Below are 45215 nucleotides of genomic sequence, written 5' to 3'. Positions count from 1 at the left end.
CCCTTCCGCCCCAGGCGCACCTGGAGCGCCAGTCGCACCTTGAGCTCCAGTAGCACCTTGAGCGCCAGCTGGTCCTTGAGCACCAGTAGCACCTTGAGCGCCAGTAGCACCTTGAGCACCAGTAGCACCTTGAGCGCCAGTAGCACCTTGAGCACCAGCCGGTCCTTGAGGTCCAGTAGCACCTTGAGGTCCAGTAGCCCCAGTAGCACCTGTTGCTCCTCCTCCAAGGCAACCTGACCCGTATTGAACTAGGATAGTTTGGATCTCTGTTATGAGTTTAACTAGTTTGTCGATAGTGCAGCAATCTACTTTGAATAACTTAGCGATATACAATAAATAATTAAGCAAGCTTTGTAGCTCAACGTACAATGCTCCGCATGAGAAAGGTTTTGTTTTTAAAATAGTTAATAGATTAGCGATAATAGAATTTCCAATTTGTTTTTGTGCTGGAGATAAATCTAAGCAATTGAGGAATTTTTGTAGGTTATTTAGGGCAGCAATCAAGTTATCGATATTATTTTGAGAAGGGTTTTGAAAGACAGCTTGAATAGCTTGGCCAAGAGCTTGAAGAAGTCTAACGAATTCTGTAAGTTCGGACTTAGAGATGTTAATATAACTACAAGCTCTGACTTCGCAACAATCATTACCATAAAATACTTTTCCTTTATTTTTATTGTTCATCTTTTCATTCCTTTCTTTCATAGAATCAATAGTCGTTACTATATATTAAAATGAAATTTATACTAAATTCGTGATGGACAAACTACCATTTCTAAAAAAAAATAAGAAATTGGCCCTCTTAGCAAAAATAAGTAAGATAAAGAGAAGGTTTATATAATGTAAAGACGAAAAATTCAGCATAAAAAACTGCATGCTAATTGTTGTAGGTATTTAACAATTGGCATGCAGTTTGTGGAGGAGTACCTCATTTGTAGTCATTTAATCTTTCAAGGGTTGTTTTAGGTAAAATTGGAATTGAAATAGTGAAAGTTGTACCATCTTGATTACTGGTCATTTTTAATGTACCGTTATGATTTTGAATAATTTTCTTCGTTACTGACAAGCCCAGTCCTGTGCCCGAATCTTTTGTTGAGAAGAATGGATCAAAGATATACTCTTGAATGGCTGTTGGAATACCAATTCCATTATCAGTGAAAGTAATACGAACAAAATTATCTAGGCGATAACTAGTAATTTGGATAGAAAGTTTTTTTTCACCTTGAGCATCGACAGCATTCTGAAATAGGTTTAAAAAAACTTGTACAAGTTCATGACGATCAATATGGACTAATACATCATCTAATTCGGTAGAAAAATTATAATCAATTGAAATATTATGTAAAAAGACTTCACTAGCTAGTAACTGTTGAATATACTCACGTAAAAATGTATTAATAGGAAACGGTTCTCTTGTAAATTCGCGTGTTTTTGAAATAGCTAAAAATTTTGTAATAATACTATTTGCGCGGTCTAATTCAGGAATAAGTAAGTTTTCAAATAATTCTTTATTAGATGGAGAAACAGTTTCTTGTAAAAATTGTAAATAACCTCGTACGGTTGTAAGAGGATTACGTACTTCATGTGCAATCCCAGCTGCAATTCGCCCTGCTAAAGAAAATTTCTCTGCATCACGTTCTGTGTTTAAATAATGAAAGACACTAATAACTCTAAAAATCTCTCCGTTATAATCACGAATAATTCGGTTATTTAAAATGCCATAGTTTTTGTCTAAAACTTCTTCATTATATATTTCTGTTCCCGTTCTTAATGTTTCAAGAGCTTTAATTTTTTCTTCTGGCAATTGTAGTAATTGTTGAATTGGCTTTCCGATTATATCATTTCGTACTACACCAAAATCATCTGCTGCAGCTTGGTTACATAAAGTGATATTTCCTTTAGCATCAACAAAGGTTACATGATGTGAAAAAGCATCAAAAATATGAATGAAGTATGTTTCAAGTTGCTCAAATAAAAATAATGAATCGCAAGTAAGTTGAAAATCAGCCTCTTTATTCTCTTTTTTTATGTTTTGAATGGAATGAGTCGTTCTCGTTTTCTTTATTTGTAAACCAATATGTGGATTTTTGTATGTGAAATGATGTGGTAATTGATTCACAAGTTCTTCATAAAAACGTACTTTATTTTCTAATTCTTCTATTCGTTTTTCATGAGATACAATATCATCGTTTGGAAGCATAAATAAATAACCCCTCAATTTAAAAATTCTTCCATCTAGTATATCATATTTTTATACGGATACTCTTAAAGAAGGGGCTACTTAATAAAATTGATTAGCTGAAGTGTTCGGGAAGTGAGTAGAATGAATAGAAGGTGAAGTTAAAAAGGGAGGGATATATTTGCTTTTCATTGGAGTGACAGGGTGGGGAGATCATGATTCTTTATATATAGATCCCTATGAAAATAGAAATAAATTACGAACATATAGTGAGTATTTTCCTATAGTGGAAGTGGATAGTTCATTTTATGCGATGCAACCTGCACGAAACTATACAAAATGGGCAATGGAAACACCGAAAGATTTTGCTTTTATAGTAAAAGCATATCAAGGAATGACAGGACATATGAAAGGTGAAATCCCTTTTTCTACGTTTGATGAGATGTTTGATGTGTACAAACAATCTATTCTGCCTTTAATAGAAGCTGATAAATTAAAAATGATTTTATTTCAATATCCACCATGGTTTGATTGTAAAAAGAAAAATGTGGATTTTCTTCGATATACGAAAGAAAAAATGGAAGGTTTACCGTGTGCCATAGAATTTCGAAATCAAACATGGTTTTATCCCGAAATGAAAGATAAGACGATACAGTTTCTAGAACATGAGAAATGGATTCATACCATTTGTGATGAGCCGCAGGCCGGGATAGGTTCGGTACCGCTCGTATTAGAAGTAACGAATGCAGAGATGGTGTTAATACGTTTTCATGGTAGGAATGTTCATGGGTGGCTTGATAAAGGGGAAAATTGGAGAGCGGTTCGTTGCTTATATCGCTACAACAATAAAGAATTAGAAGAATGGGTAGAAAGACTAGAGCAATTAAAAAAGAAGACAAAGGACATATATGTACTATTTAACAATAATTCGGGCGGAGATGCAGCGGATAATGCGAAACAGCTTATGAAAATGATGAACATTACATATGGTGAGCCGAAGCCTGAGCAATTAAATTTGTTTGAATGATAATAAACAAGAAAGGCACTGTACAAACAGGGGGAATGTACAGTGCCTTTCTATATGAAAAAGAGGGGTAACAATGTTACTGAGCGTTTGGTTGATTCATCAATTGTTGGCTTCGTAATAAATGATAATGGTTATCATTATCATTGTCAATAGTTTTCCGAAAAATAAATAAAAAACTTTTTATGAGACATTACCGGGTAGGAAGATTCCTGATAAAAGGTTTGGCTGAAGCAAAGAAGTTTTTCGGGGGAGAATGCTAGTAAACTCCTAATAAAGTATCAAAAAAAAAGAACAGCAATTAATGCTGTTCTTTTCCAGTGACGAATTGTTGTAAATCAAAAGGAGTTATCGCTTGGATAAACTCTTTTGAGATAAGTGTTTGAACAAGAGTACTTTCAGAAATGGAAGCACCTGTTTTCTTTTCATAAGCTTGTTTTAATAAATCAAGTTTTTCAGCCGTTTCTTTCGGTAATTCAATTGTTAATGTGTTCATAATTTCTCCCCCTTACTATTAGAGTACCACTACAATATAGGAGAGACAAGAAAAGAGAATGTGAAACATAAAAAAGGTTACCATTTATAAATGGTAACTTTTTTTATGTATAAGAGTTATTAAGCAATACCGATATACTTTAAAGTTTTTGATGGAGTACTATGATCAAAGAAGTGTTGTAAAAATGCGATATCAACACCTGATTTGTATGCACAATATCCCCAAGTTTTTCGAAGTGTATGTGAGCTAATCCCTTCTAATCCAACTTCTTTTGCAGCTTTGTTTAAAATGTACCATGCATGTTGTCTCGTAATAGATTTCGTTCCTTTTTGAGACTTTAATAATGGTTCATTACGTTTCCAAGTTTTACGTTCTTTCATGTAGTCTTCGATCGCGTGCTGCAAGTCTTCATTTACAGCAAACCATTTATGTTTCTTTACTTTTTCATTGTAAAATAAAATGGAATGGCGAACATTTTCATGTTCATCGATTACATCACTAACTTTTAATTGTAAGATTTCACTTACTTTTAAGCCAGAATTTACAGCTAATACGAATAATAAGCCATCACGTTTCGAAGATTGTAAAAGTATATTTTTGATAGTTTCTAATTGTTTTTCATTTTGAATAGGTTGTCCTGCTTGTTTCATTTCACGCACTCTCCTCTTTTATGTGTGTAAAGGAAAGGATTAACTTGTTTCCTACTATAAAGGGAGAGTGTGAATTTCATGTGAACTCCTAGTGAAATTAAGACAAATTATTTGACTTCTTTTACTTTTTGTAAATTAAAGTAGAATACAACACTATTAGTCGTGTTATATACACCGTACTCGGCATGGTGGAGGTCTAAAATGTTTTTTACAATAGATAACCCAAGACCGGTACCTCCAGTATGACGGCTACGAGATGCATCTAAACGGTAGAAACGATCCCAAATTTTTTCAAGACTTTCTTCAGGGATAGGGTTTCCTGTGTTTTCGATTTCGACTTTTACTATATCTTCCAGTTCTATAACGGAGACGTGTATTTTTTCTCCACCTGGCGTATAGCGAATTGCATTGCTAAGTAAGTTCACAACGACTTGCTCAATACGACTACGATTCGCTTTAACGAATATAGAAGAGTCTACATCTACGTTCACTTGTAAATGCTTTTCCTCCATGCTAAATAATAACTTTGTATAGACTTGTTGAATTAATTCACCGATTGAGAATGTCGTCATATCTAGTTTGTACGTACCAGATTCTAGTTTTGCTAATTCTAACATTTCAACAATAAGTCTGTTCATGTTTTCTGTTTCTTCTAAAATAACATCTGTGTAATACGTCGTATCTTTACTAACGCCATCTTTAATTCCTTCTGCGAAACTTCTAATTACACTAAGTGGTGTTTTTAATTCGTGTGATACACCAGAAATGAATTCTTTTCGCGTTTTCTCTAATTGACGTTCACGTTCAATATCTTGTTGTAATTTTGTATTGGCAACATTTAATCGATCGATTCGGTCTTTTAAGTTTACAGATAACGTATTAATACTACCGGAAAGCCCGCCAATTTCATCGTCTGCTGTCACAGGTAATTTTTCACTAAAATCAAAATTGGCCATTTTTTTTGTAACGCGATTCATTTTAATTAATGGTTTCACAATGATTTTTGAGTAGTAGAAGGATAATAAAATAATTACGAGAAATACGATGATTAAGGCATAGACATAATAATCCTTTAAAACGAGCATCGCTTCATTAACAGGTTGTAAAGATGCTATCGCAAAAGCGTACTCTGTAATTTTTCCATTTTCCACAATAGGTTTTACAAAGATACTATTTTTTATATTCTCTCCACCATCTATTATATAAGTGTTTAATTGGTGTGAGTTCGCAGTGCCATTTCTAATAATCTCTGCAAAATATTGAACGGCTTGTAATGTTTCAAAATCATTTGCAAGACGAACATCCGCTTTGGATGGAAGCTGTAACTTAGATACGATACCAGTAAACTCAATTTGAGTCACAGTTTTGGATCGGCTTGTAAGTCTATTTTTAGCAGGGTTTCCATTAATGGATTGAAAATCTGAGTTGACATTTTCGTTTTGCCATCGATTATAGTTTGTTGTCAATTCTAGTGGTGTTATGGTGGAATCTTGTACAAAACCGACGACGTTTATCATCCCATCTTTTTTCAATCCTAAGTTTTCGAATTTATTATATTCTTCTGGCGTTAAAACATTATTGAGTGGAATGGAATATGCTTTATTATTTTTAGGATTAATTACATCAATGTAGAAATTATTGTCACTTTTAATAATGCCGTTCGTATTTAAAAACTGCATTTCAGCATTTGTTTTGTCATGAAATTCTTGTTTTAGTTTTCGAATTTCCTCATAAGTTTTACCACTTTCTTCGTAAGTATTTACGAACTTCTCAAAAGCAGTTTGAACTGTTTTTACTTTTTTATTAATGTAAAATTTCTCTAAAAATAGAGATTGTCCTAAGAAAAAAAGGAGGAATATGATTGTAAATAATGTTGATGTTAATAAAAATAGTTTAAAGACGATACTTCTGTTTTTCACTGCGTCACCTCTTGTGAGAAATACTGTAAATGATTTCTTTATTATAACAAACGTTACAAAAAAGTAGAGGAGAAAATCTGTCTCTTCCGAAAGTAGTTTTTAGTAAAAAGTCACATAAAAAGAACTCGACAGACGTATGACGAGTTCTTTAATGTATTATTGTTGAATTGCTGCATCTAAAGCGATTTCAATCATTTCGTTAAATGTAGTTTGACGCTCTTCAGATGTTGTTTCTTCACCAGTGAAAATGTGATCGCTTACTGTTAATACAGATAACGCGTTTACACCGTATTTCGCTGCTAATGTGTAAAGAGCAGTTGTTTCCATTTCTACTGCTAGTACACCATAATCTCCAAGTTTTTTAACCATGTCCATGCTTTCGCGGTAAAATACATCTGCTGTTAAAACATTACCAACACGAACGTGTAAGCCTTTTTCAGTTCCAGCATCGTAAGCTTTCTTTAAAAGGTCAAAGTTTGCAGCTGGTGCAAAATCAAAACCTGGGAATGTTAAACGGTTCATATTAGAATCCGTACAAGCTGTCATTGCAATAATAACGTCACGTACTTTTACGTCTTTTTGAATCGCACCGCAAGTTCCAACGCGAATTAAATTTTTAACTCCGTAGCTTTGGATTAATTCGTTTACATAAATAGAAATAGAAGGAACACCCATACCTGTACCTTGAACAGATACGCGTTTTCCTTTATAAGTTCCAGTGAAACCTAACATACCACGCACGTTATTATAGCAAGTAACGTCCTCTAGAAATGTTTCAGCGATATATTTTGCACGTAATGGATCACCAGGTAATAGAATAGATTCAGCAATTTCGCCTTGTTTTGCTTCAATATGTACACTCATGAAAAGTCCTCCTTATAATGTATTGATAGAAATCAATATCATTTGCATTATACACTATCAATCCTTTCAATTAAAATCTTTTAATTATTTGTAATATGTGCAAAGCAGGAGGATTTCATAAATCATAATCTAGAATATATATGTAAGAAGTTTTGTATGAACAGAGACAATAAAAATGGTAGGTGATATTTTGAAAAATCTTGTCATTGGACTTGTTGCTTTACTATTTATTGTAGTAGGCGGATTTTACATAAAAAAGTATCAGGAAACTACAGAGACTGTAGGTGATGTTCAGGAAGTAAAATGGGATGTGTCAAATGGAAAAGGAAATGAGAAAGTAAATATTTTGTTTCAATTACTAAATAATAAAAATAACGAAGTTCGTGGTGTGAATGATCAAATTCGGGCAGTTATTGTAGACGGACAATTAAAACATGTACAACAAATGAAACCTACATTTGCAGGGAATGGATCATATAAGGTATCTTCCAACATAGCGAAAGATGAAAGATATACAATATTTTTATATGAAGACAAAAACAAGTCTGTGAAATCATTTGCGAAGAAAGATTTTGGGAGAGAAATAGAGGAGAAAAATAAGAAAAAAGTAAAATTTCCAATTGATAGTGTGCTTACAAAAAAAATAGGGGAGTATGAAGTTTCTCTATTATTTGGTGCATTGCATCCGAATGAACCAGCGACGTTAACATTTCAATTCCAAGCGAAAAAGGGTGAGAAATTGAAATTACATTCAGAGAGAGGAGAAGTGGAAGCGCTCTATATCGTGGACGAAACGAGAGAAAACTTTTTATACGCAATACCTGTTGATACAGATGAGCAATTACAATACCGTATTACATTTCCTATAGAAGGAACGTATAAAATATGGGGAGATTTCTATATAAATGGTAAGAAATATGAAAAAGAATTTATTGTACAAGTTCAAAAAAGAAAAAACAGCTAAATGTTTAGCTGTTTTTTCTTTTTCCTATTAATTTTGTTACAGAGAGCATTGTAATTGGTAAAGAATGATTCTTTCTAAATGCTAAATATTTACCGCTCCATGCTGGTTTATATTTTTCTTTAAAATGACGTAGCCCGCTGAAGCTATAAGTATAACGAACATTATTAAAGATGGCAGCAGCAACTCGTTCGGACCAAAAAGATTGTGTCGATAAACCTACATTTGAAAGTGGTGCCATACCAATATTAAAGGAGTGGTATTCATTTTCTTTTGCCCACTGGAATAGGTGGATGAAAATTGCATCCATAATGCCGCTAGGTGCATCTGGATAATAGCGCATTAAATCAACAGACAATGATCCGTCTTGATATACGGGCATAAAGGTTGTAAATGCAATGATTTTTCCATCAGCATCACATAATGTAGCGATAGGTGCTCGGCTAATATATTCACGATCAAAGTATCCGAGTGAAAAACCTTTCTCTTTTTTTCCGCCGAGCCACGCATCTGAAACTTTTCTTAACTCTTCAAATAATTCGTTTGAGAATGGTGGCTGATGAATAGAGAATGTATAGCCTTCTCGTTCGAAACGGTTGAAAGTCGCTCGCATACCGGCTCGTTTTTTTCCTGTTATTGTAAATGTGTTCAAATCAACGACAGCTTCTTCACCAAGTTTAAAGAAGTTGTAACCAAAATCATGATATAAACTCATCCATTTACTTTCTATTTGGTAGAATACACAAATGTATCCAAATCGATCAGCCTCAGCTAAAAACTCTTGTAACACAGTACGGTAGGAGGAAGGATCCCCAATTGGATCACCTAGCACAACGAGACGTTTTCCGGTTATAGAGAAGAGAAGGAGCGCTTTCCCATCACTACTGAAGAAAAATTGTTTATCTCCTAAAAATCCTAAATGACTAAGTACATTACCATCATGTTCATCTAAAAAGTTTTGCAACCTTTTATCATTAGCTGGTTGCCCGGGAAATTCATTTCGATAACGATTGGCAATGAGTGAGCCAATCAGTAAAAATGTAGGAACGAAAAAGGCAGCTGCTAATGCACTTCGTTTCACTTGTGTAATATTACGAACGACAAAATCAGGTTTAAAAGCTTCTTTTGCACCTGCAAATAAAATACCTAAGTTTTTATATAAATATAAAGTTATGAGTAAGAATATAAAAACTTTTACCATATCAGAAAGTGAGACTTCCATTTTCTCGCGTACAAATCTTTTACGAAGCATATATAATACAGCGAGTACGATTAATAAAATAAACGTCTCTTCAATATCAATCCCTTTTAGCGTATTAAAGATGGCTGCTCCGATTAAAGAAATAATCGTCATATAGTAAGAACGCTTTGTTCCATAATATATCCCTCGCGAAAGGATCAGGAGGAGAATACCAAATGTTAGTGATAAGCTAAAAGAAAATTGAATAAGATGTTTTGGAGCTAGAATATGTAAGGCGTGTGCCCTGTTTATACTTGTCGGTAGAATGGTCGATAAAATAACCATTAATCCAGCAAATACTGTTAAAGCAGCAGAGGCCCATGAACCTAGTTTTCCTAGAAAATCACGCTGCAAAGTCCATATAACACCAGTTGTTTCTAATGCAGGCGCAATAAAAGGTTTATCTTCAAACTTTTTAATGGCCACGCCTGTCATTTCAAAAGCTGCAAAAATAAGACCAAGGCAGAAAGGTAAAATGTAATAGACGAGGCGATATAATAACATAGCAGGTAGTAATACGCCTGTATCAATGCCGTATTGTCCGAGCCCAGTTAAAAAGACAAGATCAAATGAACCAAGTCCACCAGGAACAAGACTAACAACACCAGCTAAAGCAGCAATTACATACACACCTAAAAACTTTTGAAATTCGATATCGATACCAAATAATATTAGTATGACGTACATAACAATACCGGCAGATACCCACTCAACTAATGAAACTAATGAGTATAAAACAGTTGGATTTTTTTCTTCTTCCCCGTCTTCTTGCCCTTCGGTTTGCTTTGGTTTTCTATTTTTTAGTTTAGAAAAGCCAATGTATATAGGGACGAAAAGGGCGAAGAAAATAAGAACAGGCCATAGCCACGGTTTTTCATGCAAAATAAAACTTGTGTCTAATATTCCAATAAGACCGAGGAAAGAAAGAATTGCGAGTCCGTTAATAAAAGCAGTTGTCATCCAGGCGATACTTTTAATAAGTTTGCCATTTTCTTTTATGTATGGACGATAAAGCATTGTGCGTACACCAGCTCCAACGAGACCACCAAACCCAATAAATCCATTTAAAGTATTAGCAATCCATGAGATACGAAAAATCTTTTGGACTGGTATATCAGCTTTTAAATAACGAAGCATAACATAGTCATAAAAGAACATTGTTGATACGGCAAATGCACCAAGTGTAATTGCTAAAAAGACTCCTCCGGTTGGAATGTTTTTAATTGTATTGATTGCTTCTAAAAAAGAAATGCCTGCTAATTCTTTTTTTGCTTGAAAGAATACAATTGTTAATACAACAAATGGGAAGATAATTTTCCCGATTTGTAAGAAACGTTTCCATGAAAACGACATAAATACAACTCTCCTTGTATAAGAAAACTGAGACAATAATATTATTATGACAAACTTCAAGAAAAATAAAAAGGTAAATTCCTGTATAGGGAAGCTATTTTTTATATGGGTTATATTTAAAAGAGTATTTCGTTTGTCAGAAAATTAAGTTAAAATGAATTGAAAGAAGGAAGAGAGGGGAAGTAGATGATTATAATAGGTTATGCGGGATATGAGTTAGAGAAAGCGAAACCTAATACATCAGAAGATTTCTTTAATAGATCTGAAGTGACATATATATTAAATAATAAAGAGAGAACTTTTTCCGTTTTATACGTTCGATATTTTGAAGAAGTTTTACAAGAAATTACTCCTTTTGAAGGAAATCCAGTATGTAAAGTAGAAGAACAAGACATATATTTACGGGATATTGTAGCGATATGTTGTTTACTGAAAGAGAATGAGCATCGCATGCAAAAACGTTTATATTTAAATAATATAGAAGCATTCCAACAATATTTTGATGAGGAAACAGTGGTGAAAGTACAAGAAATATTAGCTGAATTACATAAAAATAAAAGAGTAGAAATAGCGTGAAATGGCAAAGGAGAGGGAAAAAATGTCTAATCTAATGGTTGAAAATCAAACAGAACAAGTTTCTATGTTTTTAGAAGATGTTATTACTTTGATAACCAATTATGTAAATTATCATACGTTGCCTTCTTTATTAGAAGAAAAACCAGCAGGGAACGAGCAATATTATAAAGGGTTATTAGCATCAATAAGACGTCTTCTCGTTTTTTGTGAAGAAGGACATGATGCATGTTTTGTTTTGTTAAATAGCCAGCCATTTCGAAAAACAGCAGCTGAGAAAATTTTATATAAAATTTATCATCAAGTAATTGCAGAGTTTTTCTCACCAAAGAGTGATCATTGGTATGAAAATAGTCGGTCTGCCTATACAGGGAAAAACTCCATCGTTTTTCAACAAACGCCACCAGCATCTATAGAGCAAGTAATGAAGAGTTTAGAAGGAAAATTTCAATTGATGCGTGAAGAACTAGAATATTATGAGACGGATTACCAAACAAAGATGTTACACAAATATTAATTGCGAAAAAGAAGCTAAGGGGACTTAGCTTCTTTTCCTTTTGTAAAGTTATATAAGGGATTTCCTTTGAATATATTTATGGGGATAGCATTAAGGAGGTGTAACATGAGTCAGCAAGGTGTATTTACAGATTACTTTCATGAAGTAGAAAGCTGGTGTGAAAGTGTTCTTCACGTATTAGATAGCCGTGCAATGGAAGTGTATGATGTCCATATGCTTGCTTATAAAATTCAAACGTTATTAGATCGTATGAAAGAGCATGAGTATGATACAGATGCAGAGTTTATGTATGAAATAAGTGATGATGTAGAACATATTCAGCATCATTTGCAGGAAGTATTCGTGCAAGGAGAAGAGGAATATGAACTATATGAAAGAGGGGATAGTGAACGAGCTGTTCCGATTGGAGGGCATACACTTCCACCATTACCTTATCCGTATAATGCGTTAGAACCGTATATTTCTAGAGAAATTATGATGTTACACCATGATAAACATCATCGCAGTTACGTGGAAGGGTTAAATAAGGCAGAGAAAATGATGGAAGAAGCGAGAAAAACAAATCAATTTGATTTAATTAAGCATTGGGAAAGAGAAGCGGCTTTTCATGGATCAGGTCATTACTTACACACGATATTTTGGAATAACATGAAAAAAGATGGTGGCGGAAGTCCAAGAGGGGCTCTTTCACAACAGATTGAACAAGATTTTGGGAGTTTTTTACGTTTTCAAAAACATTTCACAGAAGCAGCTTCTAAAGTGGAAGGATCAGGCTGGGCGCTTCTCGTTTGGGTACCACGATCTGGAAGATTAGAAATTTTGCAGAGTACACTTCATCAATTATTTACACAATGGGATACGATACCGCTCCTCGTGCTAGACGTGTGGGAACATGCGTATTATTTACAATACCAAAATCGAAAAGATGAATATATTAAAAACTGGTGGAATGTTGTAAATTGGCCTGATGTAGAAAAAAGATTTGAAAGTGCGAAACAAATTGAATGGACACCGTATTAGACGCAGGTTCTCTGCGTCTTTTTTATTAGAAGGAGAAAGAGATTTCGTTCATATTTTAAAAGGCCAAGCATACACTTGTACAAAAAGTGCCAAAAGGACGTGGGGGGAAATATGAGACGAATTTGTGTAATAATCACGCTTCTTATTATGTGCGCAAGCGTTATACCAATTCCTACATATGCAAAGATGAACAGTAATGTCAGTGCTCGAAATGCTGTATTAATGGAGCAACAGTCCGGTCGTGTATTATACGGAAAAGCAGAACATGAGCCACAAAAAATTGCTAGTATAACAAAAATTATGACAGCCTTGTTAGCTGCTGAATCAGGAAAAATGAAAGAAATGGTATCGGTTAGTAATGAAGCGGTGAGAGTAGAAGGATCGGCAATTTATTTAAAGCCTGGACAGAAAGTGAAGTTAGAGGATTTAGTATACGGACTCATGCTTAGATCTGGTAATGATGCAGCACAAGTAATTGCTGAAAATGTAGGAGGAAGTATAGAAGGGTTCGTATATTTAATGAATGAAAAGGCGAAACAAATTGGAATGAAAGATACTCACTTTTCAAACCCACATGGTTTGGATGGAGATGGATCCCATTATTCATCAGCCTATGATATGGCACTTTTAACAAAGTATGCAATGGGGAACGAAACCTTTAAGAAGATTTTTGGGACAAAAACGTATAAATCAGATTCGTGGGATTATCCGTGGAAAAACAAACATAAACTCGTGACATCTTATTATGAATTTGCGACAGGAGGAAAAACAGGTTTTACGAAGAAAGCAGGACGGACACTTGTTACAACAGCATCAAAAGATGGACTAGATCTAATTGTCGTAACTTTGAGCGCTTCTAGCGATTGGGATGATCATATGAATTTATTTGATAAAGGTTTTGAACGTTTCAAGCAAACGAACGTTGTAGGACAAGGAGCTCTTGCTGAAATAACTGAAAAGAAATATGCCAATCATGTATATACAAAAAATAGTTTTGCAGTGCCATTAACTGAGCAGGAAAGAAAGAATGTCGTATTAAAAGTTGAACTTGATAAAAGTGCAAAACTTAAAGATGGAGTAAAGGTTGGGAAGACGGAAATTTATGTTGGCAATGAGAAAGTTGGAGAACGGAATTTATTTTATAGTAAACGAAAGTTAGTAGCTACAACGGGAATGTATTGGAATAATGTGAAAGAAATTTTTTCTCATATGATAGGTGTTGGGAGCGATGGTTAATCTCGTATGGGTAGCGATGGCAGTCATAGGGATTGTATATGCCATGATAAATGGAACGATGGAAGCAATAAATAAAGCCGTATTTGACGGAGCAAAAGATGCAGTAACAATTTGTATAGGACTTATTAGTGTATTAGTATTTTGGCTCGGTTTAATGAAAATTGCAGAGGAAGCAGGGTTGTTAAAAAAGTTAGTGTCACTTTTTATGCCGATAGTAAAAAGGTTGTTTCCAGAAATACCGAAAGATCATCCGTCAATGGGATTTATTTTATCGAATATGATGGCGAACTTTTTTGGGTTAGGTAATGCAGCAACCCCTCTTGGTATTAAAGCGATGGAACAATTGAAAGAGTTAAATGGAGGGAAGGATTCGGCGAGCCGTTCTATGGTAACGTTTCTCGCGTTAAATACATCAGCGATTACTTTAATTCCTACTACTGTCATTTCGATTCGAATGACGTATGAATCAGCGAATCCTACTGAAATTGTTGGGGTAACATTCATTGCACAAGTACTCTCTATGATCGGAGCGATTTGGATTGACCGCTATTTTTACCGAAGAAGGAGTAGGAAGGGGCGGAAAAAATGAGCATTGTAAATACGATATCATTATGGGTAATCCCTTGTGTAATTGGTTTTATCCTTTTATATGGCACAATAAAGAAAGTGCCGACGTATGAATCGTTCGTTGAGGGGGGAAAAGAAGGGATTCAAATTGCGATCTCTATTTTACCGTTTATGGTTGGAATGCTTGTATCTATTTCGATTTTTCGGGCGTCTGGAGCGTTAGATGCAATGATATCAGTAATGAAGCCGATGTTAGATTTAATTCATGTCCCAGCAGAAATTGTTCCACTAGCACTTATACGCCCTATTTCAGGCTCTGCTGGTTTAAGTATTACGACCGATTTAATTGCCACATATGGGCCAGACTCGTTTATTGGAAGATTGGCTTCTACGATGCAAGGGAGTACAGATACGACTTTTTATATTTTAACAGTATACTTCGGAGCTGTTGGAATTAGAAAAATGGGAGATGCATTAAAAGTAGGACTTTTTGCCGATTTAATCGGGATTATTTGTTCAATTGTGTTTGTTTCTTTAATGTTTAAGTAAGGCGGCTATTCATTTTTTATGCTATTTCGCTTATAATACGTATACGACCACTATTAAGGTGTTGCTTAATAGTGGTTTTTTTATGTGGTATTTTTGACAAAATGATGAACTTTTATTGTGAGCAATATGAAGAATATGGACAATAATAAAAGGTAAAAACATGATTTGCCCTTTATATGTTTATTATCATCGCTATGTTGTTTAAGTAAGATGAAGCGAATGGCCGTCAAGCGTATGCGGTTGCCAAGTCTTTCTAATGTAAGGTAAGATAAATTCGAGGTGAAAAAAAGAAATGGAACGATTACAAAAAGTGATTGCGCAAGCAGGTATTGCATCGAGAAGAAAGGCTGAGGAATTAATTCAGCAAGGAAAAGTAAAAGTGAATGGAAAAATAGTGAAGGAGTTAGGAACGAAAGTAACTCCTCAAGATAAAGTAGAAGTAAATAACATCCCTCTTGAAAAAGAAGAACCTGTTTATTTTTTACTATATAAACCAACTGGCGTAATTTCAAGTGTATCAGATGATAAAGGAAGAAGTGTTGTAACAGACTTTTTCCCTGAAATTAGACAACGTTTATTCCCAATCGGACGCTTAGATTATGATACGTCTGGCGTATTATTGATGACAAATGATGGGGAATTTGCAAATGTATTAATGCATCCAAGATATAAAGTTGAAAAAACGTATGTTGCAAAAATTAAAGGGCCATTAACAGGTGAGAAAATTCGCATGTTAGAACGAGGTGTTGCATTAGAAGATGGGAAAACAGCACCAGCACAAGTGAAAATTATTTCTTGGGACAAGCGTAAAGAGACTGCGATTGTACAATTAACGATTCATGAAGGACGTAATCGTCAAGTACGCCGCATGTTTGAAGCGTTAGATTGTAAAGTAGTGAAACTAAAGCGTGAACGCTACGCCTTTTTAGAAGTGGGTAGCTTGCGACCTGGTGATGCGAGAGAATTGTCACCACATGAGGTGAAACAATTACGTGCATTGGCTTCTACAAAGCCGCGCTAATCGATAGTGTGAAACTTTCACCAGTGGAATGCTCCGCTGGTGATTTATTAAAAAATACGTATATTTATCACTCGTCGAAGAGAGGGGAGACAATATGAAAAAAAATCGCTTATTATTTCGTGTTATTATTCTACTCATTTTATGCGGTGCTGTAGGATTTACACTTTATCAAGGATTTTTTGATGATAAAGAGAAAATGCAAATTGGAAAAGAAGCACCTAACTTTGTTGTAACAGATTTAGAAGGAAAGAAAATTGAACTGAAAGATTTAAAGGGAAAAGGTGTATTTTTAAACTTTTGGGGCACTTGGTGTAAACCGTGTGAAAAAGAAATGCCTTATATGAACGAATTATATCCAAAGTATAAAGAAAAAGGCGTTGAAATTATTGCGTTAGATGCAGATGAAACAGATATTGCGGTTAAGAACTTTGTGAAACAATATGATTTGAAATTCCCAGTTGCTATTGATAAAGGAACAAAAATCATAAGCACATATGGGGTAGGACCATTACCGACAAGCTTTTTGATTAATAAAGATGGAATAGTAGTCGAACAAATTATAGGTGAACAAACGAAAGAACAGTTAGAAGGATATTTAAAGAAAATTACTCCGTAATAAAGAAAGCCTTTACATATGAGGTGCATCCTTATAGTGCCTCTGATTTAAAAATTCTGAGTATTGCGGTAACTTGAGGGTAGAATATACAATAGTACATATAGATATAGGGGCGGTGAGAGTGTTGAAAGAAATTAAGTGTGAATGTGGACATGTGAATCCGATAGGAACTGTTTTTTGTGAAGCATGTGGGAAACCATTTGAAAGCAATGAAAATATAAAACTATTGGATATGCGTTATGAGGGGAGTGCTCGGAGATCTCTCACACAAACAAAAACGATAGTCGATAAAATTTGGAGCTTTTTCTCTTCTGTAAAAGTGGGTGTATGGCTCATTGTAATCACTTTAGCTGCATCAGCAATAGGAACTATTTTTCCGCAAGAAATGTACATAACTCCAGGAATTGCACCAGCTGAATATTATAAGCAAGAATACGGATTTTTAGGGCAACTATACTATCAATTAGGATTTAATAATTTATACGGTTCATGGTGGTATATGATTTTAATTGCTTCAATTGGTATTTCACTTGTGATATGTAGCTTAGACCGTGTCATTCCACTTTATAAAGCTTTAAAGAAGCAAGGGGTGAAAAGACACCCTAGCTTTTTAAAGAGACAAAGATTATACGGCACTGGTACACCGCAAGATGGTGATCTTGAAAGAGTGCAAAAGAATTTAAAGAAAAGAAACTATAACGTGAAAGTGGAAGACGGAAATATTTTGGCGGAAAAGGGACGGTTTTCACGCTGGGGTCCATATGTGAATCATATTGGTCTCATTATCTTTTTATTCGGTGCAATGCTCCGTTTTTTACCGAGTATGTACGTAGACGAAGCCCTTTGGTTACGTGACGGTGAAACGAAAGAAATCCCAGGAACGGATGGTCAATACTATTTAAAAAACGAGAAATTTATTAAGGAAGTTTATGATAAAAGTAAGGACAAGGAAGTTTTTGATGAAGCGATTGATCGTGTAGGCGATAAAATGATTGCGAAAAACTTCCAAACGAATGCTGTATTATATAAAGCGGTCGGCGAAAATATAGCAGGACAAAAACCGAAATTAGAAAAAGTAAAAGAAGCGGAAATTCGAGTGAATGAACCGCTGAAATTTGATCAATTTGCTATATATCAAGTGGATTACAAAGAAAGTGAATTTAAAAGCATGTCATTCCATTTGCAAAACAAAGAAAATAATCAAAAGTGGGGACCGATCAAAGTTGATTTAACGAACCCTACAGAAAAATATGATTTAGGAAATGGTTATTCTTTAGAACTATTAAGCTATTTCCCTGACTTTTATTTTGATGAGAGTGGAAGACCAAATACGAAAACGAAATTACCAAACAACCCTGCATTTGTGTTTAAAATGTTTACGCCTGAAACACCAGATGGTGAAGTGAGTTTTGTTGGTATTCAGCAAAATATAGAACCTGATGGAAATAATAAATATAAAATGTCGTTTGCAGGTGTGGAAATGCAAAATGCAACAGCACTTACTGTAAGGAAAGATTTAACGCTTTGGATTCTCGGTATTGGAGGATTTATATTTATGGTTGGTGTCATTCAAGGGATGTATTGGAATCATCGTCGTATTTGGATACAACGCGTTAATGATGAATGGTGGATTGCAGGACACACGAATAAAAATTGGTTCGGTTTAAAGAAAGATATTGAAAGAGTACTAGAAGGTACGGCAATTCCGCAGCCAAGCGATAAAGTAGTGGATAAAAAAATTAGTTAAGGTGGGGAAACGATATGGTGCAAATAAGTAGTAACTTTCTCTTTACCGCATTTATTTTATATTTAATTGCAACTCTATTTTTCGGGGGAGCAATTAAAGAAAAAGGTCATAAATGGGCAAATATAGGAATAACGATTACAATTTTAGGGTTTATTGCACAAACAGTATATTTTGTTACAAGATGGATTGCATCAGGACATGCACCAGTTAGTAACTTTTTTGAATTCGGTACATTTTTCGGCATGATGCTTGTCGGAGCATTTATTGTCATGTATTTTATGTATCGCGTAAGTATAATCGGACTTTTTGCATTACCAGTTGCACTTTTATTAATTGCCTATGCAAGTATGTTTCCGAGGGAAATATCTCCGCTTATTCCTTCTTTAAAAAGTAATTGGTTGCATATTCACGTGACGACTGCAGCAGCAGGACAAGCAATTTTAGCAATTAGTTTTATTACGGGCGTTATGTATTTATTGAAAAATGTAGACCAATCAACGAGAAGCAAACGTACATTTTGGTTAGAAACGGTAGTGTTCACACTTGTTTGTACAGTTGGTTTTATTGGAGTGACAACGTTATTTTCTAGTATGAAATATGAAGCGAAGTTTCAATGGGTTGATAAAAATGAACAACAAGTGGAAATGAAGTACAATCTTCCAGCTTTAGTAGGACCGCACGAAGGAAAGTTATTGACAGAAAATAAATTAGAACCGACAGTTGAAGTTCCAGCGATTGTAAATGCGAAAAAATTAAATACTGTTATTTGGTCAGTGTTAGTTGGGACATTACTTTATATTGTATTAAGACTTGTTTTACGCAAACGAGTATCGGCAGCACTTCAGCCGTTAGTAAAGAATACAAATAGTGATTTACTGGATGAAATCGGATATCGTTCTATTGCAATTGGATTCCCGGTTTTCACATTAGGTGCATTAATTTTTGCCATGATTTGGGCTCAAATAGCGTGGACACGTTTTTGGGGTTGGGATCCAAAAGAGGTTTGGGCGCTTATTACTTGGCTCTTTTATGCGGCGGTATTACATTTACGCTTATCAAAAGGGTGGCACGGAGAGAAGTCAGCGTGGTTAGCGGTAATTGGTTTTGCAATCATTATGTTTAACTTTATTGTAGTAAACTTAATTATCGCGGGTTTACATTCATACGCATAGAGAAATAAAATAGGAGAGTGAATGTCACTTTCCTATTTTATTTTTGTCAATTTTTCTTCTTTTTTGAGAAAAACATGACAAAGTAGCGGTTGATTTTGTAAAATGATGTCGAGGACATTATATCCTGTTCAAAAAAAATACATAGTTTTGGAAAAAAATTGAACAAACTTTATTATTCTTGTGAAGCATAATATGGGAAGTGAAACATTTAGAAGATTGCTTAAATAAACGAGAATAGCGCAACATACTAGTGTAGAAGGGTAGGTGTAAACCGTTGTGGTAAAAGTACGCAACGGGTAGAAATGGAAAATGAATCAAGAATTTTAATTGTAGACGATGAGGATCGTATTCGTCGTTTGTTGAAAATGTATTTAGAAAGAGAACAATATACAATTGAAGAAGCGGACAATGGTGATACAGCTTTAGAAATGGCGTTACAAAATGATTACGATTTGATCCTATTAGATCTTATGATGCCAGGTAAAGATGGTATTGAAGTGTGTAAAGGGGTTCGTGAGAAGAAAGCGACGCCAATTATTATGTTGACGGCAAAAGGTGAAGAAGTAAACCGAGTACAAGGGTTTGAGGTAGGAACTGATGATTATATTGTGAAACCATTTAGCCCACGTGAAGTAGTGCTTCGTGTGAAAGCGGTCTTACGCCGTTCTGTACCAACAACGTTCTTTACACAAGATACAACGACAAAAGATGTTACTGTGTTCCCTCATTTAACAATTGATAATGATGCACACCGTGTTACAGCAGATGGTAATGAAGTAAACTTAACACCGAAAGAGTACGAATTACTATTATTCTTAGCGAAAGCGCCTGATAAGGTATTTGATCGTGAGCAATTGTTAAAAGAAGTATGGCAATATGAATTCTTCGGAGATTTACGTACAGTTGATACGCATGTAAAGCGTTTACGTGAGAAGTTAAGCAAAAAATCACCAGATGCTGCGAAGATGATTGTTACCGTTTGGGGCGTAGGTTACAAGTTTGAGGTTGTGAACGACTGATGCTTTGGAGAAGTGTAGTAGGGAAATTATGGATGACCATATTGCTTCTCGTTTCGTTTGTGCTCGGATTTGTTGCGATTTTACTTTCACAGTTCTTTAGAACATATTATGTTGATATGAGTGAAGCTAGGCTTCAAAAAGTTGCAACAAGTGTTTCAGAGTTAATTGAAGAAGGTGCCGATGTAAAAACGATTGAGAATATCGCGTACAAATTCTCTGATCCACTTTCAAGGATCATTATTGTAGAAGATGGTAAAGAAATATCTTCTTCGCCGAAACAAGAAGGATTAGTCACTCTTACAATGGATAATTTGAAAGAAGACAAAGAATTAGCGGCTGTTTTTACAGACAAAAAAGAAATTAAGAATAACATTAGAAAAGCCTCTAATAGTAGAAAGAATAAAAACACTGAAAATGATATTATGATTGTCGGAAAACCAGTGCATTCAAAAAATCAAAGTGCAGTGTTCGTATACGAATCTTTACAAGTACCGATACAAGGTATGGAGAGAACGACTGATTTTATATTCTTATCAGCAGGGATTGCGATTATATTAACAACGTTCTTTGCATTCTTCTTATCTACTCGAATTACAGCACCACTCCGTAAAATGCGTGAGGTTGCTTTTGAGGTCGCGCGTGGGAAGTTTGATGCGAAAGCACCTATGGTATCTCAGGATGAGATTGGTGAGCTTGCAACGGCCTTAAACCAAATGGGGAAACAGTTGAAGTTTAATATGAATGCCCTGCAGCAAGAAAAAGAACAGTTAGCAAGTATTTTAAGTAGTATGGCAGATGGGGTTATTACGTTAAATCAAGAAGGTGAAGTCGTTGTAATTAATCCGCCGGCTGAACATTTCTTACAAGTTTGGCAAGAGGAAAAGGAAGTAGAGCTCAGTAAAAAACTACCTTCTGAACTTGTTGAACTATTCCATCTCGTTGTAGAAAGTGAGCAACAACAAGTGGTTGAAATTAATTTACAAAAAGGGAACTATGTAGTTCTTATGACGCCGCTTTACAATCAAACGAAAATTCGTGGTGCTGTAGCTGTATTACGTGATATGACGGAAGAGCGCCGTCTTGAGAAGATGCGTCAAGACTTTATTGCGAACGTATCACATGAACTTCGTACACCGATGGTAATGCTTCAAGGGTATAGTGAAGCGATTTTAGATGATATTGTGCAAACGAAAGAAGAAATTAATGAGTTTGTTCAAATTATTTATGATGAATCCGTTCGTTTAGGTAAACTTGTAAATGAACTATTAGATTTAGCGCGTATGGAAAGTGGTAATGTAGAGTTACATATAGGTGAAGTTGATATTCATCCTTTCGTTGAAAAAATAGGTCGTAAATTCCAAGGAATTGCAAAGGATAAAGAAGTCGCATTAACGGTTGATTTCCAGAATCCAATTGAACAATACCCGTTTGATGCAGATCGTATGGAACAAGTATTGACGAATTTAATTGATAACGCAATTCGTCATACGAATGCAGGCGGACATGTAACGCTTGTAATTAATACGAAAAATAATGGTCTTACTTTTGAAGTACAAGATTCAGGCGCTGGTATTCCAGAAGAAGATATTCCATTTTTATTTGATCGTTTCTACAAAGCTGATAAAGCAAGAACACGTGGGAAAAAAGGTGGAACGGGGCTCGGGCTTGCGATTGCAAAAAATATTGTGCAAGGCCATGATGGTAAAATTGCTGTTTCAAGTGTTGTTGGAGAGGGAACTACATTCTCTGTATATTTACCGAATCGTATAATTTAGATATACGTTTTTAAAGTTGATAATGAATAAAGTTCTACTGTTTTTTATTTTTTTGTAAAATCAATTAAATAAATAATAGTAGAACTTTTTTTCTATCTTAGTCGAATGAAGAATAGCAAGAGGGGTGTCGTGAAGCGATGAAATTATATACGAAAACAGGAGATAAAGGGACAACAAGTGTAATAGGCGGCAGAGTGGATAAAGATAATATCCGAGTTGAAGCATATGGCACGATAGATGAGGCGAATTCTCATATTGGATATGCAATGACTAAGCTACAAGGCGGATCTTTTGGAGATATTTACAATGAACTTGAAAATATTCAACATGAACTATTTGATTGCGGGGGAGACTTGGCGATAGTAGAGGGGAAAATTCCTTATAAAGTAACGGTTGAAATGGTTGAAAGCTTAGAAAGAAGGATTGATTCGTATATAGAAGAAGCACCGCCGTTAGAGCGTTTTATTTTACCAGGTGGAAGCGAAGCGGCAGCTGCTATTCATATTGCACGTACAGTTGTAAGGCGAGCAGAACGATGTGTAGTGTCCTTGCAAAAAGAAGGGAAAATAAATGAAGTTGTTCTAAAGTATGTAAATAGATTATCTGATTATTTGTTTGCGGTAGCTAGAGTAATAAACGCTCGATTACAAGTAAAAGATGTGGAGTATAATCGCAGTGCAATCGTTTTTCGTGATAAAAACGAGAAGGAAGTGGAGTGATTCACTTTCTTTTTTGTATACTTTTTTCTGTAATATACCAAAATAAGAGAAGGTATGGTGTTAATTAGAAAACGGAGGATGTATATGAAAGTGTTAAAATGTGGCGTCATGTTATTGACGGTATTGTTTTTATCTCAATTACATGTGTACGCAGAGGGAAATCAATGGACATGGCCTGTTGAAGGGCAGATAAGTGATTATTTTGGGACAAGGCATGGAAAACACTACGGTATAGATATAGCGGCACCGATTGGCACGCCTGTGGCAGCTATTCAAGAAGGTAAGGTAACAAAGTCTTATTATTCAAGTAGTTATGGAAACGTTGTATTTATTAAACATGGAGAATATGAGGCCGTGTATGCGCATTTAAATAAGAGATATGTAGTTCAAAGGGATTATATTTCAAAAGGAGAAATAATTGGAGAAGTAGGAAATACAGGAGAATCGAGAGGTGCACACTTACATTTAGAAGTTCATCAAGGAAGATGGACGATGGCGAAAAAGAATGCGATGAATCCATTGCTAGTTCTAAATGAACAGAGAAATGAAGTTGTTTCCTCATCCTTATATGTCGTCCAAAAAGGGGACACTTTAGTTAGTATTGCACGGAAATTTAGTATGTCAGTTAAGGAAGTTAAAGATAAAAATGGACTGCAGCAAGATAGGATTTATCCAAATCAACAATTATACGTAAAGTAAAAAAAGAGCTAGTTAAACTAGCTCTTTTTTTACCAAAAAATAAAGACACATATAAATCCAGAAATAGCTAAGTAGCTATATAAGTAAAATACTTTCGTTCTTGTTTTTTCGTTCGTTCGAAATAGTACAATAGTCGGTTCAATTAAACCGATTGTCAAACAAAGTAAACCAAGAAGCATACAACCAATTGAAATGGAGTACAGGGCGATTTGTGGTGCTTGAAATGGAATCATCCATTTTAATAAAAATGCAATAAGTGCAGTGTAGCAAATGCTGCCGATGTATTTATTCAACGGTGCATTAGAACGGAACCCTGGAAGTTTTTTCAAGAAGGAGCGGGAAACAACTTCAGTTTGTAAAGATGTGTGCTCTTCAATTATTTTTTGAGCTTCTTTTCCTTTTTGGAAAAGGGATAATATCCAGTTTCGCTCACCTTGAAAAATAAATTGAGAAGTTGTCAAATAATGATCCACCTTCACTTTATTCCAACTTTTCCATGGGTGACGCTCACACAGTTTTAATTTACTCTCTGTTTTTTTATCATACTGATAAATACTGATGCCATCTTCATCGAAAGCAGCATAGTATGTCTCGCTTGAGAATGTGCCTAAATCAATTGGACAGTAGAAAAGTAATTCTTTTTTTAAGTAAAAGTATTCTTTTCTTAAGTTTTTTTTCATTGCTTCTCGAATAGAGTGTCTCTTTTCTTTTTTCATGACATTTCCTCCATAATCCAGAAAATGTTCTTATCTTAACAATTCAACATCTTATCACTTTTCATTATATATGACTAGGGGATTCATAGGGGAAATGCCGAATACTAAAAAATCTGGGGTGTATTGTAAAATATAGTGATTGGTTTTAATTATATAAAATTAATAACTTATTTTTAATAAGTTACACTTTTTTTGTTCACAATACGATTATGTTGTTGTATAATAAAGTGGAAAATAGAATATCGGTCTATCTTCGGGGCAGGGTGAAAATCCCGACCGGCGGTGATGAACTATATGTGATTTTGTTCTAAGCCCGCGAGCCGTTAAGGCAGGATTTGGTGTGATTCCAAAGCCGACAGTATAGTCTGGATGGGAGAAGATGGAGGTTCAAGCGTTCAAAAAAGATATGGATTTGAACGTCTGTTTGATGTGCCTTAAATTCTCCCTTTGTGTAAAACACAAAGGGTTTTTTCGTTCTATGAAAAAGTAGGCATAGCAGAACCTTTCCACTTTCCATGAGAAGATCGATGGAAAAGGAGAGAGAAAGATGAAACAAAAAAACAGTGTAGTGCAGATGGTGAGTGTAGCGATGCTAAGTAGTATTGCATATTTACTGATGATGTTGGATTTCCCGTTTCCAGGGCTTCCGCCATTTTTAAAAATTGATTTTAGTGATGTACCAGCTCTAATTGCAGCAATTATTTTCGGGCCAGTTGCAGGGATAATTGTAGAGGCGATAAAGAATATTTTACATTACGGAATTCAAGGGAGTTTAACGGGAGTGCCAGTTGGAGAAATTGCTAACTTTATTGCAGGATGTTTATTTATTGGACCGGCAGCTTTCTTATTTAGAAAGTATCGTACTGTTAAGAGTTTAACGACAGGATTAATGCTAGGGACAATTACAATGGCGCTCATTATGAGTGTATTAAATTACATCATTATATTCCCAGCTTACACTTGGTTTTTAAATTCACCAGCTATGTCTAGCGAGGCTATAAGAACAACGGTTGTAACGGCAATCTTACCATTTAATTTGATTAAAGGAATTGTTGTGACAATTGTATTTGTAGCGTTATTCTCACGCCTGAAAGTATGGGTGTTTACAAAAATGAAAAATGCATAAAATATAAAATAAAACCATTAGTAGTATGGAACTACTAGTGGTTTTTTATTAAGTAGAATGAAAATAGAAAACAAAAAATATCCCTCATATGAATGAGGGATATTTTTTGAAGTTAATAAAAGACTATTCGAATTTTAAAGAGTCGCCATCGAATGATTCATCAGCAACTTTAATTGAGTCAGTTGGACAACCTTCGAATGCATCCATCATATCTTCAATTAATACATCTGGAATTTCAACGATACCTTGGTTATCGTCTAACGTTACAAATGCAATACCTTCATCATCATAATCATAAATGTCTGGTGCAGCAGCGCCGCAAGCACCACATGCGATACAAGTATCTTTATCAACGATTGTATATTTTGCCATCTTTTTTCCCTCCTGATAATATGTATGTGAAAAGCTCGCCATAAAAATTATAACCTTATTGTAAAACGGTTTTTAAAACTTTTCAACATAAAATTATAATGATAATCCTTATCAATTAGAGTGTCAACTAATTTTTGCATTATGTCATAAGATTTTCAAAATACGTAAATGTTATTTCGTTTGGTACAATATACTATATACAAGTACATAGTGCCGATATGATAAGTTTAATGAGTAAGTGCAATCATACTAAAAAGTAATTAAGCTAGATTGAAAGGTGGAAGCGGTAATGCAACTACAATATACTTTATTGTATTGTTTAAAACAATTGAATGGTGAAAGGACCGTTTCTTCTATTTATTATTTATTAAAAGGAAAACGATCTTCGCAAACGTTACAAGATGGAAACATGTTCCGAATTTCATTTTTGTTTGGAATATATAAATCGTTAAATAGAACAGACTATGATCGTGAAGTTGCAAAGTTGTTGCAAGCAGATTTGATTCGAGAAATACATGAAAATACATATTTGTTAACATCTAAAGGTAAAATGCAGTTACATACATGGGAGGAAGTGTATGCTTTTCCCGCGCATTTACATGGTTTACACTATGGTGAATTAGGTGAAACATTTTGGAAGCGTTTATCATTAATTATTCAAACTATATCTAATTTACAACAGAATAATACGAAATTTATTCCCATTCAACAAGATACAGAAATAATGATGTGGGTAAAACGCTTTTTAACAGGTATACCATATAGGCGAAGTGAATTGGCTAAAAGATTATGGAAAGAAATACATAATCTTTTAGGAAAAGGTGATGTGGTAGAAGCGACGATTGTAACATATAGATTAACAGGATATGAACGTATCGGTTGTACATTGCAGCAATTAGCGGAAATTACGAAACAAGATATATTCCGGGTGTATTTTTTATTTTGGGGTACGATTCACTTCTTTATACAAGAAGTTCACGATAAAGAAAATGAATTTCCGCTATTGGCTGAGATTATCTCTTATCCAAATGAGAGAGCTGAATTATTTAGTTTATCAACGAAAAAAACATATAATTTTTGGAGACAAGGACGCTCTTTAGATGAAATAGCGACAATTAGAAATTTAAAGGTTGCAACGATAGAAGATCATTTTGTTGAAATTGCTTTGCGGGAAAAAGAGTTTTCAATCGAGATGTTTATGGAAAAAGACAAAATAGATAAAGTAACAAAAGTAATTGAGGCATTACAAACACGTAAGTTGCGTGAGTTGAAACAAGCGGTTGGAGAGGGTATCTCTTATTTTGAAGTTCGTCTTGTATTGGCGCGGATGGAGGGTATAAATGAAGCTTGAGGAATATTTATATAGATGGTTTGGATATTCTGAATTTCGTACAGGGCAAAAAGGGGTCATTACAGATTTATTAGAAGGAAAAGATGTTATAGCAATGCTCCCGACTGGAAGAGGGAAGTCTATGTGCTATCAACTTCCAGGGCTAATGCAAGAAGGAACCGTGCTTGTTGTATCACCATTATTATCTTTGATGGAAGATCAAGTTACACAATTAAAGTATGTTGTGAAAAACCGAGTAATAGCACTTAATAGTTTTCGGACATTACATGAAAAAAGAGAAGCGATGAAAAAATTAGCTTCATATAAATTTATTTTTGTTTCACCAGAGATGTTGCAGTCGGAAGTGTTAATAAGAGAATTGAAGAAAGTTCATATTTCATTATTTGTTGTGGATGAGGCTCATTGTATTTCACAATGGGGTTATGATTTTAGGCCAGACTATAAAAAACTAAATGTAGTCATTGAAAATATCGGGTCTCCTACGGTGCTAGCATTAACGGCAACAGCGACAAAAGATGTACTCCGAGATATAGCAGAGAGTTTAGATTTGAAGAAAGTGACGCAGCATGTATACTCTATTGATCGTCCAAATATTGCGATGGAAGTACAATTTGTGGAGACGATAGAAGAGAAGAAAGAAGCGCTTTTGAACCAGGTGATGTATTTACAAGGGCCAGGGATTGTATATTGTTCAAGCAGAGCGTGGACAGAACGTTTAACGGAGTATTTAAGAGGAAAAGGCGTGACTGGTGTCGCTTTTTATCATGGTGGTATGGAACATGAAGAGCGTATGTTAATTCAACAGCAGTTTATGAATGACCAGTTGCAGCTTGTAATATGTACAAGTGCTTTTGGTATGGGAGTAAATAAGTCGAATACGAGCTATATTATTCATTTTCATTATCCGACTAATATAGCTTCCTATTTACAAGAAATCGGAAGAGCTGGAAGAGATGGTGAACCGAGTATAGCTATCTTACTATGTAGTCCGTTAGATCACGATTTACCAATTTCGATAATTGAAGATGAATTGCCAAGTCAGTCGCAAATACAATTTTTATTCTCTTTACTACAAGAAAGAATGTTTCAAACGAAAGAATTACCAATAGAAGAGGTAGAAGAAATTTGTTATAATGCAGCAAAATTTAATGAACAATATTGGCGTTTCATCCGCTATCATCTTGAACAGCTTGGAATCATACAACAGCGAAAATTAAAATTAGAGAGCTTGTCAGATGAAATTATGAACAGATTAATAGCTGAAGTAGAAATAAGGCTACGTAATAAATATAGTGAGCTAGAAAACATGAAATCGTGGATACAAGTGAAAGAATGTAGGCGTGAATATTTGTTACAACAGTTCGGTTATAGAAAAGAGAACGAGTTGAAAAATTGCTGTGACTATTGTGGTATTACAAAAACAGATTATAAAAAAAGACAAGCGCAACAATCGGATTTCGACTATAATTGGGAAACAGAGTTACAAAAGCTTTTCGGTCTAGAAAAGATGGGGGAATGATGAACATTCAAAGGCATAATATTGAAGATATGAGTCCGAAAGAAATAAGGCTGAATCTGTATATCACACAGTTCATTATTATCGGTATCGGTTGTTTACTAGCATATGTATTATTCCGAGATATAAAATCGGTGTATAGTCTGTGGAAGTGGGAACCGGTGTCTATACTTATAATAGGTGGCTTGTTGGCGATTGGTATTGTGTTATTAGATTATGTTGCAATGCGAGTATTTCCAGAGTCTTGGTTTGATGATGGTGGTATTAACGATAAGATGTTTCAAGGAATGTCAGTTATGCACCTACTCGTTATTACGTTCATTATCGGCTTTGCAGAAGAATTTTTATTTAGAGGTGTAGTGCAGACGCACTTTGGAATTGTAATAGCGAGTTTAGTATTTGCAGTGTTACATATTCGGTATATAACAAAGCCATTTTTGTTTTGTTTCGTCTGTTTCATTAGTTTTGTCTTTGGTTATGTGTTTGAATGGACAGGAAATTTGTTTATAACAATCTTTGCACACTTTCTTGTTGATTTTATAATGGGACTCCAATTAAGAAAATAAATGGAAGGTGGTGGTGAACAACATGAGAAAACGAATTCCTGATTTCGAAGAGGAATTAGAAGTTGAGCGAGTGGAAGAAAAAGAAAGTTTACCGCCGCGTAGTGAAATTCATAGAAATAAAGAGAAAAAAGAAAAGTTTAAAATGAATCATATTTTCGTCCGAGTTTTAACATTTCTATTCATATTACTACCAATTAGTATCTTATGGTATACAGATAAATATATTCAGGTGAAAAGTGATGGTAATAACGCTGGGAAAAGTGCGTTTGAGGTCATTTTCTTTGATTCAGCTAAATCTGAGTCTGAGGCAACATCTGAGAAAGTAGTAACGCATACGGTAAAAGAAGGAGAAACTTTAGAAAGTATAGCGAAGCAATATTTTTCAGATGAAACTGGGATTGAAGTGATTAAAAAGTATAATGATTTACAAGAAGATGAAGTGAATGTAGGTCAAGAAATAAAAATTCCGATAAAAGATAAGTCCGCAAAACAGGATAGCTAGTAACATACCTACTATAAAAACTGAGGATTATCTTTATGCGGAAGGGAGTGAAAAATATATGATATGGATTATCTTATTAAGTGCTCTCATATGTATTGGTGTTATATTTCTTCTTGTAATGTATACAGAAGCGATGCGTAATACTGTGTTAGAACATACTTTACTTTTTGAAGAATTTCCGAAAAGTTTTCAAAAAGTAAAGGTGTTTTTTATTTCTGATATTCATAGAAGGGTCATTTCAAGTTCATTAATTGAACAAGTAAAAGGAAAAGTAGACCTTGTAATTATTGGCGGTGATTTAGCGGAAAGAGGCGTCCCTTTATCGAAAATTTCTGCAAATATACAAAAGTTAAGAGCGATAGCTCCTGTATATTTTGTGTGGGGAAATAATGATTATGAGATTGAATATCATGAATTAGATGCTTTGTTATTAGAAAATAATGTGAAAGTTTTAGATAATACAAGAGTTGTATTTGAGTCTGAACTAGGAGAAAAAATTTGTTTGCTCGGTGTAGATGATGTTGGTTTGAAGCGTGATCGTTTAGATTTAGCTTTGGCTGATTGCAAAGAAGATGGTTTTCGCATATTAATTAGCCATAACCCTGATATAATAAATAAAATGTCTGGAAAAGAACAAATTTCACTTGTGTTAAGTGGACATACACATGGAGGACAGATTCGATTATTCCCATCTAAAAAATATTTAAAAGGTGGCGTATATAAGCATTCAAATATGACTCTTTTTGTTAGTAATGGGTATGGAACAACGTTGATTCCACTTCGCTTCCGAGCACCTGCTCAAACACATATTATTACGTTATGCGGAGGGAAATGATGCCAACTCTAAACGGGAAATATAACATAAAAGCTGTTTCGAATATAATTGGAATTCAGCCGAGTACGCTTCGTGCATGGGAAAGACGATATCAAATTATTGCCCCAAAGCGGAATCATGCGGGGCATCGATTATATACAGAAGAGCATATTCAAATTTTGAAATGGTTAATGGACAAGGTTTCTTCCGGCATGATGATTGGACAAGCAGTTCAATTATTAGAAGGGAATCGTTTGCAGAGTAATGTTCAAAAAGAAATACATTACGATAGAGAAGTTGTTTTAGTGGACGATTTACTGCAAGCTTTGTTAAAATTTGATGAAATTACAACTTCTGCATTGTTAAACGAGGCTTTCAGTATTTATGCAACAGAAAAAGTCATAGCAAGTATTGTTCTTCAAGTGTCAAATAAATTGTTAACGTTAAAAAATAATAATGAAGTTACAATGGTGCAATTCCAATATGTCGTATCATTTTTACAAACTCGTCTAGGAATGGTGTATCATAATGCATCATCATTTTCTTCTATACACAAAGTTGTCGTGTTAGAAAATAATATGTTGAAAGGGTTTGTTTTCTCAACGTATTTACGCTTAAAAGGATATGAGGTGATATATATTAGGTCAAGCTTAGCGGAAGATGGTATTTTGTTAGCTGTTGAGCAAATACAACCTACATATGTAGTAGTCTCTTTTGATGAGGAACGAGAACTTAAGAACGCGATGAAGGACATGAATTTGTTGCAAGAAAAAAGTGAGAAACTTTCTGTTGGGTTTATAGGAGAAATAGGTGCTCGAGATCAGTTGAACATTCAAACATGCCTAATTGGTGATACGAAAGAAGAATGGGATGATTGGTTAAAAATGTTAGAATAGTTGTTCGAAAAGAACCATCTATTTTCTATTTCATATAATAAAAATTATATTCATTGGTTACGTAGGGAGGGTATGAGATGAGGCTGGAACGATTAAATTACAATAAGATAAAAATTTTCTTAACATTTGATGATTTATCTGAACGAGGATTAACGAAAGAAGATTTGTGGAGAAATGCACCGAAAGTACAGCAATTATTTCGTGATATGATGCAAGAAGCAAATAAGGAACTAGGGTTTGAAGCGGATGGTCCAATTGCAGTTGAAGTATTTTCTCTACAAGCGCAAGGAATGGTCGTAATTGTAACGAAAGAACATCAAGATGTGGATACAGATGATGAGTTCCGTGACGAGTTTATTGAAATGCAAGTGACTCTAGATGAAAGCGAGCATATACTTTATGAGTTTGCTACACTAGATGACGTAATTAACCTGTCGAATCGTTTATATAACCTTGATGTAACTGGCGGAAAACTATATACGTGGGATGGGCGTTTCTATCTTTGGATGGAAGAAGAGGAGCAGGTTCAATTACTGAAGGCAGATTTTATAGCTATTTTAGCGGAATATGGTAATCCGTCTACAGCAACTATTTATCGTCTAATGGAGTATGGTAAAGAATTAATGGCTTCTCAAGCAATTGAACAAATACACAATTACTTTGTGAAAAAACAAAACCTTAGCTAATATAACAAAGCTAAGGTTTTGTTTTTTATTTGGAGAAACCTAAAATGTTGGTCTGAAAATGTCAAAACGATTAATGGTATAGCGGGAATCATAAATATTTGGGCGCTCTTTACTATACTTAAAAATATCTTCTTAAGTTGTTATATATAAGTAAAATAAAAAATATTTAAATATTTAAGTATTTTACTTTTCTAAAAGCAATAAAAGGACTATAATGATAGTGAAAACGCTTGCAACAGGAAATAGTTTGTATATATTTGTTAGCGTTTTCTATTGCATTCCAAATTTAACGGTGTATACTAGGCAATGAAGGTTTACTAAACAAGTGAAATTACAGGGGGTTTACTTACTATGGTAGCCGAAAAGGGAACTCAAACAAAAACACAACAACAAAGGGAACAACATTTTGAACTATTGAATTCGACACAAATTGTTATTAGTGAAGCATTAGAAAAATTGGGTTATCCAAACGAAGTATATGAATTATTAAAAGAACCAATTCGTATGATGACAGTGAAAATACCAGTTCGTATGGATGACGGGACTGTTAAAATATTTACAGGATATCGTGCACAACATAATGATGCTGTTGGTCCAACGAAAGGTGGAATTCGCTTCCATCCGAATGTAACAGAAAATGAAGTGAAAGCACTTTCAATCTGGATGAGTTTAAAATGTGGTATTGTTGATTTACCATACGGTGGAGGTAAAGGTGGAATTATCTGTGACCCACGTGAAATGTCATTCCGTGAGTTAGAAAGATTAAGCCGCGGTTATGTACGAGCAATTAGCCAAATCGTAGGACCGACGAAAGATATTCCAGCTCCAGATGTATTCACAAACTCTCAAATCATGGCATGGATGATGGATGAATATAGCCGTATTGATGAATTTAATTCACCAGGATTTATTACAGGTAAGCCACTTGTATTAGGTGGATCACATGGACGTGAAACAGCAACGGCGAAAGGTGTAACAATTTGTATTCGCGAAGCTGCAAAAAAACGCGACATTGATATTAAAGGTGCACGCGTTGTTGTTCAAGGATTCGGTAATGCTGGTAGCTTCTTAGCTAAATTTATGCATGATGCAGGCGCGAAAGTTATTGCAATCTCGGATGCTTACGGTGCATTGCATGATCCAAACGGATTAGATATTGATTATTTATTAGACCGTCGTGATAGCTTCGGTACAGTAACAAAACTATTTAATAATACAATTTCAAACAAAGAATTGTTAGAACTTGATTGCGACATTTTAGTTCCAGCTGCAATTGAGAACCAAATTACAGAAGAAAATGCTAATAATATTAAAGCAAAAATCGTTGTTGAAGCTGCAAATGGTCCAACAACATTAGAAGCAACTAAAATTTTAACAGATCGCGGAATTTTACTTGTTCCAGACGTATTAGCAAGTGCTGGCGGTGTAACAGTATCTTACTTTGAGTGGGTACAAAATAACCAAGGTTACTACTGGACTGAAGAAGAAGTAGAACAACGTTTAGAAAAAGTAATGGTAAGATCATTTGATTCTATTTATGAAACAGCACAAGTTCGTAAAGTGAACATGCGCTTAGCTGCGTATATGGTCGGTGTTCGTAAAATGGCTGAAGCAAGTCGCTTCAGAGGTTGGGTATAATATTATATCGTGAGAAAACGTGATTCCTTTCGAGGGAATCACGTTTTTTTGTTGAAGTATTAGTGTGAGGTGTTGTATATGGAAAATGAAATGATGGAACGAGTAGAACAATTAGAAGAAAAGGTTAAGAGGTTAGAGGGAGAACTCTCAAGAACGATGAAAGCCCGAAAAACAAGTAACGTTCGGATGTTCGGAGAAGGACTACTGTTTTTAATATTTGGTGCAGTTGTAGTAGGGCCGATTATCGCTTTTGTAATCTCAATTCTTACTTGGATTGTTGAAAAATAAAATAAAAACAAAAAAGAACGCTTGTTCTACACGAACAAACGTGCTATACTTTCCTTAGATAAACAAAACGGAAATGATTTTAAGGAGAGATAAATGATGAAAATGACAGTAGACCAAAGATTTATGATGCCAGCAGATGTTGTAGAACGAGTGGAAGTATTAAGAAACAAACAAAGTAAGCGCGGCACATTATTACAATCTGTAAATAAATTTTTCGGTTTAGATACGAAAGAAGATTGTGTTTGGTTTTACGGTTTTTATGGAGTTGCTGTAAGTATTTTATTATTTATGGTGTTCACATCAAATATTTTCGATTTTCTCTTCGCGTAAGAAATATGCGATAAGGACATTGCTACCGAATACATATATAAAGAAGTAAGGTAATCTTCTGAAGCGGGAGTTGGTAGTAATGGCGATGTTTCCTATAGAGCGTAACTATATTGGGTATGGAAGTTCACGACCGGGAATTCCTCTTTCTAAAGTAAGGTTTATTGTAAGTCATGATACGGGGAACCCTGGTAGCAATGCGATAGGGAATCGGGATTATTTTAATGAAATACAACCGAAAGCTTCGGCACATACATTTATAGATGATAAAACAATATTGGAAATTGTTCCTATAAATGAAGTTGCCTATCACGTTCGATATGGTGTGCCGACAGATAATGACTTATATGGTTATGATGCTAATAAGGCTGCCATTGGAGTGGAACTTTGTTATGGCGGTGATGTTAACTTTTGGGAAGCGTATACCCGTTTTACGTGGTATCATGCGTATTTATGTCAAAACTTCGGCTTGAATCCGAAGAAAGATATCGTATCACATAAAACACTTGACCCAGCTAGAAAGATTGATCCTGAAAATGTATTAGGGAAACAAGGTATTAAATTTCAGCAGTTTTTAGCAGATGTCTATCGGATGTACGTTTCGTTTAGATGACAAATATATGAAAAATGAATACAATAAAGATAGGTGCCTACTGCTGTAAGTAGGTTTTTTCTTGTTTTTATAAATAGCGTATTGGTAGAAGACTAGGAGTGAGCTGAGTATGCAGAAAGAAACAGCTATCATAATTGGAGGCGGTCCGTGCGGATTAGCAGCAGCAATTTCGTTGCAAAAGGTAGGGATAAATCCGTTAGTAATTGAAAAAGGAAACATTGTAAATGCGATTTATAATTATCCAACTCATCAAACATTTTTCTCTTCTAGTGAAAAATTAGAAATTGGTGATGTAGCTTTTATTACAGAAAATCGTAAGCCAGTTCGAAATCAAGCGCTTGCGTATTATCGTGAAGTAGTAAAGCGTAAATCTGTACGTGTAAATGCTTTTGAGCGAGTGGAGAAAGTACAAAAAGATGGAGAAGTTTTTCATGTTGAGACAACAAAGCGTGACGGAAGTACAGAAATATATATAGCGAAATATGTTGTTGTAGCAACTGGATATTATGACAATCCAAATTATATGAATGTTCCCGGCGAGGAACTGAAGAAAGTAGCTCACTATTTTAAAGAGGGACATCCTTATTTTGATCGAGATGTAGTAGTTATAGGTGGGAAAAACTCGAGTATAGATGCCGCGTTAGAACTTGTTAAAACCGGTGCGCGTGTAACGGTTTTATATCGCGGAAGTGAGTATTCACCAAGCATTAAGCCGTGGATTTTGCCGGAGTTTGAGGCGTTAGTACGAAGCGGCACAATTCAAATGCATTTCAGGGCTCACGTGAAAGAAATTACTGAGCATACATTAACGTTTACAGTCGATGATGAGGCATATACAATCCAAAATGATTTTGTATTTGCGATGACTGGTTACCATCCTGATCATAGTTTCTTAACGAAGATGGGTGTTCGGATTGATGTAGAAACAGGACGTCCGATTTATGCAGAGGATACAATGGAAACGAACGCTGAAAATATTTTCATTGCAGGTGTAATTGCTGCTGGAAATAATGCGAATGAAATATTTATTGAGAACGGTCGATTTCATGGGGATGCGATTGCGCAAACCATTGCGTCAAGGGAAATATAAAAAGAAGCTGTCGAAATAAACTTCGACAGCTTCTTTTTAATTGTGCATAAACATATTTTGGATTGTTTCATGAGAATTTGTATTCTCTAATGCAACTAATAATTTAATACGTGCTTTTTGAGCATTTAAACCGTATGTGAATACAATACCCATATCTTTTAATTGTTTGCCGCCACCTTCATATGAATATACATCTTGCACGATGCCATTGAAACAGCGAGAAACTAATACGACAGGGATTCCTTTGTCGATTAATCGTTCTAGACTAGGAAGTGTTCTTGGAGGTAAATTACCTTGTCCAAGTGCTTCAATAACAATCCCGTCTACTGGAAGGTTTTCAATTGCTGCTAACAATGTATCGTCCATACCAGCGTATGCTTTTAGAACAACTACGTTTTTAGAAACCTTATTTACTGAATATGTTTCATGGTGTACTAAAGCGTGATGGAATACAACGCCGCGCTTTGTTACCATACCAATTGGTCCATACTGTGGACTCTGGAATGTTGCCACGTTACTTGTATGTGTTTTCGTTACATTTGTAGCGCAATGGATTTCGTCGTTTAATACGACTAAAACACCTTTTTCAGCAGCTTCACTACAGCTAGCTACTTTTACAGCCGATAAGAAGTTATATAGACCATCAGCACCTAATTCATTACTAGAACGCATTGCACCTGTTACAACGATTGGAATAGTTGCTTGCACTGTTAAATCTAAGAAATAGGCTGTTTCTTCTAATGTATCCGTACCATGCGTAATGACTACGCCATGAATGTTGTCTTGTTTTACTTTTTCATCAATGATGACTTGTAATTGTAACATTTCGCTCGGTGTCATATGAGGAGATGGTAGATGGAACACGTCTTCAACGATTAAATCAACATCGCCTTCTAAATCAGGAATAAATTTTAAAAGAGGATTTTTTTCACCTGGCTGTACGACCCCAGTTTCTTTATCTTCCTCCATTGCAATTGTTCCACCTGTGTGTAAAACTAGGATTCTTTTCAATGCTTATACCCCTTTCAAGTTGAAAAATACATTTAGAACATAACATGTTTTGAGTAAATTCGACAATGGAAATGTATAAAAGTATGCCTCGAAAATGACAATAAAGTTAGCTGCTATATATACGATGTATAAAATCACGAAACGAAATGTGTAAATGTAGGATAGGAGGGGGCAATTACATTGAAAAAGATGGAGAAAATTTTTATTCGTATATTAGTAATACAATTCATTTGTCTTTCTGTTGTGCAATTGTTATTTATACATAAGTCATCAGTGAAATATTTATCTAAAATTGTTTATTATGAAGGTGTCATGGTAAAAAACAAAGCAGAAATCTTACAGGTGAATAGGTAGTTTTCATTTTCTTCTATGAAGGATTATGCTACAATAATTGAGGATTTAATGACGTGAAGCAAATGAGAAGAAGCAGGAGAATACCTGCTTTTCGTTTTGTTTTATAAGTGAAAAAATGAGGTGTTACAATGGATAAACGAATTTCAATTGCTATAGATGGTCCAGCAGCTGCTGGAAAAAGTACGGTTGCAAAAGTTGTGGCAAAGAAACTTTCTTACGTTTATATTGATACAGGCGCAATGTACCGCACGATTACATATGCAGCCCTTGAACAAAAAGTGGACATTGAAAATGAAGAGAAGTTAATGGAAGTTGTAAAGAATGTAAATATTGAGTTTCAGCAAGGAGAAAATACACAACTTGTATTTTTAAATGGACAAGATGTTTCTGAAGTAATTCGTACACCTGAGGTGACGAATCGAGTATCTATTGTGGCGAAACATCGCCTTGTTCGTGAAGAAATGGTACGTCGTCAACAAGAGTTAGCGGAAAAAGGCGGCGTTGTAATGGATGGCCGTGATATTGGTACACATGTGTTACCAGATGCTGAAGTGAAGATCTTTATGCTTGCTTCTGTTGAAGAAAGAGCAGAAAGAAGACATTTAGAAAATATAAATAAAGGTTTCGATTCTAATTTAGAGCAGTTAAAAAAAGAAATTGCTCAGCGTGATAAATTAGATTCAGAACGCGAGGTTTCTCCTCTAAAGAAAGCTGATGATGCATTGGAATTAGATACAACTTCTTTATCAATTGAAGAAGTTGTCCAAAAAATTATGAGTATTGTTTCAGGAGTGTTTGCGAAATAAAGAAAGGGGATAACCTCTTTCTTTTTTTGTTTATATAGAAATGTAAAGGATGCGTGAATTGTGAGTCTCTTTCCTTGACAAATGCTCGGATTTGTAAGAAGTTAGTAAAAGAAGGATAAAACTTTCAGAATATATTCGCTATTATATTTCAAAACATACTTTCTTCAAGATGATTTTGCTGTATACTATTTATATAGGTTTAATATATTTTCTAGTGAAATGTATGAAAACTGAGTATGTGATGATAAATTCTTAAACATGCAAATGAAAACATATGTTTTCATTTCGTATATACATAAAAAATGCTTTGTCAATTCTGTAGGGAGGTATTTCCATGGTAGAGAAAATGAATGAAGAAGTTATGGATTCAAAAGAATTACAAGTTGGTGACGTTGTTACAGGTTCTGTAACGAAAGTTGAAGAGAAACAAGTGCTTGTAAATGTTGGATACAAAACAGATGGCGTAATTCCAATTAGTGAATTAGCTAACGTTCATATTGAAAAAGCAAGCGATGTTGTAGAATTAGATCAAATACTAGAATTAAAAATTATTAAATTAGAAGAAGATGATCTTGTCTTATCTAAACGTGCTGTTGATGCAGAAAAAGCATGGGTAGAATTACAAGATAAATTTACTTCTGGTCATGTGTTTGATGTTACTGTAAAAGATATCGTGAATGGTGGATTAGTTGTGGACCTTGGTGTTCGTGGTTTTATCCCAGCTTCACTTGTAGAAGTACATTATGTAGAAGATTTTACTGACTATAAAGGCAAAACATTAGCCGTGAAAATTGTTGAATTAGACCGCGAAAAAAATCGTGTAATCCTTTCGCATAAAGCAGTAGTAGAATTAGAACTAGATTCTAAGAAAAAAGAAGCGATTTCTTCATTAAAAGAAGGAGACGTTGTTGAAGGAACAGTGCAACGATTAACGGATTTTGGTGCTTTCGTTAACGTTGGTGGTGTGGACGGTTTAGTTCATATTTCACAAATTTCACACGAACGTGTAGAGCAACCTTCTGAAGTATTAGAGCAAGGTCAAAAGGTAAAGGTAAAGGTATTATCTGTTGATGCTGATACACAACGTATTTCTTTATCAATTAAAGCAGCTCAGCCAGGACCTTGGGAGAATGTTGCTGGCGAAATAAAAGCTGGAGATATTCGTGAGGGAGTAGTAAAACGTCTTGTTACATTCGGTGCATTCGTTGAAATTTTACCTGGCGTTGAAGGTCTTGTGCATGTATCTCAAATTGCAAATCGTCACGTGAAAAATCCAAATGAAGTATTGGAAATGGGACAAGAAGTAAAAGTGAAAGTGCTTGAAGTCCATGTTGCAGAGAAACGTATTTCTTTAAGTATAAAAGAAACGCTTGAGGAAAATAATGTAATTGAGGATTACAGTCAGTATGAACCAAATGCTGATTCTGCTACTTTCCAATTAAGTGATATTATTGGTGAACAACTGAAAAAATTAAAGAAATAAAGAGGGGTACAAGTGGTAAGGGCAAAACGTAAATTAGATCATATTGAATACGCTCTTTCTACTGGTCAGTCTCGTACGCATGGATTTCATGATATTGATTTTGTGCATCAAGGATTGCCAAATTCAAGTTATGACACAATAACATGTGAAACAAAAATCGGCGAACTTTCACTAAGTTCGCCGATTTTTATCAATGCGATGACTGGTGGTGGGGGAGAGAAAACGTTACATATTAATGAGCAATTAGCATATGTAGCGAAACATCATAATCTTGCTATGGCTGTAGGGTCGCAAATGGCGGCGTTAAAAGATGAAAGTGAGGCTGCTTCTTATACGATTATCAGAAAGGTAAATCCAAATGGTATTTTCTTTGCTAATTTAGGTAGTGAGGCAACTATCGAACAAGCAGAGCGTGCCGTTGATATGATTGAAGCGAATGCATTGCAAATTCATTTAAATGTCATACAAGAGTTAACGATGCCAGAAGGAGACCGTGACTTTACTGGTGTACTTCAGCGCATTGAGAAAATTGTATTAAATAGTAAAGTTCCTGTCATTGTGAAAGAAGTTGGATTTGGGATGAGTAAGGAAACAATACAACAGCTAGCGAGCATAGGTGTAACGGCAATTGATATTGGTGGACAAGGTGGTACAAATTTTGCTGCTGTTGAAAATGAAAGAAGACAGCGAATGCTTTCTTATTTTAATAACTGGGGCATACAAACAGCAACCTCGATTATTGAAGCAACCTCTACAAATAATAACCTCTCTTTTATTGCATCTGGGGGTATACAAACAGCGCTTGACGTAGCGAAAGCAATCGCATTAGGGGCGAATACAACTGCGTTTGCTGGATACTTTTTACGTATTTTAATGCAAGATGGTATCGAGAAGTTAGTGGATGAAATTGATCTTTTACATACAGATTTGAAATTTATTATGACAGCTCTTGGTGCAAAGACGATAGAAGAGTTACAGGCTGTACCTCTTGTTGTAAAGGGCGAAACGTATCATTGGTTAACGCAGCGTGGTGTTGATACGACGCATTATAGTAGAAGATAAAAAAATCAACCGTTTGGTTGATTTTTTTGTTTTTTTGTTCGTTTTAGCAATATAAAGTGAGGAATGGAATTGATATTCTATCAAAATAAAATTATTCCTATATAAACACTATCTTGTGCAAGTTGCGACTGAAAAAGAGGCTGGAAAATGTAGATAGTTTGCTACTGAATTATTGGGGAGGGTTTAATTTCGCGAAGGAAAAATAGGTGGAGATAAAAATAAACCATAGAAAAATTCGGATGTTAAATGTTATTTTGATATAAGTAAAAATCATTAAAATAATTATGTAAAAGACGGTTTCGTACAATATCGAAACCGTCTTTTTGTGTTCATTAGTGCTGATTTTGTTTTCGGGCTTGCTCTGGTGTATCCAGTCCAGTTGCACCCGGATATTGTAGTGATTGGTCACGATCAGATTCAACGCGTCGTGATTCTCTTAGTTTTCGTTCTTGACGATCTTTACCCATAATGAATAGCACCTCCTTATTAAAAGTGTTGCTGTTATATGAAAAAACTATGCGCGAAGAAAGTGGATTAACTTTCATAAAAAGTTCCCATAATGGAAAACATAGGAGGTGAAATGATGGAAGGGAGTACTTTTTATTTTTTAGCTTGGATAGGGTGGATTGTTGTAACTTTTTTTATGAAAAAGGACTCTATGCGGTGGAAGATAAGCGTTTGTATATTGATTTTTATTATTTGCTCTCCGTTACATGTAACGATTGCTTCATTCACGGTATCAGTAAATGCACTTTTGCTTTGTATTGTTGCTTTTATAGGAAGCGCACTATATTCTATTTGGAAAAAATTATATAGCTTACTTTCGGCACTTATTATTGCAATGTTATATACAAGTTTTCATTTGTTAGAAGTATATGATCCGATTTGGATTGTGGTGGACAGGTTGTTTTTGGTAAGTGGTGCTCTTGTGTATGCATCGGTTTTATTGCATGAGGATCGCATATTACGATTATGTTCTCTTTATATAGGAATGTTACAGGGGGAATTGTTAGTGACACTTATTTTTCGAAAACTACATTTCCCTTATGATTACGGAAGTTTAGCGTTTTTTGATATCGTCGCCGTTACTACATTTTTCATGGCAATTTTGTTTTGGATTGCAAAAGCATCAGTATACATGGAACAGTTCAAGAGGAAATCACGTAAAAGAAAGGCGAGGGTAATACATGACTGAATATACACCGGCCATTTTATGCGGAGTAATAGCGGGGACAGTAACGAGAGTGCTAATGCTCCGGACAGATACGCGTCAATATCCGACGAGGCTCCACGGGAAAATTATTCACGTTGCGATGGGGTTAATTGCAGCGGCTTTAGGAGCGATTGCAATTCCGTCAATTTTGAAAAAAGATTTTTCTGCTATTACATTTCTTACATTAGCAGCAACACAGTTTCGTGATGTGCGTAATATGGAAAGAAATACCCTTCAACAATTAGATGGATATGAGCTCGTACCGCGTGGAAATACATATATTGAAGGGATTGCATTAGTTTTTGAAAGTCGAAACTATTTGGCGATGTTAACGTCGTTTGCAACGACGTTTGCGTATATAGGATTCCATTCATGGATTGCTGGAGTAATTATGGCTATAATCGCATTTATTATCGCGAAAAAATTAATGTCTGGCAGAAGGTTACATGATCTTGTTGATATCGAGCATGTTCCACTTCGTTTTGAAGGAGCGGGGCTGTATATTGATAATATTTACATTATGAATATTGGATTACCAGCAAGGCAAGAGGAAATTATGAAATATGGAATGGGCTTTATTTTAAGGCCGAAAACAATTGATGCGATGGTGACAATCTCAAACTTAGGACAACGACAAGCTATTTTACATGATGTTTCTGTTGCTTTAGGGATTTATAGAGATTCTGGTACGCCAGCGCTTGTGCCGCTAGCAAAGCGTGATTTAGAAGATGGTAGGGTTGGGATTTTTGTCTTGCCACAAGATCAAGATGCAGAGAAAGCGATAGGTGTCATAGGGAATGTGCCGACGTTAGAAAGTGCTGTTCATATGTCATCGGAAGCCCCGAAAGGAAGGGGAGATAAAAGATGATGTTAGAAAGTGTAATTCTCGCGGTTATTACAACAACGCCGGAGAAATTTGCTGGTGGTGCCCCTTTGTTTACTTGTGAATCGACAGATGAGTTAGAATTTGTTGCAAATAATTTAGAGGCAATTTTAGATGGTATTGCGCATCGCTTACAAGAGAATGTATATATTATTGTGAAACATTAGTAACGTGTGGTATAATGTGAGGTGTTTTGATACGCTTAGAAATATTCTGGAATGCAAATCCCTTCTTGCACAAAGAAGGGTTTTTTACATAATAAACAGAAGCAAGTTGAAAGGATGAAAGTATATGCCGAAACCAGTAATAGCAATAGTAGGCCGCCCGAACGTAGGAAAATCTACTATTTTCAATAGAATTGTTGGAGAAAGAGTTTCAATCGTAGAAGATATACCAGGTATAACGCGAGACCGTATTTATAGTGCTGGAGAATGGTTAAATCATGAATTTAACATTATTGATACAGGTGGAATTGATATTGGAGACGAGCCGTTCTTGACACAAATTCGTCAACAAGCGGAAGTAGCGATTGATGAAGCAGATGTTATCATTTTTATGACGAATGGTCGCGATGGTGTAACTGCAGCAGATGAAGAAGTTGCTAAAATTTTATATCGTTCTAAAAAACCAATTGTACTTGCGGTAAATAAGGTTGATAATCCAGAAATGCGTAGTGATATTTATGATTTTTATGCATTAGGATTTGGCGAGCCATTCCCGATTTCAGGTACACACGGTTTAGGACTTGGTGATTTGTTAGATGAAGCTGCAAATCATTTTCCAAAGATTGAAGAAGAAGCGTATGATGATGAAACAATCCGTTTCTCTTTAATTGGACGTCCAAATGTAGGGAAATCATCACTTGTAAATGCACTTCTTGGTCAAGAACGTGTAATTGTAAGTAATATAGCGGGAACGACACGTGATGCTGTTGATACACCATATAGTAAAGATGGTCAAGATTATGTAATCATCGATACAGCTGGTATGCGTAAAAAAGGGAAAGTATACGAAAGCACAGAAAAGTATAGTGTACTTCGTGCACTTAGAGCGATTGAACGTTCTGACGTTGTTTTAGTCGTTTTAGACGGAGAAGAAGGAATTATTGAACAGGATAAAAAAATTGCTGGATATGCTCATGATTCAGGACGTGCTGTTATTATCGTCGTAAACAAATGGGATGCAGTGAAAAAAGATGAAAAAACAATGAAAGCATTTGAAGAAAACATCCGTGCTCATTTCCAATTTTTAGAGTACGCGCCGATTGTATTCTTATCTGCGAAAACGAAAAAACGTACACAAACATTATTACCAGTTATTAATGAAGTAAATGAAAGCCATAGTATCCGTATTCAAACGAACGTATTAAATGATGTAATTATGGATGCGGTAGCGATGAATCCAACACCAACTCATAATGGTAGCCGTCTGAAAATCTTCTATGCGACACAGGTTGCGGTAAAACCACCTACATTTGTTATATTTGTAAACGATACAGAATTAATGCACTTTTCATATGAGCGCTTCTTAAAGAATCGTTTACGTGAAGCGTTCGGTTTTGTAGGAACGCCGATTCACATTATCGCTAGAGCAAGAGACTAATGGAGAGGATGTGATTTTATGACAAAAATCACAGTAGTTGGAGCAGGTAGCTGGGGAACAGCGTTAGCGATGGTATTAGCTGACAATGGACATGATGTACGTATTTGGGGAAATCGTTCTGAACTTATGGATGAGATTAATACAACACATGAGAATAGTCGATACCTTCCAGGAATTACATTGCCAAGCACAATCGCAGCCTACTCTTCTTTAGAAGAAGCATTAGTAGATGTAAATGTAGTACTTCTTGTAGTACCAACGAAAGCGTATAGAGAGGTATTACAAGATATGAAGAAATATGTAGCAGGTCCGACTACTTGGATTCATGCAAGTAAAGGGATTGAACCTGGTACATCAAAACGTATTTCGGAAGTGATTGAGGAAGAA

Annotated in this window: 49 protein-coding genes and 1 riboswitch (1 of these 50 only partly in view); of the genes, 38 read left to right on the top strand and 11 right to left on the bottom strand. The window is 35.1% G+C overall.

Annotation, left to right across the window (positions count from 1 at the left end; genetic code table 11):
- Together JDS99_RS08610 and JDS99_RS08605 are read right to left on the bottom strand one after the other, a co-directional pair.
- The coding region (locus JDS99_RS08610) for a collagen-like protein (RefSeq protein WP_199694926.1) at nt 1–702 on the bottom strand (702 nt) is incomplete at its 3' end.
- A 223-nt stretch (nt 703–925) separates the two neighbouring features.
- On the bottom strand, nt 926–2197 hold the full coding sequence (locus JDS99_RS08605) for an ATP-binding protein (protein WP_000937261.1): 1272 nt from the start codon (nt 2195–2197) through the stop codon (nt 926–928).
- A 160-nt stretch (nt 2198–2357) separates the two neighbouring features.
- Between JDS99_RS08605 and JDS99_RS08600 the strand changes: the two genes are divergently transcribed.
- Nucleotides 2358–3203, top strand: coding sequence for a DUF72 domain-containing protein (locus JDS99_RS08600; protein WP_000897337.1), 846 nt, complete (start codon nt 2358–2360; stop codon nt 3201–3203).
- Nucleotides 3204–3501: 298 nt separating this feature from the next.
- Here JDS99_RS08600 and JDS99_RS08595 read toward each other — a convergent pair whose 3' ends face one another.
- The 4 genes from JDS99_RS08595 to deoD all read right to left on the bottom strand — a co-directional run bounded on the left by JDS99_RS08595 (nt 3502) and on the right by deoD (nt 7129).
- Nucleotides 3502–3696: a DUF3924 domain-containing protein gene (locus JDS99_RS08595; RefSeq protein ID WP_001094861.1), complete on the bottom strand. Its 195-nt coding sequence runs from the start codon at nt 3694–3696 to the stop codon at nt 3502–3504.
- A 119-nt stretch (nt 3697–3815) separates the two neighbouring features.
- Nucleotides 3816–4346: a tyrosine-type recombinase/integrase gene (locus JDS99_RS08590; protein WP_000806231.1), complete on the bottom strand. Its 531-nt coding sequence runs from the start codon at nt 4344–4346 to the stop codon at nt 3816–3818.
- A 107-nt stretch (nt 4347–4453) separates the two neighbouring features.
- Nucleotides 4454–6265, bottom strand: a complete 1812-nt coding sequence (locus JDS99_RS08585; protein ID WP_098857588.1) for a sensor histidine kinase — start codon at nt 6263–6265, stop codon at nt 4454–4456.
- A 156-nt stretch (nt 6266–6421) separates the two neighbouring features.
- The gene (deoD, locus tag JDS99_RS08580) at nt 6422–7129 is read right to left on the bottom strand and encodes a purine-nucleoside phosphorylase (RefSeq protein WP_000110707.1); all 708 of its coding nucleotides are present in this window, start codon (nt 7127–7129) and stop codon (nt 6422–6424) included.
- 175 nt (nt 7130–7304) lie between these two features.
- Here deoD and JDS99_RS08575 point away from each other — a divergent pair, with 175 nt between their 5' ends.
- A complete protein-coding gene (locus JDS99_RS08575) occupies nt 7305–8093 on the top strand; it encodes a hypothetical protein (RefSeq protein ID WP_141499058.1) in 789 nt (262 codons plus the stop codon).
- Nucleotides 8094–8097: 4 nt separating this feature from the next.
- Here the strand turns inward: JDS99_RS08575 and mprF are convergent, their stop codons facing one another.
- Nucleotides 8098–10683, bottom strand: a complete 2586-nt coding sequence (gene mprF / locus JDS99_RS08570; protein WP_087985525.1) for a bifunctional lysylphosphatidylglycerol flippase/synthetase MprF — start codon at nt 10681–10683, stop codon at nt 8098–8100.
- A 186-nt stretch (nt 10684–10869) separates the two neighbouring features.
- Here mprF and JDS99_RS08565 point away from each other — a divergent pair, with 186 nt between their 5' ends.
- The 14 genes from JDS99_RS08565 (at nt 10870) to JDS99_RS08500 (ending at nt 23913) form a co-directional block, all read left to right on the top strand.
- Nucleotides 10870–11259 carry a hypothetical protein gene (locus tag JDS99_RS08565; RefSeq protein ID WP_000583791.1) on the top strand — a complete coding sequence of 130 codons (390 nt, stop codon included), beginning with the start codon at nt 10870–10872 and terminating at the stop codon, nt 11257–11259.
- Between the two features lie 22 nt (nt 11260–11281).
- A complete protein-coding gene (locus JDS99_RS08560) occupies nt 11282–11773 on the top strand; it encodes a YpuI family protein (protein WP_000067570.1) in 492 nt (163 codons plus the stop codon).
- 105 nt (nt 11774–11878) lie between these two features.
- Nucleotides 11879–12793: a superoxide dismutase gene (locus JDS99_RS08555; protein ID WP_000082674.1), complete on the top strand. Its 915-nt coding sequence runs from the start codon at nt 11879–11881 to the stop codon at nt 12791–12793.
- Between the two features lie 111 nt (nt 12794–12904).
- Complete coding sequence (gene dacB / locus JDS99_RS08550) at nt 12905–14029, top strand: D-alanyl-D-alanine carboxypeptidase DacB (RefSeq protein WP_116443083.1); 1125 nt, start codon at nt 12905–12907, stop codon at nt 14027–14029.
- Nucleotides 14022–14618 (top strand): spore maturation protein SpmA, encoded by a 597-nt coding sequence (gene spmA / locus JDS99_RS08545; protein ID WP_000247806.1) that lies wholly within the window; start codon nt 14022–14024, stop codon nt 14616–14618. The genes dacB and spmA overlap by 8 nt, the downstream gene beginning before the upstream one ends.
- The gene (gene spmB, locus JDS99_RS08540) at nt 14615–15145 is read left to right on the top strand and encodes a spore maturation protein SpmB (RefSeq protein WP_000029511.1); all 531 of its coding nucleotides are present in this window, start codon (nt 14615–14617) and stop codon (nt 15143–15145) included. Before spmA ends, spmB begins: the two co-directional genes overlap by 4 nt.
- Nucleotides 15146–15437: 292 nt before the next feature.
- On the top strand, nt 15438–16166 hold the full coding sequence (rluB, locus tag JDS99_RS08535) for a 23S rRNA pseudouridine(2605) synthase RluB (protein WP_000440552.1): 729 nt from the start codon (nt 15438–15440) through the stop codon (nt 16164–16166).
- A gap of 94 nt (nt 16167–16260) precedes the next feature.
- Nucleotides 16261–16782 (top strand): thiol-disulfide oxidoreductase ResA, encoded by a 522-nt coding sequence (gene resA, locus JDS99_RS08530; RefSeq protein WP_087985528.1) that lies wholly within the window; start codon nt 16261–16263, stop codon nt 16780–16782.
- A 121-nt stretch (nt 16783–16903) separates the two neighbouring features.
- A complete protein-coding gene (gene resB / locus JDS99_RS08525; protein ID WP_000910540.1) occupies nt 16904–18529 on the top strand; it encodes a cytochrome c biogenesis protein ResB in 1626 nt (541 codons plus the stop codon).
- Between the two features lie 14 nt (nt 18530–18543).
- On the top strand, nt 18544–19701 hold the full coding sequence (gene resC / locus JDS99_RS08520) for a cytochrome c biogenesis protein ResC (protein WP_087985530.1): 1158 nt from the start codon (nt 18544–18546) through the stop codon (nt 19699–19701).
- Nucleotides 19702–20003: 302 nt separating this feature from the next.
- Entirely contained in the window at nt 20004–20720 is a 717-nt protein-coding gene (gene resD / locus JDS99_RS08515; protein ID WP_000426862.1) for a DNA-binding response regulator ResD, read from the top strand.
- Entirely contained in the window at nt 20720–22495 is a 1776-nt protein-coding gene (resE, locus tag JDS99_RS08510; RefSeq protein WP_098857587.1) for a sensor histidine kinase ResE, read from the top strand. The genes resD and resE overlap by 1 nt, the downstream gene beginning before the upstream one ends.
- A 137-nt stretch (nt 22496–22632) precedes the next feature.
- Complete coding sequence (locus tag JDS99_RS08505) at nt 22633–23214, top strand: cob(I)yrinic acid a,c-diamide adenosyltransferase (protein WP_087985531.1); 582 nt, start codon at nt 22633–22635, stop codon at nt 23212–23214.
- A gap of 84 nt (nt 23215–23298) precedes the next feature.
- Nucleotides 23299–23913: a peptidoglycan DD-metalloendopeptidase family protein gene (locus tag JDS99_RS08500; protein ID WP_098857586.1), complete on the top strand. Its 615-nt coding sequence runs from the start codon at nt 23299–23301 to the stop codon at nt 23911–23913.
- A 29-nt stretch (nt 23914–23942) separates the two neighbouring features.
- On the opposite strand, the gene JDS99_RS08495 is transcribed toward JDS99_RS08500, so the two are convergent.
- The gene (locus JDS99_RS08495; protein ID WP_000711800.1) at nt 23943–24629 is read right to left on the bottom strand and encodes a hypothetical protein; all 687 of its coding nucleotides are present in this window, start codon (nt 24627–24629) and stop codon (nt 23943–23945) included.
- A 245-nt stretch (nt 24630–24874) separates the two neighbouring features.
- Nucleotides 24875–25014: riboswitch (FMN riboswitch) on the top strand.
- A 162-nt stretch (nt 25015–25176) separates the two neighbouring features.
- Here JDS99_RS08495 and JDS99_RS08490 point away from each other — a divergent pair.
- Nucleotides 25177–25755, top strand: a complete 579-nt coding sequence (locus JDS99_RS08490; protein ID WP_098857585.1) for an ECF transporter S component — start codon at nt 25177–25179, stop codon at nt 25753–25755.
- A gap of 123 nt (nt 25756–25878) precedes the next feature.
- On the opposite strand, the gene JDS99_RS08485 is transcribed toward JDS99_RS08490, so the two are convergent.
- Complete coding sequence (locus tag JDS99_RS08485; RefSeq protein ID WP_001151994.1) at nt 25879–26127, bottom strand: ferredoxin; 249 nt, start codon at nt 26125–26127, stop codon at nt 25879–25881.
- Between the two features lie 289 nt (nt 26128–26416).
- Here JDS99_RS08485 and JDS99_RS08480 point away from each other — a divergent pair, with 289 nt between their 5' ends.
- From JDS99_RS08480 to JDS99_RS08425, 12 genes are all read left to right on the top strand, one after another.
- Nucleotides 26417–27478, top strand: coding sequence for a YpbB family protein (locus JDS99_RS08480; RefSeq protein WP_048561351.1), 1062 nt, complete (start codon nt 26417–26419; stop codon nt 27476–27478).
- Complete coding sequence (locus JDS99_RS08475) at nt 27468–28997, top strand: RecQ family ATP-dependent DNA helicase (RefSeq protein ID WP_199694925.1); 1530 nt, start codon at nt 27468–27470, stop codon at nt 28995–28997. The genes JDS99_RS08480 and JDS99_RS08475 overlap by 11 nt, the downstream gene beginning before the upstream one ends.
- Entirely contained in the window at nt 28997–29560 is a 564-nt protein-coding gene (locus tag JDS99_RS08470) for a CPBP family intramembrane glutamic endopeptidase (RefSeq protein WP_001025770.1), read from the top strand. Before JDS99_RS08475 ends, JDS99_RS08470 begins: the two co-directional genes overlap by 1 nt.
- A gap of 22 nt (nt 29561–29582) precedes the next feature.
- Nucleotides 29583–30062, top strand: a complete 480-nt coding sequence (locus JDS99_RS08465; RefSeq protein WP_001231546.1) for a LysM peptidoglycan-binding domain-containing protein — start codon at nt 29583–29585, stop codon at nt 30060–30062.
- 58 nt (nt 30063–30120) lie between these two features.
- Nucleotides 30121–30897 carry a metallophosphoesterase gene (locus tag JDS99_RS08460; RefSeq protein ID WP_199694924.1) on the top strand — a complete coding sequence of 259 codons (777 nt, stop codon included), beginning with the start codon at nt 30121–30123 and terminating at the stop codon, nt 30895–30897.
- Nucleotides 30897–31772: a MerR family transcriptional regulator gene (locus JDS99_RS08455; RefSeq protein ID WP_141555624.1), complete on the top strand. Its 876-nt coding sequence runs from the start codon at nt 30897–30899 to the stop codon at nt 31770–31772. The genes JDS99_RS08460 and JDS99_RS08455 overlap by 1 nt, the downstream gene beginning before the upstream one ends.
- Nucleotides 31773–31849: 77 nt before the next feature.
- On the top strand, nt 31850–32458 hold the full coding sequence (locus JDS99_RS08450) for a genetic competence negative regulator (RefSeq protein ID WP_001235391.1): 609 nt from the start codon (nt 31850–31852) through the stop codon (nt 32456–32458).
- Between the two features lie 351 nt (nt 32459–32809).
- Entirely contained in the window at nt 32810–34096 is a 1287-nt protein-coding gene (gene gudB, locus JDS99_RS08445) for an NAD-specific glutamate dehydrogenase (RefSeq protein WP_000225171.1), read from the top strand.
- 78 nt (nt 34097–34174) lie between these two features.
- Nucleotides 34175–34384 carry a hypothetical protein gene (locus tag JDS99_RS08440; RefSeq protein ID WP_000426773.1) on the top strand — a complete coding sequence of 70 codons (210 nt, stop codon included), beginning with the start codon at nt 34175–34177 and terminating at the stop codon, nt 34382–34384.
- Between the two features lie 93 nt (nt 34385–34477).
- The gene (locus tag JDS99_RS08435; RefSeq protein WP_001983018.1) at nt 34478–34714 is read left to right on the top strand and encodes a DUF3961 domain-containing protein; all 237 of its coding nucleotides are present in this window, start codon (nt 34478–34480) and stop codon (nt 34712–34714) included.
- A gap of 79 nt (nt 34715–34793) precedes the next feature.
- Complete coding sequence (locus tag JDS99_RS08430) at nt 34794–35324, top strand: peptidoglycan recognition protein family protein (protein WP_001240648.1); 531 nt, start codon at nt 34794–34796, stop codon at nt 35322–35324.
- A 109-nt stretch (nt 35325–35433) separates the two neighbouring features.
- Complete coding sequence (locus JDS99_RS08425) at nt 35434–36414, top strand: YpdA family putative bacillithiol disulfide reductase (RefSeq protein WP_088608749.1); 981 nt, start codon at nt 35434–35436, stop codon at nt 36412–36414.
- A gap of 36 nt (nt 36415–36450) precedes the next feature.
- Here the strand turns inward: JDS99_RS08425 and ansA are convergent, their stop codons facing one another.
- Entirely contained in the window at nt 36451–37425 is a 975-nt protein-coding gene (gene ansA / locus JDS99_RS08420) for an asparaginase (RefSeq protein ID WP_087985537.1), read from the bottom strand.
- Nucleotides 37426–37605: 180 nt separating this feature from the next.
- On the opposite strand from ansA, the gene JDS99_RS08415 reads away from it, so the two are divergent.
- The 4 genes from JDS99_RS08415 (at nt 37606) to JDS99_RS08400 (ending at nt 41130) form a co-directional block, all read left to right on the top strand.
- The gene (locus JDS99_RS08415; protein ID WP_000738047.1) at nt 37606–37779 is read left to right on the top strand and encodes a YpfB family protein; all 174 of its coding nucleotides are present in this window, start codon (nt 37606–37608) and stop codon (nt 37777–37779) included.
- Nucleotides 37780–37907: 128 nt separating this feature from the next.
- Nucleotides 37908–38585, top strand: coding sequence for a (d)CMP kinase (cmk, locus tag JDS99_RS08410; protein WP_000361262.1), 678 nt, complete (start codon nt 37908–37910; stop codon nt 38583–38585).
- Nucleotides 38586–38919: 334 nt separating this feature from the next.
- Complete coding sequence (gene rpsA / locus JDS99_RS08405; RefSeq protein WP_087985538.1) at nt 38920–40068, top strand: 30S ribosomal protein S1; 1149 nt, start codon at nt 38920–38922, stop codon at nt 40066–40068.
- Nucleotides 40069–40080: 12 nt separating this feature from the next.
- Nucleotides 40081–41130 carry a type 2 isopentenyl-diphosphate Delta-isomerase gene (locus JDS99_RS08400; RefSeq protein ID WP_199694923.1) on the top strand — a complete coding sequence of 350 codons (1050 nt, stop codon included), beginning with the start codon at nt 40081–40083 and terminating at the stop codon, nt 41128–41130.
- Nucleotides 41131–41462: 332 nt separating this feature from the next.
- Here JDS99_RS08400 and JDS99_RS08395 read toward each other — a convergent pair whose 3' ends face one another.
- Complete coding sequence (locus JDS99_RS08395; protein ID WP_000513900.1) at nt 41463–41597, bottom strand: YpzI family protein; 135 nt, start codon at nt 41595–41597, stop codon at nt 41463–41465.
- A gap of 116 nt (nt 41598–41713) precedes the next feature.
- On the opposite strand from JDS99_RS08395, the gene JDS99_RS08390 reads away from it, so the two are divergent.
- The 5 genes from JDS99_RS08390 to JDS99_RS08370 form a co-directional block, all read left to right on the top strand.
- Nucleotides 41714–42325: a YphA family membrane protein gene (locus tag JDS99_RS08390; RefSeq protein ID WP_199694929.1), complete on the top strand. Its 612-nt coding sequence runs from the start codon at nt 41714–41716 to the stop codon at nt 42323–42325.
- Nucleotides 42318–43211 (top strand): YIEGIA family protein, encoded by an 894-nt coding sequence (locus tag JDS99_RS08385; protein ID WP_000141603.1) that lies wholly within the window; start codon nt 42318–42320, stop codon nt 43209–43211. The genes JDS99_RS08390 and JDS99_RS08385 overlap by 8 nt, the downstream gene beginning before the upstream one ends.
- Nucleotides 43208–43393 carry a capping complex subunit for YIEGIA gene (locus JDS99_RS08380; protein WP_000979052.1) on the top strand — a complete coding sequence of 62 codons (186 nt, stop codon included), beginning with the start codon at nt 43208–43210 and terminating at the stop codon, nt 43391–43393. Before JDS99_RS08385 ends, JDS99_RS08380 begins: the two co-directional genes overlap by 4 nt.
- 124 nt (nt 43394–43517) lie before the next feature.
- Nucleotides 43518–44828 (top strand): ribosome biogenesis GTPase Der, encoded by a 1311-nt coding sequence (gene der, locus JDS99_RS08375; protein WP_001125888.1) that lies wholly within the window; start codon nt 43518–43520, stop codon nt 44826–44828.
- An 18-nt stretch (nt 44829–44846) separates the two neighbouring features.
- Nucleotides 44847–45215, top strand: partial view of an NAD(P)H-dependent glycerol-3-phosphate dehydrogenase gene (locus JDS99_RS08370; protein WP_088062692.1) — the 5' portion only. Its footprint extends 654 nt past the window's final position; the window shows 369 of its 1023 coding nt (coding positions 1–369); the start codon lies at nt 44847–44849; the stop codon falls past the right edge of the window.

The organism is Bacillus cereus group sp. N6 (genome assembly GCF_016483705.1).
In the GTDB taxonomy this organism is placed as follows: Bacteria; Bacillota; Bacilli; order Bacillales; family Bacillaceae_G; genus Bacillus_A; species Bacillus_A wiedmannii.
This window is presented reverse-complemented; position numbering and strand designations above follow the sequence as displayed.

Coding starts and splice junctions, on each gene's coding strand:
- JDS99_RS08605 (WP_000937261.1), bottom strand. CDS start 2,197: ATGCTTCCAAACGATGATATTGTATCTCATGAAAAACGAATAGAAGAA.
- JDS99_RS08595 (WP_001094861.1), bottom strand. CDS start 3,696: ATGAACACATTAACAATTGAATTACCGAAAGAAACGGCTGAAAAACTT.
- JDS99_RS08590 (WP_000806231.1), bottom strand. CDS start 4,346: ATGAAACAAGCAGGACAACCTATTCAAAATGAAAAACAATTAGAAACT.
- deoD (WP_000110707.1), bottom strand. CDS start 7,129: ATGAGTGTACATATTGAAGCAAAACAAGGCGAAATTGCTGAATCTATT.
- JDS99_RS08575 (WP_141499058.1), top strand. CDS start 7,305: ATGGTAGGTGATATTTTGAAAAATCTTGTCATTGGACTTGTTGCTTTA.
- mprF (WP_087985525.1), bottom strand. CDS start 10,683: ATGTCGTTTTCATGGAAACGTTTCTTACAAATCGGGAAAATTATCTTC.
- JDS99_RS08565 (WP_000583791.1), top strand. CDS start 10,870: ATGATTATAATAGGTTATGCGGGATATGAGTTAGAGAAAGCGAAACCT.
- JDS99_RS08560 (WP_000067570.1), top strand. CDS start 11,282: ATGTCTAATCTAATGGTTGAAAATCAAACAGAACAAGTTTCTATGTTT.
- JDS99_RS08555 (WP_000082674.1), top strand. CDS start 11,879: ATGAGTCAGCAAGGTGTATTTACAGATTACTTTCATGAAGTAGAAAGC.
- dacB (WP_116443083.1), top strand. CDS start 12,905: ATGAGACGAATTTGTGTAATAATCACGCTTCTTATTATGTGCGCAAGC.
- spmA (WP_000247806.1), top strand. CDS start 14,022: ATGGTTAATCTCGTATGGGTAGCGATGGCAGTCATAGGGATTGTATAT.
- spmB (WP_000029511.1), top strand. CDS start 14,615: ATGAGCATTGTAAATACGATATCATTATGGGTAATCCCTTGTGTAATT.
- rluB (WP_000440552.1), top strand. CDS start 15,438: ATGGAACGATTACAAAAAGTGATTGCGCAAGCAGGTATTGCATCGAGA.
- resA (WP_087985528.1), top strand. CDS start 16,261: ATGAAAAAAAATCGCTTATTATTTCGTGTTATTATTCTACTCATTTTA.
- resC (WP_087985530.1), top strand. CDS start 18,544: ATGGTGCAAATAAGTAGTAACTTTCTCTTTACCGCATTTATTTTATAT.
- resD (WP_000426862.1), top strand. CDS start 20,004: ATGGAAAATGAATCAAGAATTTTAATTGTAGACGATGAGGATCGTATT.
- resE (WP_098857587.1), top strand. CDS start 20,720: ATGCTTTGGAGAAGTGTAGTAGGGAAATTATGGATGACCATATTGCTT.
- JDS99_RS08505 (WP_087985531.1), top strand. CDS start 22,633: ATGAAATTATATACGAAAACAGGAGATAAAGGGACAACAAGTGTAATA.
- JDS99_RS08500 (WP_098857586.1), top strand. CDS start 23,299: ATGAAAGTGTTAAAATGTGGCGTCATGTTATTGACGGTATTGTTTTTA.
- JDS99_RS08495 (WP_000711800.1), bottom strand. CDS start 24,629: ATGAAAAAAGAAAAGAGACACTCTATTCGAGAAGCAATGAAAAAAAAC.
- JDS99_RS08490 (WP_098857585.1), top strand. CDS start 25,177: ATGAAACAAAAAAACAGTGTAGTGCAGATGGTGAGTGTAGCGATGCTA.
- JDS99_RS08485 (WP_001151994.1), bottom strand. CDS start 26,127: ATGGCAAAATATACAATCGTTGATAAAGATACTTGTATCGCATGTGGT.
- JDS99_RS08480 (WP_048561351.1), top strand. CDS start 26,417: ATGCAACTACAATATACTTTATTGTATTGTTTAAAACAATTGAATGGT.
- JDS99_RS08475 (WP_199694925.1), top strand. CDS start 27,468: ATGAAGCTTGAGGAATATTTATATAGATGGTTTGGATATTCTGAATTT.
- JDS99_RS08470 (WP_001025770.1), top strand. CDS start 28,997: ATGAACATTCAAAGGCATAATATTGAAGATATGAGTCCGAAAGAAATA.
- JDS99_RS08465 (WP_001231546.1), top strand. CDS start 29,583: ATGAGAAAACGAATTCCTGATTTCGAAGAGGAATTAGAAGTTGAGCGA.
- JDS99_RS08460 (WP_199694924.1), top strand. CDS start 30,121: ATGATATGGATTATCTTATTAAGTGCTCTCATATGTATTGGTGTTATA.
- JDS99_RS08455 (WP_141555624.1), top strand. CDS start 30,897: ATGCCAACTCTAAACGGGAAATATAACATAAAAGCTGTTTCGAATATA.
- JDS99_RS08450 (WP_001235391.1), top strand. CDS start 31,850: ATGAGGCTGGAACGATTAAATTACAATAAGATAAAAATTTTCTTAACA.
- gudB (WP_000225171.1), top strand. CDS start 32,810: ATGGTAGCCGAAAAGGGAACTCAAACAAAAACACAACAACAAAGGGAA.
- JDS99_RS08440 (WP_000426773.1), top strand. CDS start 34,175: ATGGAAAATGAAATGATGGAACGAGTAGAACAATTAGAAGAAAAGGTT.
- JDS99_RS08435 (WP_001983018.1), top strand. CDS start 34,478: ATGATGAAAATGACAGTAGACCAAAGATTTATGATGCCAGCAGATGTT.
- JDS99_RS08430 (WP_001240648.1), top strand. CDS start 34,794: ATGGCGATGTTTCCTATAGAGCGTAACTATATTGGGTATGGAAGTTCA.
- JDS99_RS08425 (WP_088608749.1), top strand. CDS start 35,434: ATGCAGAAAGAAACAGCTATCATAATTGGAGGCGGTCCGTGCGGATTA.
- cmk (WP_000361262.1), top strand. CDS start 37,908: ATGGATAAACGAATTTCAATTGCTATAGATGGTCCAGCAGCTGCTGGA.
- rpsA (WP_087985538.1), top strand. CDS start 38,920: ATGGTAGAGAAAATGAATGAAGAAGTTATGGATTCAAAAGAATTACAA.
- JDS99_RS08395 (WP_000513900.1), bottom strand. CDS start 41,597: ATGGGTAAAGATCGTCAAGAACGAAAACTAAGAGAATCACGACGCGTT.
- JDS99_RS08390 (WP_199694929.1), top strand. CDS start 41,714: ATGGAAGGGAGTACTTTTTATTTTTTAGCTTGGATAGGGTGGATTGTT.
- JDS99_RS08385 (WP_000141603.1), top strand. CDS start 42,318: ATGACTGAATATACACCGGCCATTTTATGCGGAGTAATAGCGGGGACA.
- JDS99_RS08380 (WP_000979052.1), top strand. CDS start 43,208: ATGATGTTAGAAAGTGTAATTCTCGCGGTTATTACAACAACGCCGGAG.
- der (WP_001125888.1), top strand. CDS start 43,518: ATGCCGAAACCAGTAATAGCAATAGTAGGCCGCCCGAACGTAGGAAAA.